This window comes from Mycobacterium paraense (genome assembly GCF_002101815.1).
Taxonomy (GTDB): domain Bacteria; phylum Actinomycetota; class Actinomycetes; order Mycobacteriales; family Mycobacteriaceae; genus Mycobacterium; species Mycobacterium paraense.
This window is the reverse complement of record NZ_LQPM01000036.1, coordinates 1-56325: the sequence shown is the minus strand read 5'-3', so window position 1 is coordinate 56325 and position 56325 is coordinate 1. Positions and strand designations below refer to the sequence as shown.

General features: G+C 69.5%; 56 protein-coding genes (1 of these 56 only partly in view). 31 read left to right on the top strand and 25 right to left on the bottom strand.

Annotated elements, in window-relative coordinates; translation table 11 throughout:
- The 4 genes in view from AWB89_RS23490 to AWB89_RS23475 are tightly spaced (each overlapping or abutting the next) and all read left to right on the top strand, a layout consistent with a single transcriptional unit that may run on beyond the window.
- Nucleotides 1-293: the 3' portion of a hypothetical protein gene (locus tag AWB89_RS23490; RefSeq protein ID WP_085176910.1), read on the top strand. 37 nt of this gene lie to the left of the window's left edge; 293 of the gene's 330 nt are visible here — the last part of the coding sequence; the start codon falls outside the window, past its left edge; its stop codon occupies nt 291-293.
- Complete coding sequence (locus tag AWB89_RS23485; protein WP_085176908.1) at nt 283-1449, top strand: thiolase family protein; 1167 nt, start codon at nt 283-285, stop codon at nt 1447-1449. The genes AWB89_RS23490 and AWB89_RS23485 overlap by 11 nt, the downstream gene beginning before the upstream one ends.
- A complete protein-coding gene (locus AWB89_RS23480) occupies nt 1446-1868 on the top strand; it encodes a Zn-ribbon domain-containing OB-fold protein (protein WP_085176906.1) in 423 nt (140 codons plus the stop codon). The genes AWB89_RS23485 and AWB89_RS23480 overlap by 4 nt, the downstream gene beginning before the upstream one ends.
- Entirely contained in the window at nt 1865-2518 is a 654-nt protein-coding gene (locus AWB89_RS23475; protein WP_085176904.1) for a MarR family transcriptional regulator, read from the top strand. Before AWB89_RS23480 ends, AWB89_RS23475 begins: the two co-directional genes overlap by 4 nt.
- Here AWB89_RS23475 and fadD1 read toward each other — a convergent pair.
- From fadD1 to AWB89_RS23460, 3 genes are all read right to left on the bottom strand, one after another.
- Nucleotides 2457-4100, bottom strand: coding sequence for a fatty-acid--CoA ligase FadD1 (gene fadD1 / locus AWB89_RS23470; protein ID WP_085176902.1), 1644 nt, complete (start codon nt 4098-4100; stop codon nt 2457-2459). The genes AWB89_RS23475 and fadD1 overlap by 62 nt on opposite strands.
- A 235-nt stretch (nt 4101-4335) precedes the next feature.
- On the bottom strand, nt 4336-5097 hold the full coding sequence (locus AWB89_RS23465) for an SDR family NAD(P)-dependent oxidoreductase (protein ID WP_085176900.1): 762 nt from the start codon (nt 5095-5097) through the stop codon (nt 4336-4338).
- Nucleotides 5098-5133: 36 nt separating this feature from the next.
- A complete protein-coding gene (locus AWB89_RS23460; RefSeq protein WP_085098070.1) occupies nt 5134-5964 on the bottom strand; it encodes an alpha/beta fold hydrolase in 831 nt (276 codons plus the stop codon).
- A gap of 67 nt (nt 5965-6031) precedes the next feature.
- Between AWB89_RS23460 and AWB89_RS23455 the strand changes: the two genes are divergently transcribed.
- A complete protein-coding gene (locus AWB89_RS23455) occupies nt 6032-6637 on the top strand; it encodes a TetR/AcrR family transcriptional regulator (protein WP_085098073.1) in 606 nt (201 codons plus the stop codon).
- A gap of 120 nt (nt 6638-6757) precedes the next feature.
- On the opposite strand, the gene AWB89_RS23450 is transcribed toward AWB89_RS23455, so the two are convergent.
- Nucleotides 6758-9376, bottom strand: coding sequence for a helix-turn-helix transcriptional regulator (locus AWB89_RS23450; RefSeq protein ID WP_085176898.1), 2619 nt, complete (start codon nt 9374-9376; stop codon nt 6758-6760).
- 85 nt (nt 9377-9461) lie between these two features.
- Entirely contained in the window at nt 9462-10394 is a 933-nt protein-coding gene (locus tag AWB89_RS23445; RefSeq protein WP_085176896.1) for a CE1 family esterase, read from the bottom strand.
- A gap of 75 nt (nt 10395-10469) precedes the next feature.
- Between AWB89_RS23445 and AWB89_RS23440 the strand changes: the two genes are divergently transcribed.
- Both AWB89_RS23440 and AWB89_RS23435 read left to right on the top strand, forming a co-directional pair.
- Entirely contained in the window at nt 10470-10928 is a 459-nt protein-coding gene (locus AWB89_RS23440) for a MarR family winged helix-turn-helix transcriptional regulator (RefSeq protein WP_085176894.1), read from the top strand.
- Between the two features lie 76 nt (nt 10929-11004).
- Nucleotides 11005-11274, top strand: a complete 270-nt coding sequence (locus AWB89_RS23435) for a DUF4242 domain-containing protein (RefSeq protein WP_085098088.1) — start codon at nt 11005-11007, stop codon at nt 11272-11274.
- A 6-nt stretch (nt 11275-11280) separates the two neighbouring features.
- Here AWB89_RS23435 and AWB89_RS28360 read toward each other — a convergent pair whose 3' ends face one another.
- The gene (locus AWB89_RS28360; protein WP_085176892.1) at nt 11281-14181 is read right to left on the bottom strand and encodes a helix-turn-helix transcriptional regulator; all 2901 of its coding nucleotides are present in this window, start codon (nt 14179-14181) and stop codon (nt 11281-11283) included.
- A gap of 156 nt (nt 14182-14337) precedes the next feature.
- Between AWB89_RS28360 and AWB89_RS23425 the strand changes: the two genes are divergently transcribed.
- Both AWB89_RS23425 and AWB89_RS23420 read left to right on the top strand, forming a co-directional pair.
- Nucleotides 14338-15729 (top strand): FAD-binding oxidoreductase, encoded by a 1392-nt coding sequence (locus AWB89_RS23425; RefSeq protein WP_085176890.1) that lies wholly within the window; start codon nt 14338-14340, stop codon nt 15727-15729.
- Between the two features lie 36 nt (nt 15730-15765).
- Complete coding sequence (locus AWB89_RS23420; protein WP_085098094.1) at nt 15766-16026, top strand: ribosomal protein L7/L12; 261 nt, start codon at nt 15766-15768, stop codon at nt 16024-16026.
- Nucleotides 16027-16037: 11 nt separating this feature from the next.
- On the opposite strand, the gene AWB89_RS23415 is transcribed toward AWB89_RS23420, so the two are convergent.
- Complete coding sequence (locus AWB89_RS23415) at nt 16038-16826, bottom strand: PaaX family transcriptional regulator C-terminal domain-containing protein (protein WP_241519363.1); 789 nt, start codon at nt 16824-16826, stop codon at nt 16038-16040.
- A gap of 85 nt (nt 16827-16911) precedes the next feature.
- Between AWB89_RS23415 and AWB89_RS23410 the strand changes: the two genes are divergently transcribed.
- On the top strand, nt 16912-18084 hold the full coding sequence (locus AWB89_RS23410) for an aromatic ring-hydroxylating oxygenase subunit alpha (RefSeq protein WP_174627866.1): 1173 nt from the start codon (nt 16912-16914) through the stop codon (nt 18082-18084).
- Here the strand turns inward: AWB89_RS23410 and AWB89_RS23405 are convergent.
- From AWB89_RS23405 to AWB89_RS23385, 5 genes are all read right to left on the bottom strand, one after another.
- Nucleotides 18071-18883: a polysaccharide deacetylase family protein gene (locus AWB89_RS23405; protein ID WP_085177144.1), complete on the bottom strand. Its 813-nt coding sequence runs from the start codon at nt 18881-18883 to the stop codon at nt 18071-18073. The genes AWB89_RS23410 and AWB89_RS23405 overlap by 14 nt on opposite strands.
- Nucleotides 18884-19130: 247 nt before the next feature.
- Nucleotides 19131-20522: an alpha/beta hydrolase gene (locus AWB89_RS23400; RefSeq protein ID WP_142282617.1), complete on the bottom strand. Its 1392-nt coding sequence runs from the start codon at nt 20520-20522 to the stop codon at nt 19131-19133.
- 81 nt (nt 20523-20603) lie between these two features.
- Nucleotides 20604-22859: a heavy metal translocating P-type ATPase gene (locus AWB89_RS23395; RefSeq protein ID WP_338152784.1), complete on the bottom strand. Its 2256-nt coding sequence runs from the start codon at nt 22857-22859 to the stop codon at nt 20604-20606.
- Complete coding sequence (locus tag AWB89_RS23390; protein WP_085098105.1) at nt 22856-23068, bottom strand: heavy-metal-associated domain-containing protein; 213 nt, start codon at nt 23066-23068, stop codon at nt 22856-22858. The genes AWB89_RS23395 and AWB89_RS23390 overlap by 4 nt, the downstream gene beginning before the upstream one ends.
- Before the next feature lie 141 nt (nt 23069-23209).
- Nucleotides 23210-24031 (bottom strand): mycofactocin-coupled SDR family oxidoreductase, encoded by an 822-nt coding sequence (locus tag AWB89_RS23385; protein ID WP_085176886.1) that lies wholly within the window; start codon nt 24029-24031, stop codon nt 23210-23212.
- 105 nt (nt 24032-24136) lie between these two features.
- Between AWB89_RS23385 and AWB89_RS23380 the strand changes: the two genes are divergently transcribed.
- Complete coding sequence (locus tag AWB89_RS23380) at nt 24137-24610, top strand: SRPBCC family protein (RefSeq protein WP_085176884.1); 474 nt, start codon at nt 24137-24139, stop codon at nt 24608-24610.
- 5 nt (nt 24611-24615) lie between these two features.
- Here AWB89_RS23380 and AWB89_RS23375 read toward each other — a convergent pair whose 3' ends face one another.
- Nucleotides 24616-25176 (bottom strand): pyridoxamine 5'-phosphate oxidase family protein, encoded by a 561-nt coding sequence (locus tag AWB89_RS23375; protein WP_085176882.1) that lies wholly within the window; start codon nt 25174-25176, stop codon nt 24616-24618.
- Nucleotides 25177-25287: 111 nt separating this feature from the next.
- Here AWB89_RS23375 and AWB89_RS23370 point away from each other — a divergent pair, with 111 nt between their 5' ends.
- On the top strand, nt 25288-25893 hold the full coding sequence (locus AWB89_RS23370; protein WP_206601256.1) for a TetR/AcrR family transcriptional regulator: 606 nt from the start codon (nt 25288-25290) through the stop codon (nt 25891-25893).
- A 75-nt stretch (nt 25894-25968) separates the two neighbouring features.
- Complete coding sequence (locus AWB89_RS23365) at nt 25969-26460, top strand: YkgB family protein (RefSeq protein ID WP_085098123.1); 492 nt, start codon at nt 25969-25971, stop codon at nt 26458-26460.
- Here AWB89_RS23365 and AWB89_RS23360 read toward each other — a convergent pair.
- Nucleotides 26384-27025, bottom strand: a complete 642-nt coding sequence (locus AWB89_RS23360; protein WP_241520579.1) for a TetR/AcrR family transcriptional regulator — start codon at nt 27023-27025, stop codon at nt 26384-26386. The genes AWB89_RS23365 and AWB89_RS23360 overlap by 77 nt on opposite strands.
- A gap of 98 nt (nt 27026-27123) precedes the next feature.
- Between AWB89_RS23360 and AWB89_RS23355 the strand changes: the two genes are divergently transcribed.
- From AWB89_RS23355 to AWB89_RS23345, 3 genes are all read left to right on the top strand, one after another.
- Nucleotides 27124-27723 carry a TetR/AcrR family transcriptional regulator gene (locus AWB89_RS23355; RefSeq protein ID WP_085176878.1) on the top strand — a complete coding sequence of 200 codons (600 nt, stop codon included), beginning with the start codon at nt 27124-27126 and terminating at the stop codon, nt 27721-27723.
- A gap of 151 nt (nt 27724-27874) precedes the next feature.
- Complete coding sequence (locus tag AWB89_RS23350; RefSeq protein WP_085176876.1) at nt 27875-29653, top strand: flavin-containing monooxygenase; 1779 nt, start codon at nt 27875-27877, stop codon at nt 29651-29653.
- Nucleotides 29650-31278, top strand: a complete 1629-nt coding sequence (locus AWB89_RS23345) for a flavin-containing monooxygenase (protein ID WP_308206692.1) — start codon at nt 29650-29652, stop codon at nt 31276-31278. The genes AWB89_RS23350 and AWB89_RS23345 overlap by 4 nt, the downstream gene beginning before the upstream one ends.
- A gap of 147 nt (nt 31279-31425) precedes the next feature.
- Here the strand turns inward: AWB89_RS23345 and AWB89_RS23340 are convergent, their stop codons facing one another.
- Together AWB89_RS23340 and AWB89_RS23335 are read right to left on the bottom strand one after the other, a co-directional pair.
- Nucleotides 31426-32265, bottom strand: coding sequence for an SDR family oxidoreductase (locus tag AWB89_RS23340; protein WP_085098138.1), 840 nt, complete (start codon nt 32263-32265; stop codon nt 31426-31428).
- Between the two features lie 57 nt (nt 32266-32322).
- Nucleotides 32323-33639, bottom strand: a complete 1317-nt coding sequence (locus AWB89_RS23335) for a sodium:proton exchanger (RefSeq protein ID WP_085098141.1) — start codon at nt 33637-33639, stop codon at nt 32323-32325.
- Between the two features lie 266 nt (nt 33640-33905).
- Here AWB89_RS23335 and AWB89_RS23330 point away from each other — a divergent pair, with 266 nt between their 5' ends.
- Nucleotides 33906-34508 (top strand): class I SAM-dependent methyltransferase, encoded by a 603-nt coding sequence (locus AWB89_RS23330; protein ID WP_085176872.1) that lies wholly within the window; start codon nt 33906-33908, stop codon nt 34506-34508.
- On the opposite strand, the gene AWB89_RS23325 is transcribed toward AWB89_RS23330, so the two are convergent.
- The 3 genes from AWB89_RS23325 to AWB89_RS23315 are packed head-to-tail and all read right to left on the bottom strand — an operon-like array spanning nt 34505 to nt 36793.
- Nucleotides 34505-35323, bottom strand: coding sequence for an SDR family NAD(P)-dependent oxidoreductase (locus tag AWB89_RS23325; protein ID WP_085176870.1), 819 nt, complete (start codon nt 35321-35323; stop codon nt 34505-34507). The genes AWB89_RS23330 and AWB89_RS23325 overlap by 4 nt on opposite strands.
- Before the next feature lie 13 nt (nt 35324-35336).
- Nucleotides 35337-35747 carry a nuclear transport factor 2 family protein gene (locus tag AWB89_RS23320; protein WP_085176868.1) on the bottom strand — a complete coding sequence of 137 codons (411 nt, stop codon included), beginning with the start codon at nt 35745-35747 and terminating at the stop codon, nt 35337-35339.
- Complete coding sequence (locus AWB89_RS23315) at nt 35744-36793, bottom strand: zinc-binding dehydrogenase (protein WP_085176866.1); 1050 nt, start codon at nt 36791-36793, stop codon at nt 35744-35746. Before AWB89_RS23315 ends, AWB89_RS23320 begins: the two co-directional genes overlap by 4 nt.
- Nucleotides 36794-36915: 122 nt before the next feature.
- Here AWB89_RS23315 and AWB89_RS23310 point away from each other — a divergent pair, with 122 nt between their 5' ends.
- The 7 genes from AWB89_RS23310 to AWB89_RS23280 are packed head-to-tail and all read left to right on the top strand — an operon-like array spanning nt 36916 to nt 44375.
- On the top strand, nt 36916-37776 hold the full coding sequence (locus AWB89_RS23310; protein ID WP_085176864.1) for a helix-turn-helix domain-containing protein: 861 nt from the start codon (nt 36916-36918) through the stop codon (nt 37774-37776).
- Between the two features lie 40 nt (nt 37777-37816).
- Nucleotides 37817-39514, top strand: a complete 1698-nt coding sequence (locus tag AWB89_RS28355) for a serine/threonine-protein kinase PknH/PknJ (RefSeq protein WP_085176862.1) — start codon at nt 37817-37819, stop codon at nt 39512-39514.
- A 17-nt stretch (nt 39515-39531) separates the two neighbouring features.
- Nucleotides 39532-40008 carry an Rv0361 family membrane protein gene (locus AWB89_RS23300; RefSeq protein WP_085176860.1) on the top strand — a complete coding sequence of 159 codons (477 nt, stop codon included), beginning with the start codon at nt 39532-39534 and terminating at the stop codon, nt 40006-40008.
- Nucleotides 40005-41255, top strand: coding sequence for a DUF7373 family lipoprotein (locus tag AWB89_RS23295; protein WP_085176858.1), 1251 nt, complete (start codon nt 40005-40007; stop codon nt 41253-41255). The genes AWB89_RS23300 and AWB89_RS23295 overlap by 4 nt, the downstream gene beginning before the upstream one ends.
- 30 nt (nt 41256-41285) lie before the next feature.
- Complete coding sequence (locus AWB89_RS23290; RefSeq protein ID WP_085177137.1) at nt 41286-42674, top strand: MmgE/PrpD family protein; 1389 nt, start codon at nt 41286-41288, stop codon at nt 42672-42674.
- Between the two features lie 55 nt (nt 42675-42729).
- On the top strand, nt 42730-43494 hold the full coding sequence (locus AWB89_RS23285; protein WP_085098165.1) for a DUF2127 domain-containing protein: 765 nt from the start codon (nt 42730-42732) through the stop codon (nt 43492-43494).
- Nucleotides 43495-43529: 35 nt separating this feature from the next.
- Entirely contained in the window at nt 43530-44375 is an 846-nt protein-coding gene (locus AWB89_RS23280) for an SDR family oxidoreductase (protein WP_085176856.1), read from the top strand.
- A gap of 325 nt (nt 44376-44700) precedes the next feature.
- Here AWB89_RS23280 and AWB89_RS23275 read toward each other — a convergent pair whose 3' ends face one another.
- Complete coding sequence (locus tag AWB89_RS23275; protein ID WP_169716615.1) at nt 44701-45309, bottom strand: CGNR zinc finger domain-containing protein; 609 nt, start codon at nt 45307-45309, stop codon at nt 44701-44703.
- 82 nt (nt 45310-45391) lie between these two features.
- On the opposite strand from AWB89_RS23275, the gene AWB89_RS23270 reads away from it, so the two are divergent.
- The gene (locus tag AWB89_RS23270; protein WP_085098171.1) at nt 45392-46084 is read left to right on the top strand and encodes an SDR family oxidoreductase; all 693 of its coding nucleotides are present in this window, start codon (nt 45392-45394) and stop codon (nt 46082-46084) included.
- 239 nt (nt 46085-46323) lie between these two features.
- Nucleotides 46324-46776: an SRPBCC family protein gene (locus AWB89_RS23265; RefSeq protein WP_085176854.1), complete on the top strand. Its 453-nt coding sequence runs from the start codon at nt 46324-46326 to the stop codon at nt 46774-46776.
- Nucleotides 46777-46809: 33 nt separating this feature from the next.
- Here AWB89_RS23265 and AWB89_RS23260 read toward each other — a convergent pair whose 3' ends face one another.
- From AWB89_RS23260 to AWB89_RS23250, 3 genes are all read right to left on the bottom strand, one after another.
- Entirely contained in the window at nt 46810-47553 is a 744-nt protein-coding gene (locus AWB89_RS23260; RefSeq protein WP_085098176.1) for a class I SAM-dependent methyltransferase, read from the bottom strand.
- A gap of 111 nt (nt 47554-47664) precedes the next feature.
- Nucleotides 47665-49050, bottom strand: coding sequence for an adenylate/guanylate cyclase domain-containing protein (locus tag AWB89_RS23255; protein ID WP_085176852.1), 1386 nt, complete (start codon nt 49048-49050; stop codon nt 47665-47667).
- A gap of 49 nt (nt 49051-49099) precedes the next feature.
- Nucleotides 49100-49690, bottom strand: coding sequence for a TetR/AcrR family transcriptional regulator (locus AWB89_RS23250; RefSeq protein ID WP_085176850.1), 591 nt, complete (start codon nt 49688-49690; stop codon nt 49100-49102).
- A gap of 67 nt (nt 49691-49757) precedes the next feature.
- Here AWB89_RS23250 and AWB89_RS23245 point away from each other — a divergent pair, with 67 nt between their 5' ends.
- Complete coding sequence (locus AWB89_RS23245; RefSeq protein ID WP_085176848.1) at nt 49758-50702, top strand: oxygenase MpaB family protein; 945 nt, start codon at nt 49758-49760, stop codon at nt 50700-50702.
- On the opposite strand, the gene AWB89_RS23240 is transcribed toward AWB89_RS23245, so the two are convergent.
- Nucleotides 50691-51665: an amidohydrolase family protein gene (locus AWB89_RS23240; protein ID WP_085176846.1), complete on the bottom strand. Its 975-nt coding sequence runs from the start codon at nt 51663-51665 to the stop codon at nt 50691-50693. The two genes, AWB89_RS23245 and AWB89_RS23240, sit on opposite strands and share 12 nt — an antisense overlap.
- A 90-nt stretch (nt 51666-51755) precedes the next feature.
- Between AWB89_RS23240 and AWB89_RS23235 the strand changes: the two genes are divergently transcribed.
- The 4 genes from AWB89_RS23235 (at nt 51756) to AWB89_RS23220 (ending at nt 56108) form a co-directional block, all read left to right on the top strand.
- Complete coding sequence (locus AWB89_RS23235; RefSeq protein ID WP_085176843.1) at nt 51756-52679, top strand: LysR family transcriptional regulator; 924 nt, start codon at nt 51756-51758, stop codon at nt 52677-52679.
- Nucleotides 52680-52710: 31 nt separating this feature from the next.
- Nucleotides 52711-53496: an SDR family oxidoreductase gene (locus AWB89_RS23230; RefSeq protein WP_085176841.1), complete on the top strand. Its 786-nt coding sequence runs from the start codon at nt 52711-52713 to the stop codon at nt 53494-53496.
- 107 nt (nt 53497-53603) lie between these two features.
- A complete protein-coding gene (locus tag AWB89_RS23225; protein WP_085176839.1) occupies nt 53604-54698 on the top strand; it encodes an acyl-CoA synthetase family protein in 1095 nt (364 codons plus the stop codon).
- Between the two features lie 36 nt (nt 54699-54734).
- On the top strand, nt 54735-56108 hold the full coding sequence (locus tag AWB89_RS23220; RefSeq protein WP_085098200.1) for an aldehyde dehydrogenase family protein: 1374 nt from the start codon (nt 54735-54737) through the stop codon (nt 56106-56108).
- Nucleotides 56109-56112: 4 nt separating this feature from the next.
- On the opposite strand, the gene AWB89_RS23215 is transcribed toward AWB89_RS23220, so the two are convergent.
- A partial coding sequence (locus AWB89_RS23215; RefSeq protein WP_142282616.1) for a cutinase family protein occupies nt 56113-56325 on the bottom strand: 213 nt, incomplete at its 5' end.

Sequence of the window (56325 nt, the reverse complement as noted above, 5' to 3'; positions counted from 1 at the left end):
AGCTGTGCGTACCGGTCCGGTTCCTGGTCCGCCAGGACTCCGTGGTGATGGAGCTGACGGCCCGGCACCGGATCACCGGCGTCGAGTGGGACGCGAGCGAACACGCCGTGGCCATGCTCGTCGAGATCACCGACCCGCGGACCGCCAGGCCCATCGACGTGCGAATCGACGTGGTCGAGGCGGGCGCGACGCCCGGGCAGGCGCGGGCCACGAAGATCGGAACCATCACGCGCGACGGGCGGGAATTCGACGTCGTCGGCACCTACCTGGGAGTTGTCGCGGATGAAAACTAGCCGCACCAAGCGAACCGCCGCGATCGTCGGCGTGCACAACACACGGCAGGGCCGCCGGCTGGATGGCGAGACCTCACGGGGCCTGGCGCTCAAGGCCATTCACGGCGCCCTGGATGACGCCGGGCTGACCCTCGAGGACGTCGACGGCATCAGCGCCAGCCCGCACTCCACGTCGTTGATCTACGACCTGCGCATCGGCCCGGCATGGCAGGGTCTTGCCTTCGGGGTCGGCATGATCACCGAAGCGGTGACCGCGATCGAGCATGGCATGGCCGACGTCGTCGTCCTTGTCGCCGCGCAGGCGGGTGAATACCGCGACCACGAGGCCACGGCGCCGTGGACCAGGCCTGAGAACGAATTCGTCGCGCCCTGGGGGATGTTCACCACCGCCGAGTTCGCGCTCATCGCCCAGCGCCACATGCACGTCTACGGCACGACGCGCGAACAACTGTCCGTCGTCGCGGCGACCATCCGCAACAACGGATCGCGAAACCCGGAAGCCGTTTACTACCAACGGGGTCCGTTCACGCCGGAGGACATCACCGCGTCCCGGCCCATCGCCGACCCGTTTCACCTCCTCGACTGCGCCACGACATCCGAGGGCGGCTGCGCGCTGGTGGTCGCCAACGTCGACAAAGTGGATGTCGCCGGGCGGCCGATCTACGTGCTGGGCAGCGGCGCGGACTTTCACGGCCCGTCGTATCAGCACCCGCCTGCGTGGGACCTCGCCGGTCGGCGCGGCGATCACGTGAACGGCGTGGTCGGCCGGCAGGCGGCCGAGCGCGCCTTCGGCCACGCCGGGCTGCGCCGCGACGACGTCGACGTGTTGGAGCTCTACGATCCGTTCTCTTTCGAAATCATCCGCCAGTTGGAGGCTTTCGGCTTCTGCGCCGACGGCGAGGGCGGACCGTTCGTCGCCGACGGCCACATCGCCATCGACGGCAGCCATCCGGTGACCACCGACGGAGGAACCATGTCCTTCAGCCACGCGGGCTCCAACCCGCAGATGATGCAGCGGGCCATCCGCGCCGTCCAGCAGCTGCGCGGTCAGGCGGGCGACCTCCAGGTCCCCGGCGCGCATATCGCGTTGTGCAGCAACGGCGGAGCGGGCGCCCTGTTCACCACGGTGCTGATCCTGGGAGACGAACCGAGATGACCGCCGACGCCTTGCGGCCCCAGCGTGGCCCCGTGCCACACGCCAGCAGCCACCTCAGCCTTCCGTTCTGGCAGGGCTGCCGGGCCGGGGAGCTGCGCTACCAACGCTGCGCGGCCTGCCGCGCGGCGAACTTCCCGCCGAGCGAGCATTGCCGCCAATGCCTTTCGGCCGAATTGCGGTGGGAGCGCAGCGACGGCCTCGGCGAGATATACAGCTGGACCCTGGTGCATCGCCCGGTCACCGCGGAGTTCGAACCGCCGTATGCGCCGGCGATCGTCACCCTCGACGAGGGCTACCAAATGCTGACCAACATCGTCGGCATCGCCCCGGCCGACCTGGCGATCGGCCTGCGGGTGCAGGTCGAATTCCACGCCGTCGACGCCGACGTGACCCTGCCGTATTTCACCGGTTCGCAATGAGCCCCGCGCGCACCAGCAACGGCCTGCCGGTGACCGCCTACCTGGTCCTCGGCGTGCTGGCGGCCAACGACGAACAACTCACCGCCGGCGAGGTCAAGATGCGCGCCGAACTGTCGGTCGGGCATTTCTTTTGGTCGCCGTCGGTGAGCCACGTCCGGCGCGAGCTGAACCGGTTGCTGGCGCGAGGGATGGTCAACGAGATCGGAGCCCAATCGGGCAAGCGCGCGATCACGCTGTACGAGACCACCGACGCCGGGCTGGACGCGCTGCGCCGGTGGGTCCAGCATTTTCCGGGTCAGGACCAGGTGGTGATCAAACACCCCGTCATCCTGCGGACCTGGCTCGCCCGCGGCGAGGACCCGGAGCGCGTGATCGACACCCTGGACCGGCATCTCGAATCGACGCGGGCTCGCCTGGACGAGGCCCTGTGGTCGCGGCAGCGCTCCCGCGAACTCGGCATCATCGACGATCCGGACCAACGCTTCTCGTTCGCGGTCCTCGACTACGCCATCCGCGGACTCTACGCCGAGATCTCCAACATCTCCCAGCTGCGCGACGAGATCGCCGGGGGCACAAGCAGAGACCCGGTCAAACGGGTGCGACGGGCGAAGGGGCAGATCCGCCGCCGAGCGCGCCGGGAGCCGGGCTAGCCGCCGCGCGCCGGTACGCGGTGCCGCGCGGTTCGCGTTCCCACAGGGCTTCGTCCTCGCCCACGGCGGTTCCCTGGGCGATCAGCTGGCGCTTGAGCACCTTATGGGTGGCGGTGCTGGGCAGGTCGGCGGCGATGCGGACGTAGCGCGGCCAGGCCTTGGGGGACAGGTCGGGCTGCGCGGCGAGGAACGCTTCGAACGCATCGGGCTGGAGTTCGGCGCCGTCGTTGAGGACGATCGCGGCCATCACCTGGTCGCCCACCCGCTCGTCGGGAACGGCGTACACCGCGACGCGATTGATGGCGCTGTGCCGCAACAGGACCCGCTCGATGGGCGCGGCCGCCAGGTTCTCGCCGTCGACCCGCATCCAGTCGGCGGTGCGCCCGGCCAGGTAGATCCAGCCCTCGGCGTCCCGGTAGGCGAGGTCGCCCGACCAGTACATGCCGTGGCGCATCCGTTCGGCGTTGGCTTCCGGATCGTTGTAGTAGCCGGTGAAAAAACCCGATCCGGTGGTGTTGACCAACTCGCCGACCGCTTCGTCGGCATTGGCCAGCGCGCCGGTGGCATCGAAGCGCGCGACGGCGCATTCGGTGACGGTTTCGCTGTTGTAGACCGCGACCCCGTCGGCCCCGCGGCCGATCGAACCCTTCGGCGTGCCGGGTTCGCGGATCACGATGACCGCGTTCTCGGTCGAGCCGAACCCGTCCTCGACCTGAACCCCGAATCGGCGCGCGAACTCCTCAATGTCCTTGTCGTTGGCCTCATTACCGAACGCCACCCGCAGGGGGTTGTCGGCGTCGTCGTCGCGCTCGGCGGTGGCGAGGATGTAGGCGAGCGGCTTGCCGACGTAGTTCATGTAGGTGGCGCCGTAGCGGCGGATGTCGTCGAGGAAGTTGCTGGCCGAGAATTTCGCCGGCACGATCGCGGCGCCGGAGACCACGGCGGGCGCCCATCCCGCCACGACGGCGTTGGAGTGAAACAGCGGCATGGACACGTAGCAGGTGTCCTGCTGCGACAGCGCGAAGCGCTGGACCAGGTTGATACCGGCGAACGTCGCCATGAGGTGGGATACCTGGACCGCCTTCGGATTTCCGCTCGTTCCCGAGGTGAAAATCATCATGAACGCGTCCATCGCGGTGACCTCGCGGTGGGGGACCAGTTCGCCCGCGCCGCCGATGAACTCGGCCCATTGCGGCGTCGAGGTGTCGAGGATCTGCGTTCCCTCGAGGTCCAATCCGTCCAGCAGCGGCCGATGTTCGGCGTCGGTCACGAGGAATTGGCAGTCGGCGCGCCGGACGTCGGCCGCCAACGCCTCGCCGCGCCGCGTGACGTTCAGCCCGCAGAGCACGTAGCCACCCAGCCCGGCGGCCGCCATCTGGGCCAGCATCTCGGGCGTGTTGCCCAGCAGGGCGCCGACGTGCAGGGGCCGATGCGGGTCGGCGGCGGCGATGAAGGCCGCGGCGCGCGCGGTCGATGCCGCGAGGTATTGACGCCAAGTCCATTGCAGGGTGCCGTGTTTGACGGCGACGGCGGGATCGGTCAGGCGCTTGCGCAGTAGCGCCTGAATCGTGTCGTCAGCCATTGGTCGGATTCACCTTCGCTATGTGTGCTTTACGAGACGAGACGGTCCGTCTTATAATAGCGGGCGGCTCGGCCAGCGTGTTGTGAAACCTTTCATGCCCATTTCGCCGAGGGTTCGCCGTCGAAGACGGTGTGGATAACCCGTCTGTTCGCTTCTGACGGCCATCATGGTCTCGTGCTGTTTGAGCTGCATAGGTCGCTGGTGCTGCTACGGAACCGGGCGCGCGAATTTCTGCCTATCCGCCGACCATCATCAGGCCGCCGTCGACCGCGAGGAGCTGCCCGGTGATGAAGCCGGAACCGGTTCCGGCGAGAAACACGAGCATCGGCCCCACGTCTCGCGCGGGGTCTCCGAGCTTCCCGCCGATCGGAATCATCAGCTGCATCTGCTGGTCGATGAGGGCGCTCGCATCGGGACCGAGGAAATCCCGGAAGCGGTCGGAGCCGGGTGTCTGCACCGCCGGCGCCAGCGCGTTGACGGTGACATTGTCGGCGCCCCAGGCCTTGGCGGCCGATCGGGTCCAGGCCTGCACGGCGCCCTTGGTCGCGGCGTAGACCGCCGAGATGGCGCTGCCCTGTACGGCCTCGGACGATCCGAAGTTGATGATCCTGCCGCCCTTGGGATCTTGACTCTTCATCACCGCGTACGCCGCCTGGTTGGTCAGGATGGTGGCCTTGACGTTGGTGTCCAACAGGAACGAGATCTCGTCGGCGCCAATGTATCCGGGGATGCCGGACTGCCACAGCCCCGCGGCGTTCACCAGCACGTCGAGCCCGCCGAGGTGGTCCGCGGCCTGCCGCACCATCGCGGAGACGGCCTCGGCGTCACGTGCGTCGCACTGCAGCCAGGTGTTCGCCAGCCCGTCCGGCGGCGGGGTCTGGTGATAGGTGCCGACGACCTCTGCCCCCGCGGCGGTGAGGACCCCGACGGCGGCCGCGCCGATGCCGGTCGCTCCGCCGGTGACCAGGATCCGCCTGCCCTGCAGCACGTTTTGCATGCCGCGAGCGTAGCGCCCGCCAGGCGCGGTCCCGAGCTAGGTGCGCACCGCGATCGACGACAGCAGATCGGCGAGCCGTTGCGGCTGGTCGACCATCGAGAACGTGCGTGCCCCCTCGATGACCTCGAGGCGGGCGTTGGGGATGGTCGCGGCCAGGCGTTCGCCGTCACCGAGCTCGAAGAACACGTCGTCGGCCGACCAGGCGACGAGGGTGGGCAGGTCGATCTCGGGTAGCCGGGCGGCCACGCCGGTGGTCACCTCCGTGCGCAGCGACAGGGTGAACTGGCGCAGGTCTTCGGCGATGGCCGGATCGGACAGCCCCGGGCGCACCCAGGCCTCCGTGAGGTCGTCGATGTTGCGGTGCGCCAGGCCGTCGAAGGCGCGCTTGCGCGCGGCCGGCGCGCGCATGGCCTGAGCCACCGCCTTGAACATCGTCTTGGACTTGGCGGCCAGGATCACCGGCTTGAGGATCGGCGGCGGAAAGTGTTCGAACGCATCGCAACTCGTCAGCACCAGCGCGCCGAGCCGCTCGGGACGATGCACAGCGACGAGTTGCGTGACGACCCCGCCGGTGTCGTTGCCGACCAGCACCACGTCCTCGAGGTCAAGCGCGGCGAGCACGTCGGCAACGATGCCGGCCACGCCGCTGATGGTGCGGTCGGCGCCGGGGCGCAGGGGCTGCGGGTGCGCGCCGAGGGGCCAGGTGGGGGCAATGCAGCGCAGGCCGAGCCGCGCGAGGCGCTCGCCGACCTGGCGCCAGAGTTGGCCGCCCATCATGTACCCGTGCACGAAGACGACGGGCCTGCCGTCCTCGGGTCCGGTTGCTTCGTAATGAATGGTTCCGGCATTAATGTCGATCGTCGACATAGCTAGCTCCCACCTTCGAGATACACTTACAAACAGGCTGTCTGTTCGTAAGTTACCAACAGGCTGTATGGAAAGCAAGAGACGGACCCAGGAGGAGCGCTCCGCGGCGACCCGCGACGCGCTGATCTCGGCTGCCCGCAAGCTGTGGGGCCAGCGCGGGTACGCCGACGTCGGAACGCCGGAGATCGCCACCACGGCGGGCGTCACCAGAGGCGCGATGTATCACCAATTCGCCGACAAGGCAGCGCTGTTCGCCGAGGTGGTCGAGGTGGTCGAGCAGGACGTGATGGCCCGGATGGCGGTGCTGGTCGCCGAGTCGGGGGCGACCACGCCCGCCGGCGCGATCCGGGCCGCCGTCGATGCCTGGCTCGACGTCTCCGGCGACCCGGAGGTCCGCCAGCTGATCCTGCTGGATGCGCCCAGCGTGCTCGGCTGGCCAGCCTTTCGCGACGTGGCACAGCGCTACAGCCTCGGCATGACGGAACAACTGCTCACCGAAGCCGTCAAGGCCGGCCAGCTGGCCGAACAACCGGTGCGACCGTTGGCGCACATCCTGATCGGCGCGCTCGACGAGGCGGCCATGGTCATCGCCACCGCCGACGATCCGAAGCGCGCCCGCGGGGAGACCGGGGAGGTGCTGCACCGGCTCATCGACGCGATGCTGAGCGGATAAGGGTTGGCGATCTCGCAGTGCGATCCGTTACGAGCGGGCGAGGTTGAACAGGCCGGCGATTCCGGTGCCGATGTTGAGCAAGCCCGCCGCCGAGCCGGCCTCGTGGATCGGGAATTTTCCCTATATTTGCGGGTCCAGCGGCGCGCCGGGTCGGGCGCGGGCCGCGGCCTGGGTGCGGTTGTCGGCACCAAGCTTGGCCAGGATCGCGGCGACGTGGTGGCCGACGGTCTTGGGGCTGATGGACAGTTTGGTGGCCACCTCGGCGTCGCTGTACCCGGCGGCGATCAACGTCAGTACCTCGCGTTGCCGCTGGGTCAGCCCATCCGGATCGGCAACCGTGCCCGCGCCCCTGCCGCGACGAGCGTCACCGCGCAGCGCCGTCAGGCGCTGCTGAGCGCGGCGAGCCGCGGCTCGGGCGCCGAGCCGGCGAAACGTGGCCAGCGCCGACTCGACCGCGGTGATGTCGCCGCCGAGCTCGGCGATGGCGGCGTCGTAGGGACAGCCGCGCCGATGCCACGCCTCCGCCGCGGCCCGCCAGTCACCGCCGACCTCCAGCTCGAAGGGAGTGCTCGGTCCGCCGACGGAGATGGGCTCTGGCGGGCCATCGGGAAGTCGGGCCCACCGGCGGAGCTGCCAGATCAGCCAGGGATTCCAGTCGCCCATCTTGATCAGCGCGCTCTGCGCCAAGCTCCGGGCGGAGTCGTCGTCGCCGGCCAGCCAGGCGGCCTCGGCGCGCGCGGCCCAGACCGGAAAGAACCGCTGCTGGTTCAGCTCCGAGCTGGCTTCGATGTCATCGAGCAGCGAGGCGACGGGTTGGTGGCCGCGACGGGCGTTGATGAGGGCCAGGACCAGCCGCGCCGCAATCAGAGTTACCTTCGTCAGCCCTGGGCGACTGAGCATGTCCTCGGCGATTGCGCCAGCTTGACTCCAGTGGCCGCGATGCAGCGAGGCCTGAGCCTCGGCGCTCGCGGCGATGCCCTCGAAAAGGTAGATCCCCCGGTCGCGGCAGTACGTGACGGCGCTGTCGATGTAGCGATCCGCCCGATCGGGGTCGTAGTGCATCGCCGCGATGTAGCCGTTCACCGCCCCGAAGAACGCGGCGGTCTCGCCGCGGGCATCGGCCGCCATCGCATCGCGCCAAACCGCTTCCAGTTCATGCCATCCCGTGTCCGTGCGGACCACGTTCGCCAAACCCAGGTAGCCGCGGGCGCGGACGACCACCGCGTTGTCGCCAAGCTCGGTGCCGACCGCGATCGCCCTCGCCGCGTAGTCGGCACAGGCCGGGTCGAAGTTCCAGAGGCCCTGCTCGGCCATGTTCACCAACGACCAGGCCAGCTGCGGACATGCGTCGGCATCCTGCACCAGGTGCAGGGAGGCGCGCGCGGCCTCGGCGGATTCTCCCACCCGGCCCAGCCCCCATAGCCCGTGCGACAGCCAGCGCAGGTCGTCGCCCTCGCCCAACCGGTCGCCCATCGCGTGGCGCAGCGAAATCGCCTGGCGCCACGACGAAACCGCGGCCTCGCCGCGCCCGCAGAGGTAGCAGGCCACCGCGTGCTGCTCGAGCCATTGCACCCGCTGCTCGGCGGGTTCGCTGTCGGCGCGGTGCAGCGCCAGCTCATACAGGTCGGCCGCCTGCCGATGGGCGCCCAGCGCCGCCGCACGCTGCGCACCGGCCACCCCGTAGCGGATCACGCCGTCGGTGTCGCCGACCTGATCGGCATGAAATGCCAAGGCCGCGAACGTGTTCGGGTCGATCGGCGGCTCGGCCAGAGCGGCCAGCGCACGGGTGTGCACGGCCGTCCGCTCGTGGTCCGGGACTTGCTCGAGCGTCGCGAGCCGGGCGAGTTCGTGGCGAAACCCGATCGCCTCCCACGCGGTGAGCAACACGCCCGCGTCGAGGCACTCGGCCAGCCCCGCGCCGGCGGCCGGACAAACCTTGTGCAGCAGCTCCGCGTGTACCCGCGGACCACAGACCGCCACGGCGTGCGCGGTCTCGCGAGCGGCCGTCGACAGCCGACCCAGGCGCCCCCAGACGGCCTCGGTCACGCTGCGCGGCAACGCATTGCGTTGCAGCGCTTGGGGGCCGGCCGCCAGGACCTCCGTGGCGTAAAACGGGTTGCCACCGGTGAGTTGATACAACTGGTCCGCATTGACGCCGCTGCCGGCGGCCAGGACGGCCACCGCGTCCCGGCTGAGGGGTTCCAACGCGACGCGGCTGACCGCGGCACAGGTCGCGATATCCCCCAGCGCGACCGAAAGCGGGTGCTGTCGGTCGAGCTGGTCGTCGCGGTAGGAGACCAGGAGCAACAGCGGCAGGGACTCGATACGCCGGGCCAGGAAACGCAGCAGATCGAGGGTCGCGCCGTCGGCCCAATGGGCGTCCTCGATCACCCAGACCCACCGGTTTCCGTCGCGCAGCACCGTCAGCAGCCGCCGGTACAGCGCACCCGTATCGCCCGATTCGATCGCCTCGTCCAGCGCCCGGGCGGCCGGTGCGCCCACCCCCGTCAGCGCGTCCAGTAGCGGGCCCAACGGTCGCGGCGCCGCCAGCGGGTCGCACCAGCCGCGCAGCACCCGCAACTCGGCGTCGAGGCCCGCGGTGAACCGGGCGAGCGCCGCGGTCTTGCCCACGCCGGCTTCCCCGCGGAGCAACACCGCCTGACCCCTGCCCCGGCGCGCGGCGCGCGTCAGCTCGGCCAGTTTCGCGAGGACGGCCTCGCGCTCCAGCAAGCGCTCCACCGGACAAGTAAACCCGCCGAACGTCGGGTTGTTGCGGGAAAAACGCGACGATCGCGCAAACAACTCGACGTTCGAGGCAGAAAACCTAGTGGCTGAAGAATTGCCAGATGGTGTCGGTGGCGTTGAGCGCCGTGGACGGCTCGGGGACCCCCGCGAGCTCGGCGAGCGGACTGGGTTGGCCGCCGGGCCACTGATGGCCGGCCCCCGCCACCGAGATCAGCTCCACCGTGCGTCCGTCGGGGCACCCGGCCGTCTGGGTCGTCACGCCGCCGGTGCTGATCGAAGTCGGTGGTCCGCAGGCGTCGATGGAGCGCCAGGTGGCGTTGACCGACTCCACCGCGGGACCGTCGACGCGCGGATTCCCGTTGATGGCGAAGGCCTTTCCGGGCCCGCCGTTGTAGGGGACCCGGTCGTCGGCGGTGCCGTGAATCTGCAGCACCGATGTCGGCCGGGCCTTCGAGCAGTCGGTCAGCAGGGTTCCCGCCACGGGGGCGATCCCGGCGAAGGTATCGGTCTGGCACCCCAGCCGGAGGGCCATCATGGCCCCGTTCGACATGCCGGTGGCATAGACGCGCGCGCGATCGATCGGTATCTCCTGCTCGATGGCCCCCACCATCGCGGTGATGAAGCCGACGTCGTCGACGTTGTCGCGCTGCGGCTGCCCGCAACAGGTTCCGGCGTTCCAGGCGCGATTGAGGCCGTCGGGGTACGCGACCAGGAAGTGCCCGTTGTCCGCCTCGGCGTCCCAGTTGTAGGAACGCTCGGCCTGCGCGCCGTTGCCGAAGCCGCCGTGCAGCATCACCACCAGCGGCGCCGCGTCGGGCAATCCCTGCGGGCGGTACAGGTGGAACGTCCTGGCCACCCCGCCCCAGTCGATGGTCTGGGTCGACTGCCCGACCGGAATCGACTGCGAGCCAGGTGATCCCATTGCGTGCCGGCCGCCGACGCAGCCGGCGAGCGCGATGGCCAGCACGGACACGAGACACACGCCGAACGTTCGAGCGCATCGCGATCGCATGAGGCCATCGTGGCATCGATGCGGATATTTGACAAGTAACTTGTCAAACTGGCCCGCAGTGGCACACTCATCTGCATGCGACGTGTTGCCGATGCCGAGTGGAAGCCCACCGTCCCGGCGCTGGTGAATTTGGTGGCCGCCTCCGGGGCGCCGCGGTTGAGAGCGGCCTTCGCCGCGGCCGAGCTCGAGGGAATCCGACCGGCTCAAGCCGTTGCGCTGGTGCCGCTGGCGGCCGGCGGCCTGCACGCCTCCGACCTGGCCGACCGGCTCAGGGTGAGTCGCCAGGCGGTGGCCCAGGGGATAGCCAGCCTGGAGCGGCACGGCTATGTCACGCGGGTGGCCGATCCCGGCGACGCCCGTGCCCGGATCATCGAGCTGACGCCGCGCGGCCGCCAGGCGCTGCGTGTGATGCGTTCCAATGCAGTCGCTTTGGAGAAGCGCTGGGCGGAGGTGCTCGGCCCCCAGCGGTTGGGCGAATTGCGGGAGACCCTGCAGCTGTTGTTGTCCAGCGAGGCGGACACACCGGGCGACTGACGCCGGCGAGAAATTTGCTGGTGCTGAGCCTCACGCGGGGCGTAGGTTCGACCCAAGACAATGACAGGAGTCCGTCGTGCCCATCTTCATGGTCGAGCGCAACTTTGCCGAGGAAATGGAACCCAGCTTCGAGATCGCCGACGGCATCAACCGGATCAACGACCATGAGGGCGTTCGCTGGATGTACTCGTTCCTCTCGGCGGACAAGCGAAAGACGTACTGCCTGTACGAGGCGCCGTCGCCCGAGGCCATCCGAACCGCGGCCGCGCGGGCCGGCCTCCCCGCCGACGTCATCGTCGAGGTGCGTGATCGCGTGATGCCCGACGGGGCGGTCTCCGATATCTGAGGCCGCTCACCCGAGCAGCTCGTGGTCGGCGGCATACATCGCCGCCTGAGTGCGGTTCGCGGCGCCGGTTTTGATCAGGATGTTGCGCACGTGGTTGGCGGCCGTGTTGGTGCTGATGTAGAGGCGCTCGCCGATCGCCCGATTGCTCAACCCCTCGGCGAGCAGCCGCAGCACTTCGACCTCCCGATCGGTCAGGCCGTCCGGCCCCACGGTCAGCAGCGAATCCACCAACTCGACAACCCGGCGCTGGCCGATCTGGGCGGCCAGCACGCGCGCCTCGTCGGCCAGGCGGCGGGCCTCCTCGGTGTGCCCGCGCGCCGCCGCGAACAGCGCTGTGCGGGCCAGCGTCTCGCTGATGTGAACCACCGAGCCCATCCGGCGGTCCATCTCGAGGGCCGCGCCGAAATGCCGCTCGGCCGCGGCGTCGTCGCCGTCGAGGGCCGCGATCCGGGCGAGGTAGCGGTCGGCGCTGCCGAACAGGGCGACGAACTGGCCGGCGACCAGATTCTTGCCGGCATAGCGGGACACGTAGGGGCGCAGCGCGTGCAGCGCTTCGCGGTTACCCAGCTCCAACGCCGCCTCGACCATGAACACCAGCTCCATCGGCCACTGCGCCTCGTTGGTGCGGTCGCCGAGTTTGCGGTTCATCAGATGATTGAGGGCGCGGGTCATGCCCGCTTCGCAGCCGAGCTCGGTGTACAGCGCGAGCAGGCCGGGCACCCAGCGCCCGGCAAAAGTCTCGCTGCCATCGATGAACTCGGCGAACTTCTTCAGGTCGCCGGTTTCGCGTTGGATCATGAACATCTGGACCCCGTGGGAGCCCTTGGTGTCGTCCGCGTCGAACAGATCACCGGTGCGCAAGGCGATGTCGGCCCACCGTTCGGCCCCGGTGAAGTCGCCGCGCAGATAGGCGAGTGCCTGCTCGACACACGCGCCGACGAAGCCGAAGACCGGTTGCCCGATGGCTTCGCCCGCTCGCCGCATGTCGGCGGTCGACGCGGCCAAGTCGTCGGGGCTGCCGGCCAGATAGCTGACCATGGCGCGAAAGTGTGAGGACGCCCCCAGCACCTCGTAGTTGCGGCGCTCCAACGCCATCCGGGACACCTCGGCCGAACGCTCCGCCTGGATGTCGCAGAGTTCCGGGGTGAGGCCGTGCCACAGGCTGGCCTTCAGGGTGTGCATCAACACCGCCGGATCCCCGGCGGCCCGCGCGCGGTCGATGGCGTTGCTGCCGACCTCGCGCGCACGTGCCGCCTCGCCCGCGAATGCCAGCGCTCTGCCGAAGCTGCCGAGCGCCTGGATGTAGCGCAGGTCGTCGGTGGTCAAGCCGCAGGATTCCAGCGCCGCCGCCAGCAGGTCGGCCGCCGTCGAATCGGACTGCCCGCGGCGCCAATTCGCTTCCTCGTAGCCGACGGCCGCCCCCAGGCGGATCAGCGGGTCGTCCATCGCGCTGAGCCGTTCGTAGATCGCCCGCGAGCGGGCGAAGTCCCCGGCCCGCACATGATTTGCGGCCGCGTCGAGGTCCAGCCGCGCCCGATCCGCGCGGTTCAGCTCGGGCAGCGACGCCGCCCGCTCGAACCATCTGGCCGCATCCTCATAGGCCAGGCTCTGCTCGGCCATCCGGGCCGCCTGGTACGCGTAGCGCAGCGCCTGCTCGTGATAGCCCAGCACGTGCGCCCGCAGGTAGTGGTTCGCCAGGCGGGGAACGACCGAGGGATCCCCGCGGCCCTCGAGCGCCTCGGCGGCGCGCGCGTGCATGATCCGCAGCCGCGACGCCGCCATCCCGCCGACCACCGATTCGCGGGTGAGCGCGTGCACGAACGAGAATTCGCCGTCGGAGTCGCGAACCGGCCGGATCAGGCCGACGCCCTCCGCCGAATCGACCGCGGCCAGCGTGGCCGACAGGTCGGCATCGCTGGCGGCGATGAGCGCGGGCAGATCGAACGTCTCGCCCAGCACGGCCGCCTGCTCGATCACCCCGCGGACGCCCGCGCCGAGTCCGCTCAGGCGGCGGGCGATCGCGTCGCCGATCGACGCCGGCACGGTGTGCTGGGCGCTCAGCGTGGCCAGCCCGCCCCGGCCCTCCAAATCGTTGACCAGTTCGGTCAGGAAGAACGGGTTGCCGCCGGTCTTGTCGCGCAGCAGGGCGGCGGCCGTGCGCGCCGACGAGGGGGCCAGTTGCTGGGTTCGGCTGACGAATTCGGCGATCGCCTCGGTGTCCAGCCCGGCGAGGTCCAGGCGCCGGACGCCGTCGAAGCGGTGCAGTTCGGCCAGCCGGGTCGTCAACTCGTCGGAGCGGTCGGGTTCGGTGGTGCGGAACGTGGACACGACCAGCAACCGGACGTCGGCGCAGCCGATCAGCACGCGTTCGAGCATCGCGAGGGTCGGCAGCTGAGCCCAGTGCAGGTCGTCGAGGATCAGCGCGACCGGGCGGTCGACGGCCAGGCGGCGCAGGAAGCCGGTCATCGCGTCGAAGAGCGCCTGCCGGGGTGAGCCGACCTCCATCGCCGGCCCGGCCTCGGGCAGGTGCCGGTCCACCTGGGCCGACATTCGCCGCAACTGCGGGCCCGCGTCGCCGAGCAGGTCCGCCAGCGAACCGGGTGGGACGGCCGACAGCAGCCGGTCGAGCGCCTCGGCGAACGGTGCGTACGGGACGTCCTCGTCGGCCGTCGAGCGGCCGACCAACACCGCGACGTCGTGACCGGCCAGCGTTCCGGCCACCTCGGCGGCCAGGCGCGTCTTGCCGGCCCCGGGTTCACCGCCGATGAACACCGCCTGGCGATCGCCGCCCTCGACGCGCTCCCAGGCCCGTTCGAAGGCCGCGAGTTCCGCGTCGCGACCCACCAGCGGGCCGCGACGGCGTGCCACCAGTTCTGCCGGAAGCGGTGGCGGCACCCACTGCGCCATGCAAACAAAGTAACCGCGCCGATGTCGGTCGGTCGATAGTCAGATGTGACTATCGTGGAGTGCCTCGGAAATGCTCCGTTGTGGTCATGACGCGCGGCCCGCTCCTCTCGTAGCGTCGCTTCATCAGGACCCGCGAGCAAACAAGGAGATGCGGCCATGAGCACGACCACCGCAACCGACGAACTGCGCGGCCGATTCGGGGCGGAGGTCATCCTCCCCGATGACCCCGGCTACGACGAGGCCCGGGCGCTGCACAACGCCATGATCGACAAGCGCCCGGCGGTGATCGTGCGGTGCGCGTGCGCCGCCGATGTCGCGGGCGCCCTCGAGTTCGCCCGCGCGTCGCGCCTCGAGGTCGCCGTCCGCGGCGGCGGTCACAACGGTCCCGGTTTCGGTTGCGTCGACGGCGGCCTCGTCATCGATCTCGCGCCGATGCACCGCGTCGAGGTCGACGCCGACCGGCGCATCGTCCGCGTGCAGGGCGGGGCCACATGGGCACACGTGGACGGCGCGACCCACGCGCACGGCCTGGCCACCCCGTCCGGCATCATCTCGAGCACCGGCGTCGGCGGCCTGACCCTGGGCGGCGGCCACGGCTACCTGACCCGCAAGTACGGGCTGACCATCGACAACCTGCTGCAGGCCGAGGTCGTCCTCGCCGACGGCCGCGTGGTGACCGCGTCCGAATCGGAGCACCCCGACCTGTTCTGGGCGTTGCGCGGGGGCGGCGGAAACTTCGGCGTGGTCACCTCGTTCACGTTCCGGCTGCATCCGGTGCACACCGTCGTCTGCGGCCCGACGGCCTGGCCGGCGTCGGCCACCGCCGACATCCTGCGGTGGTACCGCGACTTCCTGCCCGCCCAGGACGAGGACCTCTACGGTTTCTTCGCGGCCATGACCGTCCCGCCGGCGCCGCCGTTCCCCGAGGCGTTCCACCTCCAGAAGGCCTGCGCGGTGGTCTGGTGCTACAGCGGCGATCCCGCCCGGGCCGACGAAGTCTTCGCGCCGATCCGGCAGATGCAGCCGGCCTTCGAGGGCCTGGTCGCGGCCCCGTACCCGGCGCTGCAGTCCACCTTTGATGCGCTGTATCCCAAAGGCCTGCAATGGTATTGGCGCGGCGACTTCATCCGCTCGGTGCCCGACGCCGCGGTGGAAGCCCACGCCCGCTTCACCGCGGAACTGCCCACGATGCACTCCACGATGCACCTCTACCCGATCGACGGCGCAGTCCACCGGGTCGGCCAGACCGACACCGCGTGGGCCTACCGCGACGTGACCTACTCACAGGTCATCGCGGGGGTCGATCCCGACCCGGCCAACGCGACGGTGTTGAAGCGGTGGACGGCCGACTACTGGAACGCCATCCACCCGCACTCGGCCGGCGGCGCCTACGTCAACTTCATGATGGACGAAGGGCAAGACCGGGTCCGGGCGACGTACGGCCCGAATTACCAGCGGCTCAGCGAGATCAAGGCGCAATACGACCCGGGCAACGTGTTCCACATCAACCAGAACATCGTGCCGGCCGGATCGCCGGACGCCGCATAGGCGGTCCGACAGCCCGCCGTCGCGCATAATCGTTGCGTGATAGAAGATGCCCACCTGTACCGGCGGATCGCACTGCTCGAACACCAGGTGCGCCTGCTCTCCGAGCGGCTCGGGGTGCCGTGCCCGACGTTCGGCAGCGACGTCGGCGCGACGGCGTCGGGCGTGCTCGAGGGCGGAGTGCCGTCGGAAGTCGTCGCGCTGGCCCGCTCCGGCAACGCCATCGCCGCGATCAAGCTGTTCCGCGAGCTGACCGGCGCCGGGCTGCGGGAGGCCAAAGAGGTCGTCGATTCGCTGTAAGGCGAGCGACGCTACGGCCGCCGGAACGCGCCGTTCATGCGATGTTTGAAGGCCCGATCGAACCGGTGATAAGTGCCGCGCAGCCGCTGCGCCGGCCAGTCATCGCCGGTGAGCTCGGCGGGCAGCAGCGGGTCGAGCTGCAGATGCCGGACCACCGCGATCGAGAGCGCGAACTCGTAGGTGAAGCTTTCGGTCGAATCGTCGCGCTTGGCGGTGTCGAGCGCGGAGTCCATGGCGTCGGCGAGCAGCGCGGCGTCCCGCGCCCACTCGTCCAGGGAGAACAGCGATCGCACTTTGTCGGCGCCGATGTCCGTGGCGGCGCCGTGAAAGTGCGTGCACTGTCGGTCGACAACGGCCCGGAGCGTCGGAAACCGTTGCGGGTCAAGGTTGTCCGGTCTGATCCACACGCCTTCGCGAAGCTCGGCCAGGTGTAGCGCCGTAGCGGCCTTCCTCAACTCGAGGCGATCGGCCGCCGATCGGCGCTCCAGCGCGACGATCGCCAGTTCCCAGGTGCCGTCCCAGCGGCGCGCGGCGACGTCGTCGATCCGGGACGCCTCGTCGACGCGCTCTCGGCGCTCCGACAATCGCCCCGCGAGCGCGTAACTGCCGCCGTCGGCGACCAGTTCGCCGTTGGACACCATCCGCCACAGGCACGTGCGGGCCGCGCCGGCGCTGATGCCGAACAGCGAGGCCACCGCGACCAGTTCGGCCACCGTCAGGCGGCCCCGGTCGGATCCGAGCAAGGCCGACGCCAGCACCGAGCGCGCGCTGAGGGACCGGCCGTCGATCAGGTCGCTCACTCGCGACCGGGGCAGGGTACGCACGGAACGCAACGATATCACCAAATCATTGACACGTGACAAGCACAGTGTGATACTGGCTCGCATGAGCCTGCCGACGAAGTCGGTGCTCGCCGACGATGTGCAGATCGTGCGGCGCGTCCTCGCCCACATCGACGCCGGTACCACCGACGAGGGTGCGCCCTGGCGCGAGCCGGTCGAAAACTATGTGAGCGCAGGCCGATTCGCCGATGAACTCCGGCTGCTTCGGGCGATGCCGAGCGTCTTCGTCCCCTCGGCCGCGATCCCCGCCCCGGGGGACCACGTCGAGCGGGTCGCGTTCGGCGTGCCGCTCTTCGCGGTGCGCGGACACGATCGGCGGGCGCGGGTGTTCCGCAACGCCTGCCGGCATCGCGGTTTCGCCCTGGTCGAAAAACCCGGCTGCGCGCACGCTTTGGTGTGCCGCTACCACGGCTGGACGTACCGCCTGGACGGTTCGCTCTCCCATGTGCCCCACGCCGACGCGTTCCCGGGCCTGGACGCGTCGACCCGCGGTTTGGTCGAGGTCGAAAGCCACGAGGTGGACGGGCTCATCGTCATCGGCGCGCTCGACGCGCCGGGCCTCGACGACGATTCGATGGCCGCGCTGACCGACGGGAGCCCATGGCGCGATAAATTGCTGCCGGCGCAGCGCCTCGTGAATACGGATTCGACTGTGCGGGCCATGAACTGGAAGGTGCTCGTCGAACAATTCCTGGAGGGCTATCACCTCCGCTCGACGCACCGAGACACCTTCTACCCGGTGCAATACGACGACCTCAATGTCGTGGAGACGTTCGGCCCGAACAGCCGACTCACGTTCCCGTACCGCAATATTGAGCGGCTTCGGGACCGCCCGGAGTCGACCTGGAACGTCGACGCGCGGATCACCTACGTCTATCACTTGTTCCCCAACGTCATGGTGGCGACATTCCCCGACGTGGTTTCCGTGGTCGTGATCGACCCGGTGGACGTCGAGCACACCACGGTGAGCACCTATTCGATGGTGAAACCCGAAGTAGCCGAGCGCGCGCCCCACGACCCGTCCATGCGATTGGTGGGCGCCGGCAGCTTCATCGAGCGGGGCCTCGCCGAGGACAACGAGATGTCGGCGGGCGTGCAACGCGGACTACATTCGGGTGCAAACGAATTCGTGGAGTTCGGCCGGCACGAGAGCGCGATCGGACATTTCCACGCCACCCTCGGCGAGCGCCTGGCACGGAGCGCTACGGCGTTTTGAGGAAGATGTCGTTCAGGGTGGCGGTGCGCAGGTTGCGGTCGCGGATGATCTCAACGAGTTCCGGGTAGACGTGGGTGACCGGCAGGTGGTTGAGGTGGCCGATCACGATGGACTGCGGGGTGAAGTACTGATCGGCCATCTTCACGATGTAGTCCTCGGTGATCAGCGTGGAGTCCGACAGCGAACCCGACCATAGGGTCGGGACGGTGTAGCCGAGGTCGGCGGCCACCGCGTCGACGGCGGCGTTGCGCTTCGCGTACGGCGGCCGCCAGTACGGCTTCGCGCCGATGCCGTACGTCTTTTTCAGGAATTCGTCGTTGCGGGTGATCTGCTGGGCGATCTGGTCTTTGGGCAGGGTGGTCAAGTCGGGGTGCGACCAGGTGTGGTTGCCGAGCTGGATCTGCCCGGAATCGACCAGCGGTCGGAGCATCTGCAGGTTCTCGGTCCAGGATTTGTAGACCCCGTTGACGAAGAACGTCAGCCGCACACCGGTGTCCTTGGCGAACTGCGTGTAGGCGCGCACCACCTCGCTGTTGACGCCGTCGTCGACGGTCAGCGCCAGCAAGTCGCCGTCGCCGGGAATCTTGGTCAGCGCGCCGCCACCGGGCAGCGGAATGCGTGCGCTCAGCGGAGGTGGCGGTAGCAGCGCCGCCGGCGCGGTCGGACCCGAGGTTGCTGCCATGTTCGCCGGGGGCGCCTGGGCGAAGGTCCGCGGTTGCGGGTCGACCACCAGACGAGCCGCCCCCACGCCGGCGACGGTGGCCGCGGCCAGCGCCCCGAGGAAACGGCGCCGGTTCAGCTCCGGCGCGCCGAGGCCACGATCCGACGTCCCGCGGAAGGCGGTGATGGCGAAGGCGCGGTTCCTGGCAGGTCTTTTGCGGTGCGATGTCGGCACACGCGACCCGGTACCCCGGACGCCCTCGCTGCCAAACTCCGCCGCCACAGCAGCGAACGGTACCAGTGCCGCTTCGAAGACGCCGGGTTCGTTACAGGAGGGTCAGCTGTGAATTCAGCCTCGAAAAGGTAACGGTCTTGCGTAGCTGTGATCAATGCGGAGCCCCGCCGCCGCGCTGCGGCAACGGGACTTGCTCGACGCCCGGGGTGCCCAGCGTCCCCGCCAGCCAGGGCAGCGACGCGGCGAACGCCTGCGCCGCGAAGGGCCAGTCGTGCCTGCCGGGTTGGGTGACCACCGCGCAGTCGATGCCATTGGCCGTCGCGAGGGTGCACAGCGAGTTGGCCGCGGCGTCCTGGCCCTCCGGATTGGCGACCGGGTCGGCGCTGGGAACGGCGAGGTCGGGGCCGGCTTCCTGGGCGACGGTGCGCTGGCCGGAAGCCGCGGGCACGTCGAACCACCCCGACAGCCCGGTGTAGCGACCGTGGCGGGCGATGACGGTGGCCGGGTCGAAAGCCGCCCAGGCGTCGCTGTTGCCGCCGAACAGCCGGGCGACGGTTTGGTCCTTCGTGCCGATGCTGGGGCCGCGGTCGCCGGCGATGTCGACGAAGGCGCTGAACAGCTCCGGATGCATGACGGCCAGGTCGACGGCGCAGGTGCCGCCCATCGACCAGCCGGCGACGCCCCAGTTGGCCCGGTCGGCGCTGACGCCGAAGTTCGACACCACGAATGGCACGACATCCTTTGTCAGGTGATCGGCGGCGTTACCGCGGCTGCCGTTGACGCACTCGGTGTCGTTGTCGAACGAACCGGTGGGATCGACGAACACCAGCACCGGGGCAAAGCCGTGATGGGCGGCCGCGAAGTCGTCGATCGCGGTGAACGCGCCCCCGGGGCGCAGCCAGTCGGCGGGGGTGTTGAACGCGGAGCTGATCATCATGACCGTCGGCAGCCGCGGCGGCGGGTTGCTGTTGAACCACGCCGGGGGCAGATACACCAGCTCCTGACGATGCGGGAAGTGCGAGGCGTCGGCGCTGATCGTCACGGGCACCACGACGCCCTTGGCCGGCTTGGTCCCCTCGAGCTGCATCGCGGTGACCCGCAGCCGATCGATCTGATCGGGCAGGGGCTTCGACGTCAGCTGATCCCACGCGGCCGCCACGGTCGGGAAATAGCCGACCCATCCGTTCAGGGCCAGGGCCGCGCACAGCGCGCACAGCGGAACCGAAACCACCGCCAGCGCGCGCCGCCACCAGCGGCCACCCGGCCAGCCCAGCAGGAGCACCGCCGCCGCGAGCCCGCTCAGCGCTATCCACAGCCACAGCGCCACCGGGGCCGGTTCCCCGGCCACGCCGATCGACGTGATGTACCAGTACGACAGGGCCGTGACCGCAGCCGCGGTTCCCAGCGCCACCAGGAGCGGCCAGCCGCGCCACCGCCGCCTGCGCCACCCGATCGCACCCAGGATCGCAAGCAGCGCCAGCGCTTGCACCGCCACCGGCAGCCAGCCGTGCAGCAGGGACCACTGTTCGACGAAGTGGGGCAACGGTCGTGACCTTCGCTCAATCCGATCGTTCTGCGAATCGCCCGCCGGCCGTGGCTTTCCGTACGCGGCGGGCCCGATCAACTATCCCACAGGTTCGTCACGCATGGTGCTCGCGAAGGACCGCAGCCGCAGGCTGTTGCCGACGACGAACACGCTGGAAAGCGCCATCGCGGCGCCCGCCAGCATCGGGTTGAGCAGGCCGAGGGCGGCCAACGGGATGGCGGCGATGTTGTAGCCGAAGGCCCAGAACAGGTTCGTCTTGATCGTGCGCAGCGTCCGCCGGGAGAGGCGGATGGCGTCGACGGCGGCGCGCAGGTCGCCGCGCATCAGGGTCAGGTCGGCGGCTTCGATCGCCACGTCGGTGCCCGTCCCCATCGCGAGCCCCAGATCGGCCGCCGCCAGGGCCGCGGCGTCGTTGACGCCGTCGCCGACCATCGCGACGACCCGGCCTTCGGCTTGCAAACGCTGGACGGCGGCGACCTTGTCGGCCGGCAGCACCTCGGCGACGACCTGCGCGATGCCGACCTCGTCGGCGATGCGCCGGGCGACGGTCTCGTTGTCACCGGTCAGCAGCACCGGCGTCAGTCCCAGGCGTCGAAGCTGCCGGATCGCCTGGGCGCTGGTGGGCTTGACGGTGTCGGCCACCACCAGAATCCCCCGCGCGCGACCGTCCCACCCGACCGCGACGGCGGTCTTGCCGTCGCGCTCGGCGCGGGTTTTGGCCGCCGACAATTCAGCGTCGAGGTGCTGGCCCCGATCGGCCAGCAGGCTCTCCCGCCCGACGGCGACCAAGCGCCCGTCGACCACCGCGTGCACGCCCTGGCCTCCGACGTTTGCGAAATCCCGGGCGGCGGGCAGGTTGCCGAGTTCCGCCTTGGCGGCCCGCGCGATCGCCTGTGCGACGGGATGCTCGGAGGCGTCCTCCACGGCCCCGGCATAGCGCAGCAGCGTTTCGCGGTCGGTGTGCGGGCCGGCGATCACGTCGACGAGGGCCATCTTGCCGGTGGTGACGGTGCCGGTTTTGTCGAGGACGACGGTGTCGACCTGGCGCGTCGACTCCAGCACCTCGGGTCCCTTGATGAGGACCCCGAGCTGGGCCGCGCGACCGCTGCCGACCAACAAGGCGGTCGGCGTCGCCAGTCCGAGCGCGCACGGGCACGCGATGATCAGCACCGCTACCGCGGCCGTCAGCGCGGCGGCGAGGGAAGCGCCGGTCGCGAGCCATATCGCGAGGGTGGCCGCGGCCAGCACGATGACGACGGGCACGAATACCCCGGCGATGCGGTCGGCGAGCCGTTGCACCTGTGCCCGGCCCGACTGCGCCGCCTCGACGAGCCTGGCCATCTGCGCCAGCTGGGTGTCATCGCCGACGCGGGTGGCGCGCACGACCAGTCGGCCGCCGGCGTTCACGGTTGCGCCGGTGACGGGATCGCCGGCACCGACCTCGACGGGCACCGACTCACCGGTCAGCATCGAGGCGTCCACCGCCGAGGATCCCGAGACCACGGTCCCGTCGGTGGCGATCTTTTCCCCAGGGCGCACCACGAACTCGTCGCCGATCCCGAGCCGGTCGACGGGGACGCGCGTCTCGGTGCCGTCCCGCAGCACCGCGACGTCCTTGGCGCCGAGTTGAAGCAGCGCACGCAACGCGGCGCCGGCGCGCCGCTTCGAGCGCTTCTCGAAGTAGCGGCCGGCCAGGACGAACATCGTCACGCCCGCGGCCACCTCGAAATAGAGGTGGCCCGCCCCGCCTCCGCGCGTGGCGGTCAGCTCGAAGCCGTGGCGCAGGCCCGCCCGGCCGGCCGTCCCGAAAAGCAGGGCGTACAGCGACCAGAGGTAGGCCGACAGCGTCCCCACCGAGACCAGCGTGTCCATGGTGGCGGCACCGTGTTTGAGGTTTGCCCACGCCGCGGCGTGGAACGGGCGGCCGGCCCACACGATCACCGGTGTGGCCAGGACCAGCGACGCCCACTGCCAGTGGCGGAATTGCAGCGCGGGGACCATCGCCATGGCGATCACCGGAACGGCGAGCACGATCGCGGCGACGAGCCGGGCGCGCAGGGTCGCCAGGTCGGCGGCCTCAGCCGTCTCGGGCGGCGGTTCCCGTCGCGGCAGCGCGGCGGTGTAGCCGGCCTTCTCGACCTCGGCGATCAGCGCCCGCGGGTCATATCCGGCCGGGACGGTGACGGCGGCCGTCTCGGTCGCGTAGTTCACCTGCGCGTCGACGCCGTCGAGCTTGTTCAGCTTCTTCTCGATGCGCAGGGCGCACGACGCGCACGTCATCCCCGCGATTTCCAGCTCGACGCTGGTCCCTGCGGTCGGTGGTCCGGCCCTCACGCGACCAGGACCGCTTCGTAACCGGCTTCGTCGACGGCGCCGAGCACCGCCTCCGCGTCGATGGGAACGGAACTGGCCACCACGAGCCTGCCCGTGCGGGCGTCGACGTCCACGCCATCGACGCCCGGGATCTGGCCGACCTCGGCTCGGACGGCGGCCTCGCAGTGCCCGCAGGTCATCCCGGTCACCCGGTACTCGCTGGTCGCCATGCCGCTCCTCTCCGCTGATACCCCCTGGGGGTACGCCAATACCCAACGTTTCCGTCCCTTGGGTATTCCCGGATCGGCGGGCTGAACGCAGGCAGCACCATTCTGCCCGGTCGGCGAGCGAAGGCGGCTCGAGGCCGGCGATCAGACGTAGCCGACGCCGCAGTCCACCGAAACCTGGCTGGCGGTCACCAGCCTGGATTGGTCCGACGCCAGCCAGGCGACCGCATCGGAGATGTCTTCCGGCTGGGCGCTGCCGTCGGGCAAGAGCGGTTTGTGCAGGCCCCTCAGGTGCGGGTAGGAGTCGGCGGCCGATCGGAGCGCGTCGCGCATGCGGCCGGTGCCCATGGGGGTCGCGACCGCGCCCGGGTTCAGGCTGTTGACGCGGATGTTGTACCGGCCGAGTTCGGCGGCGAACGCGCGGGCCATGCCGACCACGGCATGTTTGCTGGCGGTGTAGTGGATCATGAACGACTGCATGTTGATGCCGGCGGCGGACCCGATGAGGATGATGGAGCCGCCGCGGCCGCCGTCGATGATGTGATGAGCGCCGGCCATCACGGTGTTCCAGGTGCCGACCACGTTCGTGTCGATGGTGTCGCGGAACGCTTGCGCGGTGATTTGATCCCAGGGCGCAGGGCTGCAGATGCCCGCGTTGGCGACGATGATGTCGAGGCGGCCCAGCTCGCCGACGGCGGCGTCGACGGCGGCCGTCAGCGCATCGAGGTCCCGGATGTCCACCGCCGACGCGACGACCTTTCTCCCGTTGGCGGTGACCAGCCGCGCCGTCTCGGCGAGGTCGTCGGGCGTCGCCGAATCGTAGGGCACGCTGGGCGGCAGGGGCCCCGCGATATCGACCGCGATGATGTCGGCGCCCTCGGCGCTGAGCCGCACCGCATGCGACCGGCCCTGCCCCCGCGCGGCGCCGGTAATCAGCGCCACCCTTCCAGCAATCGACTGGCTCACCGAACCCCTCCATGCGCAGCGTCGTTGTTCTCAAGGTTGTAAACGTTCAACTCGGCGAAGCGTAGCGTCGAACCGGCGCTACCGGACGTCCGGAAGGAGACCGCCATGACCGTCAACGTTGTCGACCCGGGTCCCCGACAGGTGAGCCGCTCGGTCGAAGTGGACGCGCCGGCCGAGGAGCTGTACGCGATGGCGGCCGACCCCCGGCGCCACCACGAACTGGACGGATCGGGCACCGTTGGCGCCAACATCAAAGTCCCCGCGGAAATCGCTGTGGGATCGAAGTTTTCGACACACATGAAGATGTACGGCGTGCCCTATCGCATCACCAGCACGGTGACCGCGCTCAGACCCAACGAACTGGTCGAATGGCGCCACCCGGTGGGGCACCGCTGGCGGTGGGAATTCGAGGCGCTCTCACCGACCCGGACGCGGGTCATCGAGACCTTCGATTACAGCCAGGCCGGCGCGGTCAAGAACGGGCTGAAGTACTACGAACGGATGGGTTTCCGGAAGGGCAACGCCGCGGGGATCGAGGCGACCCTGACCAAGCTGCGCGATCGCTACGCCGGGCGGTAGGGGAATCAGTCCGCCGCGGGATCCGCGGCGTCCCAGGGGACCACACCGGACACCCAATGGGTCAACTGGTCGACCTCGTCGTTGCGGTGCAGGTGGCGCGGCGGAGTCGCGTAGGTGGCGTAGGGGCGGCAGCGGATGACCACGCGGTCTTCCCGTTCGGCCATCGCCGCGACGTGGGGGCGTCCCTCCTCGGTGAGCGGTTCACCGGACATCCGGCCCGCGACCGCCATCATCACGTCGACCGCAAGGTCGCGATCGGCATCGAGGGTCGCGTCGGCGTACACCTGCAGGTAGCTGAACGGCCACCGTTCGTCGAGCACGCACAGGCTGACCTTGCCGTCGCGTTCGATGACGCGGGCTTTGCCGCGGCCCGCCATGGTGGACACCAGCAGTTCGCCGGTGTCGGTGGGGATGTAGTAGACGACCGACATGGCCGGGCCGTCGTTGCGGCGGCGGTATCCGAAGACACACGTCCGGTGGGTACGGACGAATTCGCGGCGCTCGGAGGGCAGCATGTCGCGGTCGGTGGGAGCGGTGTATGGCTCCGGTGCCAGGGGAAGCAGCATGGCGAGATGTCCTTGCTATGAGCGGTGTTTGATCCAGAACGAGTTAACGGATACAGTGTTGCCATAAATATGAACGGTGTCAAACGCTCCCGCGGGCGCCCGGCGGTGCCGCTGGACCGGATCCTCGCGGCGGCCATCGAACTCGTCGACGAGCAGGGGGCCGACGCGCTGTCGATGCGTTCCCTGGCGCAGCGCCTGGGGTCGGGCACCGCCACCCTGTACCGCCACTTTGCGAACCGATCGGAGCTGGTGGCGATGATGGTCGACCGCCTGCTCGGGGAAATCGAACTCGATACGAAAGCCGTCGCCGCGCTGTCCTGGCAGCGGGTCTGTATCGCGTTTGCGCAGAACATGTTTGACGCCTTGGGCCGACATGGGCACGCCGCGTCCCTACTGGTCGGGCACGTGCCGATGGGGCCGAACGCGCTGCGACAGCGTGAGCTGATTCTGTCGGTCCTGCTGGAGAACGGGTTCGCGCCGGGGGTGGCGGCCCACGCCTACGCGACCCTGTCGCGCTACGTCCTCGGCTTCGGGATCCAGCTCTCCGGAACCGGGAACGAGCGGGATGCCCAGCTGGCGACCGCATTTCGTGAGCTCGATCCGTCGCGCTATCCCGCGACGGTCGCGGTCGCGGACGATCTGCCCGTTCCGCTGGAGGAGGAGTTCGCAAACGGGTTGCGGCTCATCGTCGCGGGCCTCGAGCAATTGGGTCGTTGAACCCAACCGCCTCCCCGATCGTGTGCACTACGAACAATTGCCCTCAACACGCATTGCGGGAAGGACGCTCAATCGATGATCGACCACGGAAGTGCCACCGCCGCGCCACCGCAGCGTCTCGCCCCGTCGCTGACCAGATTCGGACAGCTGGTCAGCCGTTACGGGCTGGTGGTCGTCTTGGCCTGGATCGGGTTCGGCAAGTACGTGAAGATGGAATCCCGCGTGCTCATCGAACACAGCCCGCTGATGAGCTGGATCTACCACGTGGCCAGCGTGACGACGGTCGCGCGGGGGCTGGGAACGATGGAAATCGTTGCCGCGCTTCTCATCGCGCTGAGGCCGCTATGGCCGCGCGCGTCTGCGGCCGGCAGTGCCCTTGCGGTGGTGCTGTTCCTGGGAACGTTGAGCTTCCTGTTCACCACGCCGGGGGTGGTCTCGGCGCACGCCGCCGGCCTTCCCGTGTTGTCCGGGATGCCGGGCCAATTCCTGCTCAAGGACCTCGTTTTGATCGGCGTTTCGGTGTGGACCCTCGGGGATTCGCTCGGGGCGCGAAAAGCGTTCCCCTGATCAATTCCTTGGCCGAGCTCAGCGTGGCCGCGTAGGCCGCCGGCTCCAGGTTGGCGGCCCGCTCCGTCAGGCCGCGAGCCAGCGCATAAATCGCATCGACAGCGGCGCCCGGGTCGGTGTCGGGCGGGAGCGCTCCCTGCGCGCGGGCGTCCCGCACGATGTCATCGATGCTGTCGCGCAACGCTTTCAACCCCGCGGGCCGCGCTCGGCCACCGCGGGGGTGGGCGGTGCGTTCGGCACGCATCGCGCGATCGAAGGCGGCCAGGTGGGGATACTCGCGCAGCAACCGGTGTAACTCGTCCAGCATCGCCTCCAGGCGATCCAGGACGTCTCCGCCCGGCGCCGCGGCGGCCCGCAGCCGGGTGGACGCGACCTCGTCGATCTCCCGGGTGGTCGCCGCGAACAACGCCGACTTGTTCGGAAAATAGTGATACAGGCTGCCGCTCGTCATGTCGGCGGCCTTGGCGATCTCGCGAATCGTCGCCTTGGAGTAGCCCACGTCGGCGACGCAGCGCATGGCCGACGCGATGATTCGGGCACGGGTCTGCTCGCCGCTGGCGCCCACCGGGCGGCCGAGTTGTGCTGGCGAAGCCGAACGATAATTGATCGCCCGATTATATTCGAGGGAGTCGGTCGACAGGACGCAGGAGTGAGGACATCACCATGACGCGGGTGCAACTGGGTCGCCCCGTCGGGGCCAGCGGCGAGGAAACCCGCCGACGGATCATCGTCGCCACCATGCGCTGCGTCGCCGAAGTGGGCTACTCCAAGGCGACCATCCGCGAGATCGCCCGCGCCGCGCAGGTGACCAGTGCCAGCCTGTACAACTACTTCCCCAACAAGTCGGAATTGATCCAGGCGGCCATCGCGGCCAGAACCGACGTCGCGTTGCCCCGGCTGCGCCGGGCCGCCGAGCGCCCCGGCAGCCCCATCGACCGGATCGAGGCGGTGCTCGACGAATCGGGACGGTTGATGCGTGAATTCCCCGATCTCGCGGCCTTCGAGTGGGCGATCCGGGCCGAGAGCGCGGTGGAGCTCGATCCCCGGCTGGCCGGCAGCACTGGGTTCACCGCGTTTCGCGACATCATCGAGGGCATCGTGGACGGCGCGCCGGAGGGTGCCGTCGAGGCGATCTATTCGCTGATCTACGGGCTCACCGAGTTGGGGGCGTCGCTGCCGCCGGAGGACTACCAGGCGGCGCTGCGCGCGGCCAAGAAGTTGATCAGGGGAACGCTGCTGGGTCCGAGGGGCCGAAATTCATAGGCGCCGGGCGGGCGAGACTGCAATCAGATCGCCTTTTCGCTGAAATTCGCGCGCTGGGCGCAGGTTCGGCGTCGTTCTCGCGGGGCCCGGCGCACCATTGATATGATCAATTGATTGATTATATAGTCGGGGACACGATGAGGACGATCCCTTGACCGAGACCGTCGGCGTGACGTTCGACGTCGACGCGCTGCGGCGGCGCTACGCCGAGGAGCGGGCGCGGCGCCTGCGGCCGGACGGGATCGCGCAGTACGTGGAGACGGCGGGCGCCTTCGCGCGCTTCGCCGAGGACCCGTGGGTGGACGGAACCTTCACCCGCGAGCCGCTGACAGACGAGGTGGACGTCGCGGTCATCGGCGCCGGCTTCGGCGGGCTGTTGACGGGGGCGCGGCTGCGAGAGCTCGGCGTCGACAGCGTGCGCCTGATCGACCGTGCCGCCGACGTCGGCGGCACCTGGTACTGGAACAGATATCCCGGCATCGCCTGCGATGTCGAGTCCTACGTGTACATGCCACTCCTGGAGGAACTCGGCTACCTTCCCTCGGACAAGTACGCCCGCGGCTCGGAGATCTTCGCGCACTGCCAGCGCATCGCCGAGCGCTATGACCTCTACCGCGACGCCTGCCTGCAGACCGAAGTGCACGAGATACGCTGGGACGCAGAGACTTCCCGCTGGGTCATCCGGACGAATCACGGCGACTCGATGCGGGCCAAGTTCGTTACCATGGCCAACGGCTATCAGGCCAAGCCCAAGCTGCCCGGGATCGAGGGTCTCGGCCGCTTTCGCGGCCAGGCCTTCCACACCAGCCGGTGGGATTACGCGTACACCGGCGAACGGCTGGAGAAACTGGCCGGACAGCGGGTCGGCATCATCGGCACCGGCGCGACGGCCGTCCAGTGCGTCCCGCACCTTGGCGCCGCGGCGCAGCACCTGTTCGTCTTCCAGCGCACCCCGTCCTCCGTCGACGTGCGAGCCAATCGACCGACGGATGCCCAGTGGGCCAACACGTTACAGCCGGGCTGGCAGCGCGAGCGCATCCGCAACTTCCAGGTCCTGACGGCCGGCGGGCAGGCCGAGGAGGACCTGGTGGCCGACGCGTGGACGAGCATCACCCGCAAGCTTCCGGTCATGCGCCAGGGCGGCGACGGTGCGCCGGCGCCCAACATCGAACTGGCCGACTTCGCGAAGATGGAGGAGATCCGGGCGCGGGTCGACGAGATCGTGGCCGATCCCGGAACCGCCGAGGCGCTCAAACCCTGGTACGGCTACTTCTGCAAGCGACCCTGCTTCCACGACGACTACCTGCAGACGTTCAACCGCGACAACGTAACCCTGGTCGACACCCGTGGCCGCGGGGTGGAGCGCATCACCGAGGACGGCGTGGTGGTCGACGGAGTGACCTACCAACTCGACTGCCTCATTTTCGCAACGGGTTTCGAGGTCGGCACCGACTATTGCCGGCGCACGGGGTTCGAGCTGATCGGTCGCGACGGCGTGACGCTGACGGACCGGTGGCGCGACGGAGTGCGCACGTTCCAGGGCCTGTGCGCCAACGGTTTCCCGAATTGCTTCATCGAGAGCATCGCCCAGGCGGGGCTCACGGTGAACTTCCCCTACCTGCTGGACGTGCAGGCGAGCCATGCCGCGTGGATCATCGCCTGGGCGCTGGCCCGCGGCGTCAGCGAGATCGAGCCCTCGCCCGCCGCCGAAGCCGCCTGGGTCGACATGGTGGTGGCCCGCTCATCCGCGACCGCCGAGCGGGCAAAGACCTGCACGCCGGGCTATTACAACCGGGAAGGCAAGGCGGACGCCAAGACTCGGCAGGGCAGCTTCTTCATCGGTGCGCCGACCGAATACGACGACATCTTGACGGCATGGCGGGCCGGCGGGGCGATGGAAGGCCTCGAAATTCGCGGGGGCGGTCCGTGAAGTACGTCCTCGGACGAGCCCGGGCCGCGACGCGGCGCCGGCCCGCACCGAAGGTGGTGATCATCGGCGCCGGGTTCGGCGGCCTCGGCACCGCCGTGGCGCTGCGCCGTGCGGGCATCGACGACCTGACGATTGTCGAGGCCGACGGCGGCGTAGGGGGAACGTGGCGGCGCAACACCTATCCCGGCGCCGCCTGCGACATCCAGAGCCACCTGTATTCGTTCTCGTTCGCGCCCAACAAGTCCTGGAGCCGCACCTACGCGCGACAGCCCGAGATCCTGGCCTACCTGGAGTCGGTGGCCGACGACTTCGATCTGCGTCGCCACCTCATGCTCGACACCCGGGTCCGCGCGATCCGCTGGAACGCCGATACGTGGCAGTGGGACTGCCGGCTGGAACGCTGCGGGCGCGCCGCCGACCTGTCCGCCGACGTCGTCGTCTGCGCCGTGGGTTTGTTCGGGTCCGTCAAGCTGCCCGCCATCGCCGGGCTCAACGACTTCGCCGGCGCGCTCATGCACACCGCGCAGTGGGATCACGCCATCGACCTGGCCGGCAAGAGGGTGGCGGTGATCGGCACCGGCGCCAGCGGCGTGCAAGCCGTTCCCGAGCTGGCCAAGATCGCCGGCCGGGTGACGGTGTTCCAGCGCACGCCGCCGTGGATGGTCCCCAAGGACGACCGCCCGTACAGCCCAGCCGAATTGGCGCAATTCCGGCACAACCCGCTGGCGACCCGCCGCACCCGCTGGCAGATCTGGAAATTCCAGCACGACAACACGGCGACCTTCGCCGACGACCCCGTCGTCACCGCTCGCACCCGGGTCGCGACGTCGTTTCTGGAGCGCACCGTCGCCGACGAGCGGCTTCGCCGGGCGCTGACGCCCGACTACCCATTCCGCTGCAAGCGGGTGCTGCTCGGTGACGACTACTACCGGGCATTGCAGCAAGACCACGTCGACCTGGTCACCGATCCCATCGACCGCGTGACCGAGACGTCGATCGTCACCAAGGCCGGCCGGCTCGTCGACGTCGATGCGATCGTGCTGGCCACCGGATTCGAGACGTCGCGCTATCTGTCGGGGATCGACGTCATCGGCGCCGGGGGACAGCGCCTGCACGAGCGCTGGGGACCCGATCCCAGCGCCTACCTGGGCGTCGCGGTCAGTGGATTCCCGAACTTCTTCATGCTCTACGGCCCCAACACGAACCAGGGCGGCAACTCGATCGTCTACATCCTGGAGGCCGGGGCGCGGCTGGTGGCCAGCGCGGTGAGCCGGGTGGCACGCCGGGGCGGCTACGTCGACGTGCGCCCGGAAGCCGAAAAGCGCTACAACGAACGGCTTTCCGCGGACCTCGAGCGCACCATCTGGACCCGGTGCGACAGTTACTTCCGCTCACCCACCGGCCGCATCGTCACCCAATGGCCTTACACCGAGCTGGAATACGCACGCCGGACCTGGCGCCTGCGGTCACGAGATTGGTCGCACCACTCACGAGGTGCTGCGCCGCTTACGAGTGGCCCTCGGCACGTCGATCTTCGCGGCTTCCTCGGTGGCGATCCTGCCGGCAACGTTGTCTACCGCCCTGCCGAACGCCTGCATGCCGAGACCGATCCCCAGGGAACGTAACTGAAGGGTCTTTTCGGCGATCGCGGGCCAGTCGTCGATGGGCAGCCCGGACCGCAGGAACGGCTGCCGGATCTCGTCGCGCGGTCCGGCTGACTCCCGCCTGAGATTCACGGCTCCCGGACGCCGGCCGGCGCCGGGCGGTGACGGTCAGCCGCTCGCGGCGGCCGCCCTGGCCCGCTCCGTCATGGAGGCGATCACGCCGCCGTCGTTGAGGATGTCGGTGCCGGTGAGATAACCGGCTTTGTCGCTGGCGCAGAACGCGAGCAACTCGGCCATCTCCTCGGGCTTGCCCCAACGCGGGACCGCGGCATCGGCAACCATGGCGCCGGCCCCGGCCTGCTCCTCGAGCCTGCCCATCTCGGTGTCGATCGACCCCGGCGAGACCGAGACGATGCGCAACCCACGCGCGTTGAATCGCTCCGCCTGTGACTGGCTGTACCACCTCACGAAGCTCTTGCTCAACGCGTAGGCGATACCGGATCGCGCATCCTCGGGGACGATGTCGCACGCCGTCATCATGGCTTCCATGAAGGCTGCGGCGTCGTGCACCGCGAGCGGGAATTGCCCCGTCGGAATCATTTCCGCGGGCAACATGTGGGCCGCCATGGAGGCAACATTGACGATGGCGGCACCGTCGGCGGCGGTCGCATAGAACGCCTCGTTGACGTTCGCTGTGCCCAGTGCGTTGGTCCGCATGACGTAGTCGGCGGGGCCCATGCTCGGGCTCACGCCCGCGGTGTGAATCACCGAGGCGAGCGTGCCGAGCTGGTTTGCGGTGTCGAGCAGGCCCGCGACAGCGGTCGGGTCGGTGACGTCACAGTTGACGATGGTGGGCGTGATCCCGAGGTCTTCCAGGGTTGCGGCGGCGGTGGTCAGCCGGTCCTGTTTGACGTCGCAGAGCACCACGGAGTGGTCGCGGCCGACGAGCCTGGCCGTGGCCAGACCCATGCCGCCCGCGCCGCCCGTGATCACCGACACTCGATTCATACGTGGACCGTATACGCACAGCGCATTCGGAGCGTGCCGTGGGCCGGGTTCGTCGCGCTATCGCGGGAGCGTCGGGCCCTCCGCTTCGTGATGGGGATGACCGCTGTGCCGGATGGCCCTGCCGACAAACGGCGCCTGGACGGTGCTCATCAGGTGGCGGCGGTTGACGATCAGCCCGACGACGGCGACCGCGGTGTAGACACCACACAGCACCAGCCTCCCTGCCGTCGAAACGATCGGGAACTGGACGACGAATAACGCCAGCAGCGCGCAGGCCGACGCGCGATGGAACCGCAGCCCGAGGATCAGCGCGACGCCCATCAGCGTCTGCGTGGCGGTCAGGAGTACCTCCTCGACCTGGCGCGAATCGAGCGCGAGAAACGGGCCGCCCCCGCCGAGGATGTGCGCCACGGGCAACGAACCGATCAGCAGCGTCCACTGGTTGACCTTCGAGGAGATCAGTGTGGCGATCGCCGCCGTGCCCTTGCCGCGGGCGGCGAAAATGACCGCGATGATGAACTCGGGCGCTTCGGAGGCCAGCGGCGCGAGCCACTGCACGAGCAGGAAGCGGTCGATGCCCAGCTCCGTACCGGCCGCGACCAGGTTGTCCGCGAACGGCTTGGCGCAGAGCAGAATCACCGCACCCGACGCGACGAACAGGCCGACGACCGCGACGCGTCGCGCGCGATCGGGCAGCTCCCCGAGCGCGGCGGCGGTGCCGATGAGCTCGGGCTCCTCCACGTCGCCGTGACCGATCTTATAGAGGTAGAAGCCGAACCAGGCCAGCAGCACCAGCCCGAGCGCCAGGTGGATCTCCCCGGTGACGGGCATGACGAATGCGACCACGCCGGCGATGAGCAGAAACCCGAGCTCGACGCGATTGGCGGGCTCGAGCGCCACCGCACCGGATTTGGGAGCGGCGGCTCGGGAGCCGGCCTTGCGCGCCACCACGATGCTGACCAGCACGACGACGGGCCAGCCCAGTCCCATCAACAGCCGGTTGGACCCGGTCATGTTGGCGGCGGCGTACTGCGTGTAATCCGCGTTGTGGCCGGACACGTAGGCGTAATAGAGGTCGACCGCGTACTCGGGCAGTACCGCCACGAGGGCGAGAACCGCGATCGCCAGGCCGCCGGAGACGTCGATCTGCGCCGCTTCGGCGGCCCACGCCAGCAGGAAGCTGGCCGCCACCACGGCCGCCCCGTACGTCAGCAGCGCGGCGACCGGGTCCAGGTGCAGGCCGGCGAGCCTGACCACCACCGCCGGGGCGATGAACGCCGCCGTGATGAGGGCCGAGCGGATCAGCGTCAGCCGCCGCTTGTGTGCCGGCGTCGAGACTGTGGCAGCGGGCCGGTCTGTGGCCAGCATCGTCATCCTTCAACTCAAAGGGGGTGCCGATCATGGAGGCTTGGACTTGCGGCCGTGGCTTGACCCGCTCGCTCAAACCTACCCGCGCGGCGGGAAGCCAGCAACGTGGCAGACAGGCGAATGGGTTACAGATCGGATCCCATCTTTGCTGGCAGCAACCTCCAATTCGCAAAGTTAGGGTGGCCTGATCGAAAACTTTGGCAAACCTGGCGCACCGCGTCGGTGGGGTTGCTGGGCCGCCCCGGGCGCGCGGCTCGATTATTTTCGGGCGGGTGCCCTCCGCCGGAGAACCGTGGAACGTCAACATCCATTACGACGCGCTGCTGGAATCCAAGGTTCCGCTCGCCGCCCGCCGTGTTCTGGACGTCGGGTGCGGGGACGGGTTCCTCGCCGCCCGCTTGAGCCGGCGGGTGCCGGAGGTGATTGCGCTGGACGTCGACGGACCCGTGCTGCGGCGCGCGCAGGCTCGATTTGCCGCGGCGCCGGTCCGGTGGCTGCAGGGCGACGTGATGACCGCCGACCTGCCCCGAGCGGGTTTCGACGCGGTCGTGTCCAACGCGGCGCTGCATCACATCGAGGACACCCGAGCGGCATTGGAACGCCTCGCGGGTCTGGTGAGCCCCCGGGGGACGTTGGCCGTGGTCACCTTCGTCAAGCCGTCGATACGAAACGGCTTGTGGCACTTGACGAGTTGGGTCGCATGCGGTGCCGCCAACCGAATCCGGGGCAAGTGGGAACACACGGCGCCGATCAAGTGGCCGCCGGCGGCGACCCTGGAGGAGTTGCGGGGCCATGCCCGCGGGCTGCTTCCCGGCGCCGAGTTACGGCGGCTGCTCTACGGCCGGGTGCTGATCTCGTGGCGCGCGCCCGGCTAACCCGGGGGACCCATCGCCGCCGCCGCGGCCTGCGCGAACAGCTGCACGGTCTGGTTGCGGGTCAGTGAACTGGTCAGCTGCTCGGCAGCGCGCATCGCGTCGCCGACGAACCAAGTGGGGCCGTTCGTGAGGTTCTCGAACGCCTCCGCGATCACGTCGTCCACTGCGGCGGCCCCCGGCGGCACGTCGTCGAGCGAGGCGATCTGCCCGCGACCGTGTTCGAGTTCCCTGAGCGCGGGTGTATCGGTCTTGCCGAGAATGAGGCCCAGGACGTCGACGCCCTTGTCGTGCAGCTCGGCCCACAGGGCCTCGGCGAACACCATGTCGAACGCCTTCGAGGCGCCGTAGGCGACCATGTTGGACCCGCCGGCCAGGCCCGCGCCGGAGCCGAAGATGACGATCCCGCCGCTGCCGCGCTCGACCATGGCGGGGGCGAAGTGGTGGCACAGCTGCATCGGCACCATGCAGTTGCGCTGCACCATCGCCTCGGCCGCCCCGATCGGGTTGGCAAGGAACGGCTGGTAATTCGGGTCGGCGCCGGCGCAGTACACCAGGAACCCGATCTCCAGGTCGCCGGTCGCCGCCGCGATCGCCGATGCCGCACCCGGCTCGGCGAGATCGAGCGCGACAACCCGGGTTTCGACGGAAAACCGCGAATTGATTTCCGCGGCAACATGGTCCAGCACCGACTGGCGGCGGGCCAGCAGCACCACGTTGACCCCGCGCTCGGCGATCCCCGCGGCGAACGCGGCGCCCAGCCCGTCGGACGCGCCGGCGACGAGTGCCCACGGTCCGTACTTGGTTGCGAAAGTCATGTGCCGCGCTCCCTTACTGGCCGAACGTCGTGATGCGGACCTGGGTGAATTGGCGCCGCGCGATGCGCCAACCGGTGGCGGTCCGCACGATCTCGTCGTCGTAGAACCCCCACGCGTTGACGCCGGATTGATTGTCCCCGAACATGATCACCGCATCGACGTACGTGCGGGCCACCGCCTTGTCCCCGTCGACCGTGATGGCGTGATTGGACAGGCGGTGCAGGGTATGGCCCGCCAGCGCATGGGTCTTGTCCATGAAGTCGGTGACTTCGTCCACGCCGTGCCAGGTGCCGATCTCGCCGTAGTCGAGCTCGCAATCGTCGGTGAACACGGTGCGGAACAGGGGCCAGTCGCGACGGTCGATCCCGGTGGCATAGCGCACCAAGAGCTCCGAGATGTCTTGGCGGTCTTCTCGTTCGCTCATGCGACGTCTCCGTTCGGGTGAACCACAATGCGCGGCGGGCCGTCGGACCTGCGGGCCAACTCGAGCGCGTCGGGGACTTCGTCCAGGCCGATGATTCTGCCGACGCTCGGCAGGGGGTCCAGGCGGCCCGCCGCGATGGCGTCGAGCGTCCCATACCAGTCCTGCGGGTGTGGGCCGCCGCCGAATTGGATGGTGACGCCCTGGCGGGTGGCGGTGGTGACGTCGAGCGTGTCACCCGTGTACCAACCGCCCGCGCAATAGATCCTGGTGGCCATCTCGGCGGATTCGACGATGTTCTGGATCAGGCCGGCGGCGCCGACGCACTCGAAAACCACCGCGGGACCCGGCAATCCGCGTTCGGCCCGAACCTCCCGGAACGCGTCGAACGCCGGCTTCTCCGCGGGGTTCACCGCGACGTGAGCGCCGAATTCGCGTGCCAGCGCGAGGCGATCGGGCTTGTAGTCGGCCACCACGATCGGTTCGATGGCGCGGCCGGCCAGGGCGGCGACGGCGGAAAGGCCGATCGCGCCGGCGCCGATGACGATCGGGATCTCGCCGGGCTGGATGTTCGCCGATCTCACATAGAACTCGCCGACGGCGAACGCGTCGGTCAGCGCCACCGCGTCGCTGGCGACGTCACCCGGGACCGGCTTGGCCGCCACCTCCGAAACCACCAGCAGCTCACCGAAACTGCCCTGCGCGTCCGGGTGCTGCCCGATGATGCGCATGCCCCCGGCGCCGCCGTCGACGAGGCGCACGGGCATGGCCGTCACCCGCGAGCCGACCGCGAACCGGTCGGTGCAGCCCGGGCCGTGCCCGATGACCTCGCCGACGAACTCATGGCCGAGCACGATGTCGCGGTCCGGGTCATACAGCGAGCGGCCCGTCGGGTCGTCGACGGCCAGTTCGGGGTGGTCCATGAAGTGCACATCGGACGCACAGATCGCGGTGCTCAGCGTCCGCAACAGCAGTTCGCCCGGCCCGGGCGCCGGGTCCGGCGTCTCGCGGACCTGTAACCGGCCATCCCTCAACACAACCGCGCGCAATGAATCCTCGATTGTTTTCTCGAATAATCGATATATAATCTCGAATGCTCGCCGTAACTGTATGAATCCCGCCCCGAAGGAGTCAAGCAATCCGCGGATCGTCGTCGGCGCCGACCGCTCGCGTGCTCGACGTTGTTGAGCTGCTGGCGCGGTCCGCACACGCCCGGCTGCGGTTCTCCGACATCGTGCGGGAGCTCGACCTCACTCAGGCGACGGCACACGCGATCCTCAAGACGCTCTGCGACCGTGGTTGGGCCAGCCGTGATCCCGTCGCGAAGACATTCACCCTGGGTCCGGCGCTCGCCGTGGTGGCCGCGCGGACGGACACCGCGCGCCCGCTCGCGCACGCCGCACGTTCGGCGGCGCTGCGACTCGCGCGCGAAGTCGGCTACGCCGGCTCCGTCGTGGAGCGGTTCGGTGATTCGTTGGTCGTCACGGCCTTCGAGGGCGACCCCGCGACGCAGCCGGCGGGCATCCCCGGCGACCGGATTCCCTACGCCCCGCCGTTCGGCGTCGCGCTCGCCGCGTGGGACACCGAGGAGGAACAACGGGCGTGGGTCCGCCGCGGCGCCGGCGACAACGGCGATCGGATCCGGCGTCTGGAACGGGTGTTGGAGCACACCCGCCAGCGTGGCTACGACGTCGACTGGACGACGCCCGCGCTGGCGCAGGCCGTCCAGGTCGTCGGCACGCTGGATAGCGACGAGGTGCCCACGCCGGTGCGGCACATCCTGGATCAATTGCTGGTCGAGTTCAGCACCATCGGATTCCTGTCCGACGACAATCCCGGTCGTCGCAAACAACCGGTTGTCACCATCGCCGCACCGGTTTTCGACCATCACGGGCAGGCCGCCCTGATGCTGGCGGTGCATCCGCTGTGTCCGCTCAGCGCCCGACAGATCCGGGTCATCGGAGAAAAGCTCACCAGCGAAACGGCGGCGATCGCGAAATCGCAGCAGCCCACGGTGGATCGCGCCGTATAGGTTAGCCGTACGGATACGGGGGTGACCGTAGGGTGTTGAGGTGCTGACGAGCGGCGCGGTGGTGTGCGGCTACCGCATTGAACGGGTGCTGGGCACCGGCGGCATGGGCACGGTGTATCTCGCGGCCGACCCGATCCTGCCCCGCCAGACCGCACTGAAAGTGCTGTCGTCCGAACTGTCGCGTGATGCCGATTTTCGGGCCCGATTCATTCGCGAGGCCGACACGGCGGCATCGCTCGAGCATCCCCACATCGTGTCGGTCTATAACCGCGGTCAGACCGAAGACGGGCAGCTGTGGATCGCGATGCAATTCGTCGACGGCATCGACGCCGATGCGGCGCTGCGCGGCGGGACCATGGCGCCCCAGCGGGCGGTGCACATCATCGCGCAGGTCGCCAAGGCGCTCGACTTCGCCCACGCGCACAACGTGGTGCACCGCGACATCAAACCGGGCAACTTTCTGCTGTCGGGCCCGATCGGTCCCGACGAGCGAGTCCTATTGGGCGACTTCGGAATTGCCCGCGCCTTCGACGACGTCGGGCTGACCGCGACCGGGTCGGTGATGGCGACCGTCGCCTATGCGGCCCCAGAGGTGTTGTCGGATAGGCCGATCGACGGCCGCGTCGACATCTACTCGCTGGGTTGCGCGTTGTTTCGGCTGCTGACCGGCCACACACCGTTCCCGGCCAGCAATGGGGCGGCCGCGGTCATGATGGGGCACCTGTTCAGTCCGCCCCCGCGGGTGACCGACGCGGTGCCGTCGTTGCCCGCCGCGCTGGACCGGGTGATCGCCGTCGCGATGGCCAAGGATCCGGCCGCCCGGTTCGGCTCGGCCGGGGAACTCGCCGCCGCCGCGGCGGACGCGCTGCGTGACCCCACGCGCCGGGCGCCCCTGCCCCCCATACCCAGCGGTCAGGTCGGTCCCTATCCCGTCGGGTCCCCGACGCCGCCCTGGTGGGAGCACAGCGGACAGCGCACGCTGGCGCCGCCCCCGCCGCGGCGCCGTCGCCGCCGGGGGTTGATCGCCGCGGCGCTGGCCGCGGTCGTGGTGGTCGTCGCCGCAACGGTCACCGTGCTGGTCTGGCCGGACCGCGGGCCGGCCGGCCAGGGCGCCGACCCCGGCGCGGCCCCGTCGCCATCCGCCCCGGGACCACCGGCCACCGACATCACCGCCGCCCAACTTCGTCCGATCCTGCTGACGGCCGATCAGATCCCGAGCGGCGCAAGCGGGGGCCCGCTGGTTCTCGAGCGTGACAGCGCAACGTTGTCCGACGATTCCGCGACCCTCGACAACCCGGAGTGTGTAGGTGCCTGGGCGCCCGCCCAGCAATCGGGGTACGCCGCCAGCGGTTACACCGGCGTGGCCGCCCAGTTCCTTCGGGCGCTGAACGAACCGGAGTCGCAGGACAGCGTGAGCCAGGCCGTCATCGCCTTCCCCGAGGGCAAGGCGGGAGCGTCGCTCGTGACGCAGCGGGGACAGTGGGCCCTGTGCGGCGGCAAGACCGTCACGGTGACCCCTCCGGGCGCACCTGGCCAGGTGTGGGAGTTCGCCCAGCCCGGCATCACTTCCGGGGTCGTCGTCGTGGCGGCCACGCTGCGGGGCGGCAACGCCTCCTGTCAGCATGGGATGCAGGTGCGTGGCAACGTCATCATCGACATTCGGCAATGCCGCGCCGGCGGGGGCGCCGACGTCACGGGGCTGGTCACCGCGACGGCCGCCAAAGTGCCCCGGCAATGAGGGAGGCAGTGAGGGGAATGAGCGCACCGACAACGACGTTCGCCACGACGGCGGCGGCGCTGGCCGTCGCCGCGATCGTCGCCTCCTGCTCCGTCGTGACCGGCGGGACTCCGGCGCTCCCGCACACCTCGGTTCCGACGTCGGTGACCGCGGCGGCGCCGATCAACGAGCCCGCGCCGTCGAAGCCCCCGTCCGACGAGGATCAGATCCGGCAGACCGTCATGGCGTTTCAGGACGCCTACAACACCCAGAACTGGGGCGCCTACACCGAGCTGATGTGCTCGGCGATGCGAGCCGAATTCACCGGGCCCGTCATGGATTACCTCAAGAAGAGCCGCACCCAGAACGGGCTCACCACTGTCAAGATCACTTCGGTCGCGATCACCGGCGATACCGCCACCGTCGCGATGGACGCCCAGAACGAGGCGCTGGGCTCCGGCTCGGTCAGCCTGCCGCTGAAGCTCGAAGACGGCTGGAAGATCTGCAAACCGTGACGGGCCCGGCGCCGCAGGCGAAATGGTTCTTCCTCGCGGCGCTGTTCGCCGCCGTCCTGGTCGCCTGTCAGCACACCACCGCGGGCACCGCCTCCCCGGCGCGATCGAACCCGCCGTCCGCGGTGAACCCCTCCTTGCTCGACCCCGGCAAGTACCCGACCGCCCCGCTGCCCCCGCTCGGTGCCGCCGGTTCCGACCAGGCCGGCCGGCTCGTCGAAGGCCGCCGCATGGCCGCCTATGTCGTCGGGCCCTGGCAGGCCGACCCCGCCCTGAGCTCGCCGGGCTCCACCGGCTCGGTGACCGTCATCACCGCCTTCGAGGAACTCTCCAAGGTGGTGTGGACGCCGATCGTCGGTGGCGCCTTCAACCTTCCGTTCGTGGTCGGGTTCTCCTCCGAGCGGCAAACGCCCGGGCCGAATCCCCAACTGTCGCTGCGCAACGCCGTCCTGCGCTTCGCCAACGCCGCCACCGCGGCCTCGGCCGCCCAGGGCATGCAGGCCAAAGCGATGAGCATGCCCCGCCTTCCCAGCGCCACGCCGATCGTGACCGAGCCCGAGCGCGCCATCGCCGTGCCGGGCCATCCGGACGCCGCCGCGGCGCTGCTGACCTTCCAGGACGGCGCCCAGACGGTGCGAGAGCTGTCGGTGTTCACCGCGCACGGGCCCTACGTGCTCGTCCAGGTGGCGCGCTGCGCCGCCGGACCGGACTGTGAGGCCCCGTTGGCCGCCCGCACGATAGACCGCCAGATACCGCTGATCGACACGTTTGCGCCCACCGAGGCCAACCAGTTCGCCGCGCTTCCGCTGGATCCCACTGGTCTCGTCGCGCGCACCCTCCCGTTGCCGGCGGACCAAACCACTCCGATGTCCGGAGCCGCCTACGAGACGGCCGGCGCGCTGCACCTAGAGGACGACCCCGTCCAGGTCGGGACCGCCCTGACCGCGGCCGGCGTGGACTTTGCATCGGTCAACCTGGCGACCCTGTACCAGGCCAAGGATCCCGGCAGCGCGCAGACGCTGGCCGACGCCTACAGCGACATCGCTGCCAAAACGCCTGCGGCGCAAGCCGCTTCGCCGGTTCCGGGCCTTCCCCAGAGCCGCTGCACCCGCGTTGCGGGGTCCAGCGGGCTGGTGCCCCGCTATTGGTGTGTGGCCGCGGCGGGGCGGTACACCATCAAAACCGTTGCGCGGCAACTCGACAGCGCACACCAGCAGATGGCCGCCCAGTACCGAATCCTGACCGGGTAGGGACGAAACACCATGGCGCATGACTACATAGTGGACGACCTTGCCGGCTTCGTCGTCGGCGCCGGGGCGGCGGACCTGAGCGATTCGCCGCGCGCATTGCTGAAACGCAACGTGCTGGACAGCGTCGCCTGCGCCGTCGGTTCGCTCGACGGTGAGCTCATCGGCACGATCCGTGCGCACGCCGACCAATTCAGCGGGACCGCCACCGCCACCCTGGTCGGCGGGGGCAGGGCATCGGTCGATCAGGCCGCGTTCTTCAATGCGGTGCTGGTGCGCTACCCCGATTTGCTGGACACCTACCTGACGGTGGGCGGGCTGTGCCATCCCGCCGACAACTTCGGCGCGGTCCTGGCGGTGGCCGAGCACGTCAACGCGAGCGGCACCGATTTCCTGTTGGCCCTCGCGGTGGCCTACGAGGTCCAATGCCGGTTCAGCGCCCAGGTTCCGGTGATGGCGCGCGGCCTCAATCACGCGCTGCAACTGGCGATGTCGGTCGCGGCCGGATCGGCGAAGCTGCTGGAGCTCGACGCCGAACAAACCGCCAACGCCATCGCCGCGGCCGCCGCCGACAACGTTTCGCTGGCGGCGGTGCACGCCGAGCCGGTGTCGAACTGGAAGGGCATTTCGCCCGCCATCACCGGCATGCGCGCGGTCTACACCACGATATTGGCCGGCCGCGGCATCACCGGGCCCAAGGCATTGTTCGACGGCCCGCAGGGGCTGGCGCAGCTTTTCGGCCAGCCCATCGACTTTCGCACCGCCGACCGGGCGCTCGCCTGCGTCGAGCAGACCTACCTCAAGCAGTACTGCTCACTCATCCATGGCCAGGTCATCATCGACGCGATCCTGGCGCTTCGCGGCGACAACGACCTGCGCGGCGAGGACGTCGCGCGGGTCACCCTCGAGGTGTTCCAGGGCGCGTTCGACTTCGCCGGCGGGGGAGCCTACGGCGCCAAGGACCATCCGCTGACGAAGGAGCAGGCGGATTACAACCTGAAATATCTGAGCGCGGTGGCGCTGCTCGACGGCGGGGTCGGCCCAGAACAGCTCGAGACCGAACGCGTGTTACGCAGCGACGTTCAGGACCTGCTGGCGCGGGTCGACGTCAGCGCCGCAGCGGACCTGACCGCCGACTACCCGCAACGCACGGCGGCACGCGTGCACATCGTAACCCGCGACGGACGCGAATTCAGCAGGGAGCAAAGCGATTACGAGGGATCGCCCACCCGGCCCATGTCCTGGGAGCGCGTCGTCGACAAGTTCCGCTGGCTTGCCGAACCCTTCTGCACAGAAGCGTTGTGCGACGACATCATCGCCGCGGTCGACCGCCTCGACGAGATACCGGTCGCCGAATTGGCCGCCCTGCTCGGCGCGGTCAGCCCCGCCGCCGCGCGCCCGCGCCGCAAGCCGCGCTTCTGACGGCCCGCTGAGCGCGCCCCCTTGCGTCGTTCGCTGCGGCATTCAATGATCGGCCATGGCCAAAGATCGCGACAAGAACCGATGGGAACTGGTCACCTGCGCCGTGGCGGGCCACGTGACCTATGCGCCGGACGAGGAAGCGCTCGCCGACCGGCTCAGCGGCACCACCGGGCTGGGCGAGGTGTGGCGCTGCCTGCGGTGCGCTGAATTCACCGTCGGTGAGCCACACGGGCGAGGTCGCGCCGAGGACGCGCCGATGATCATGCGGGGCAAGGCTTTACGCCAGGCCATCATCATCCGCGCGCTCGCGGTGGAACGGTTGTTCCGCGCGCTGGTGATCGCGCTGGCGGCCTACGCCGTGTGGAAATTCCGTGGCGCGCGGGGTGCTATCCAGGCCACCCTGGACCGCGACCTGCCGATTTTTCGCGCGGCGGGCTTCAAGGTCGATCAGATGACGATCGTGCACGAGCTGGAGAAGGCGCTGGCCGCCAAGCCGTCCACGCTGGCCTTGCTGACCGCGATGCTGATCGGCTACGCCCTGATCGAGGTCATCGAGGGCGTCGGCCTCTGGTTGCTGAAGCGTTGGGGCGAGTACTTCGCGGTGATCGCGACCTCGGTCTTCCTGCCGCTGGAAATTCATGACCTGGCCAAGGGCATCACGATGACCCGGGTGGTCACCTTCACGATCAACGTGGCAGCCGTGATCTACCTGCTGGTCTCCAAGCGGCTGTTCGGCCTGCGGGGTGGCCGCAAGGCCTACGACGAGGAGCGGCGAGGCGAGCAGCTTCTCGACGTCGAGCGGGCTGCGGCCGCCGGCTGACCGGCATACTGCCCCACGAGGAACGGAGGTCTTCGATGGGCACCTATGCGATCAGCGGTTCCGCATCCGGAATGGGTCGCGAGACCGCGCAGCGGCTGCGGGCCGAGGGACACAGCGTGATCGGGGTCGACATCAAAGACGCCGACATCGTCGCCGACCTGTCGACGCCGCGGGGCCGCACAGCGGCCGCCGACGGGGTCCTGGCGGCCTGCGGCGGCACGCTCGACGGCGCCGTGCTGGCGGCCGGTCTGGGCCCGGGCCCGGGGCGGGATCGCGCCCGCCTCATCGCTCAGGTCAACTACCTCGGGGTGGTCGAGCTGCTCACCGCCTGGCGCCCGGCACTGGCCGCGGCCGAACGCGCCAAAGTCGTCGTCGTCTCCAGCAATTCCACGACGACGGTGCCGGCGGTGCCCCGGCGGGCCGTGCGGGCGCTGCTCGCTCAGGACGCCGACAAAGCGCTGCGGTCGGTGCGGCTTTTCGGACCGGCGGCGCCGACGATGATGTACGCGGCCTCGAAGATCGCCGTCGCCCGCTGGGTGCGGCGCCACGCCGTGCTGCCCGAATGGGCCGGTTCGGGTGTGCGGCTCAACGCCATCGCGCCGGGCGCCATCATGACGCCCCTGCTCGAAGAGCAGCTGGCCGACCCCAGACAGGCCAAGGCGGTCCGGTCGTTCCCCGTCCCGGTCGGCGGCTTCGGCGAGGCGCGGCAGTTGGCCGACTGGATGTGCTTCATGCTGTCGGATTCCGCCGACTTCCTTTGCGGCAGCCTGCTGTTCGTCGACGGCGGGACCGACGCGTACTTTCGCGCCGACGACTGGCCGAAGCCGGTGCCGGCGCGCCGGCTGGTCGGCTATCTTCGCCGGTTCACGCCCAAGGTGTGACGAGCCGGGCGTCGCGCCGTGGATGTGCGTCACGCCACAAGATGCCTTTTCGTGACGTTTACCGCGGCGCGGCACGCCCGTAAAACGGTCGGGGTGCAATTCAATGAATCGGCGAACTGGCCGAACGGACAAGGGATTTTCAACCGTGGCAACACTGCAGGACCGGACGGGTCCGACCAACCGCGACCTGGTCGCCCCGATTGCGGCACGTGCGTGCGACGCACTGCAGGCCGTGCTGAAAGGCGCTCGGCGTCAGGGCGCTTCGGGCCCCCGCATCATGCCCAGGGGCGCCGAGCGCTGCTGATGGCCAAGCGCGGGCGGAGTGCTACCGGCGCGCTGTGCTGCGCTGAGCCGCGCCGTCGCGTTCGCGTCGCCGCGCCCTCGACGCCCGCAGGTTGGCGACGTTCCCGCATGTCTTGACGTCGTGCCACACCCCGCTGTTGTTCTTCGAGCGGTCGTAGAACGTCGACGCGCACTGCGGGTTGTGGCAGCGCTTGATCCGCCGCCAGGTGCCGTCCTGCTGGCTGAGCAAGATCTCCCCCCACAGCGCCGACGCCAGCCAGCGCCACCCCGAACCGGTGGGTTCGAGCCGCACCTCGCCCGTTTTCGAGAGCGTGAGGGACGCGGCGACGGCGCCCGCGCCGTGCTGCGTCGGCGGCTCCCCGGCGACCAGCCGGCCGATCCTGTCGCGCAGCGCGCGAAGCTTGGCCAGGTCCGCGTCGCCGAGCGGTGGCGGCTGCGCGTCCAGGCCGCGCTCGGCTGACCACGCCCGCACCGCGCCGGCCACCCAGTCCTCCGCGAGCGCGCCGTCGGCCAGCAGGTCCGGTCCGTATCCCGCGATGTCCGCGGTGTTGAGGAAGTCCTGAACCAGCGCGAGGCCCCCGGGGGCGGGGGTGAGCTGGTACCGCTGTGACGCATACCATTGCGAAGACATACCCAAAACATACTTGCTTATGTCGCGGCGGTCAACTACGTTGACAGATGCAAAGCACGTTTACCTACGTCAAGGAGTCATCATGGTCAACATCAAGGGGTCGACGGTCGTCGTCACCGGCGGACAGCGCGGGCTCGGCAAGGCCATCGTGGACGAGTTGCTGCGGCGGGGCGCGGCCAAGGTCTACGCCACGGCGCGGTCACCCAAGCCCAGCGAGGACCCGCGGGTGGTCAGCGTCGCGCTCGACGTGACGAATCCGGATTCGGTTGCCGCGCTCGCGGTTACGGCGACCGACGCGGACATCGTCATCAACAACGCCGGCATCATCGGCGCTCCGCAGCTGCTCAGCGCCGACATTGAGGAAGTGCGGGCGGTGTTCGAGACGAACTACTTCGGCGCGCTCCGGGTCGCGCAGGCGTTCGCGCCGATCCTGGCCGACAACGGTGGGGGGGCGCTGGTCGACATCGCTTCGATCCTGTCGTGGGTGGCCGGATTCGGCGGCTACGGCGACTCGAAGGCGGCGTTGTGGTCGGCGACCAACTCGTTGCGCATCGAGCTGGAAAAGCAGGGCACGCGGGTCACCAGCGTTCACCTGAGCTTCACCGAGACCGACATGACCTCCGGTTTCGACGTGCCCAAGAACGACCCGCGGCAGGTGGCACGCCAGATCGCCGACGGCATCGAGCGGGGCGACGCCGAGGTGCTGGCCGATGACGACACCCGCTTCATGAAGGCGGCGCTGTCCGGACCCGTCGAGGCCCTTCGGGTGGGCTAACGGACCGGCCGACGTTGAATGGCCTGTCCGAAGGCAGATCCCCGTCTTGTGACGGTGGGTCAAGCAGGCCGTGGGGGCCTCACCCAAAAATGGGCTCGCTGCACTTCGGACAGGCCACCGGGCGAACCCGGCAAGACCACCATCGCAGCCCGCCGGTGGGCGCTTCGACGGCCGAAGGTCCCAAGGCGCCCGCCGAAAGTCACATCCCGCGCCCTCGGTGGGCGTGTTTGGATAGCGGCATGGAACCGGAACGCATCGTGAGCGCCACCCGCGTGATCTCGGCCAGCGCCGAGCGGATCTTCGAACTGATCGCCGATCCCGCTCGGCAGCCGAGCTGGGACGGCAACGACAACCTCGCCTCGTCCGCTCCCCGGCAGCGCGTCCGGCAGGTGGGTGACGTGTTCAAGACGACGCTGACGAACGGCGCCGTGCGGGAGAACCACGTGGTGGAGTTCATCGAGGGCAGCACGATCGCGTGGCGGCCGGCGGAACCCAAAAAGCTGCCGCCCGGCCACCTCTGGCGCTGGGAACTGCATCCGATCAACGCCACCCTCACCAGCGTGACGCACACCTACGACTGGACGGCGCTGACCGACAGCACCCGCTTCGAGAGGGCCAGCTCGACCACACCCGAGATGCTGCGGGAGTCGATCGACCGGCTCGCCACGATCGCCCAGGCAAGCGAGGCCTGACATGGCGCTGCCGCCGGAGAGCACGCGGCGGGCTCAGCCGTTCCTGCCGCGCACCCACTGGAACGTGCCGTAGTTCTTGACCCGCACGCTGGCGAACCCGTTGCTTTCCAGGACGTCGGCGATTTCGTCGTCGTCGAACACGTGCGCCCCGACGTTCGGCAGCTTTTGCCAAAACCGGGCGGCCCGCCCGACGGTGGGAACCATGATGGCCAGCCGGCCGCCCGGGCGCAGCACCCGCGCCATCTCGGCGAGGGCGGCCGCCGGATTCGGGACCAGCTGCAGCACGGCGGTCGAGATCACCGCGTCAACGGTGTTGTCGCGCAGGGGAAGTCGTTGCGCGTCGGCCTTGATGAAGCCGACCTGCGGGCCCGCCTCGTTGCGCACGGCGCGGGCGAGCATGGGTTCGGAGATGTCGACACCGAGCGCCAGCCCCTCGGGCCCGGCCGCGCGTGCCAGCGACGCGGTGACGTTGCCGGGGCCCGAGCCGACGTCCAGCGCGACGCCGCCTTGCGGGATGTTCAGCCACTCAAGCGGTAACGCCCATGCGCTGATCAGCCGCCGCGACAGCGCCTGGGCGTTGTCGTAGAGCATCGAGCCGATGGGCGAAGCCCACGCCGCCTGGATCGGGCCGGTGTTCTTCGGGACGGCGTCGTCGGCCGACGCGGCGCCGAGCAGATCCAGATAGCCCTTGCTGACGTCCGGATCCGTCGGTGGATCGGCGAGCAGATCCAGCGCTCGGCGCAACGCGGGCGGCAGCGACACGTGCACGTCGGTCACGCGTACTCCTTCGGTCAAAAGCGAAGCTGTAGAACAACAGTCGGGCTGGCAGCCGGCAACCAGCCTAGCCGAGCCGACGGGTGCGTGGACGGTCCGAAGGTGTCGGGTTGGTTACCGCCGGACGGCGGCGCGCTCGCGCATCAGGGCGTGCAGGCGCCAGTGACCGGGGACGCCCTTCAGTGCGCTCTCGCCGCGGTCGGCGAACCGATGGTGTGAGCCGGTGACGATGTCGCGCACCGTCGAGGAGACCAGCACCTCGCTGGCCTCGGCGAGCGCCGCCACCCGCGCTCCGATGTGCACCGCCATGCCGGCGATGTCTTTCTTCAGGGCTCCGCGCACCTCGACCTCGCCGGCGTGAATGCCCACCCGAACCTCGATGCCCAGCACCCGCACCGCATCGACGATGTCGTCGGCGCAGGCGAGCGCGGCGCTCGGGCTGGAGAACGTGGCGACGAAGCCGTCGCCGGCGGTGTTGACCTCGTTCCCGCCGAACCGCTGCAGCTCGTGGCGAATGATCGTGTCGTGGTTGTCCAGCAGGTCGCGCCAGCGGCCGTCGCCGAGTTCGGCGGCTCGTTCGGTCGAGCGGACGATGTCGGTGAACACGATCGTGGTCAGCAGGCGCTCGGCTTCGGACCCACCCCGCATGCCGGTGATGAACTCTTCGATCTCGTCGAGCATCGGCCCGGTGTTGCCGACCCAGTACAGGGTGTCCGCGCCCGGCAGCTCCACGAAGCGCGACCCGGCGATGTGCTCCGCGAGATAGCGACCGTGCGCGACCGGGGTGAACCCGGAGTCGGTGCGGTGCACGATCAGCGTCGGCGCGGAAATGCGCGGCAGCGTGTCGCGAACGTCGGCCTGGCGGACGGCCAGGATCATCGCGCGCGCCATGCTGGGCGAGGCGGCGCGGTTGCCGGCGGCGTCCCACCAGGCCCGGAAGGCGTCGTCGCGGGCGACGCTGGGAGCGATCATGCCGAGCATGTCGAAGCCGTGGTCGACGGCGTCCGGGTCGATCGCGACGGTCGTATACGGGTCGAGGTCCTCGATCTTGGCGCCCATCGGATAGTCGGGGGCGTACACGGTGCGGGCCGCGCCGTTGATGATCACCAGGCTGCTGACCCGGTCGGGGTACTCGGCCGCCAGCGTGAGCCCCGTCATCGAGGTGAAGCTCGGCGCCACGATGGTGGCCCGCTCGCATCCCACCGCGTTCATGACCGAGACGACGTCCTTCGCCCAGAACTCCGGCCCGATCACGTCGATCGAGGGGACGCGGGACGACAGCCCGATGCCGCGCTGGTCGAGGCGGATCACCCGGGCGAACGACGCCAGCCGCCGGTGAAAGCGGTACATCGACGGCTCGGCGTCGACCGAGTCGATCGGAATCGACGGCCCGGGCAGCAGCACCAGGTCGATCGGCCCCTCGCCGAACACCTGGTAGGCGATGTCCGTGTCGCCGCAACTCGCGTATCGGGTGCGTGGTGTGCCAGAAAACCCAGCCACGGCTATCAGGCTAATTCAGGGCCCCGACAACCCGGCAACACCGATCCCGCTAGCGGCCGATGATCGGGACGAGGTAGCGCGCCGCGTAGTCGCGCACCGCCGCCTGATCCGAGGTGTCGAGCCGGTCGGTGGGAAACACGATGATGCCGAGGGCGACGCGCAGCAGGATGTCGGCGATGTTGGCCAGGTCGGGTTCTGCGATCTTCGCCCCGCACCGCCGCAGGGTGTGGGCGATCCCGTCGGCGAACTGGCCGATCGGGAAGGCCCGCGACCGGGAGAACATGCCCAGGAGCTCGGGCTCGCTTTCGGCGATCCGGGAGTACAGGGGCGAGTCCTGGACGAGGCGCACCCCGAGCGAGAAGGCCTCGATGACGGCCTGCTGGGGGTCGCAGCCCGCGGTCGCCTGGTCGAGCGTTCTGAAGAAGATTTCGGCCTCACGGCGCACCACGTGCTCGAACAGGTCGTCCTTGGTCGGAAATCGCCGATAGATGGTGCTGCGGCTGACGCCGGCCCGGGCGGCGACGTCCTCGATGTTCGCCCGGCGCACGCCGTAGGTCTCGAAGACGGCCCTGGCGGTGTCGAGGATGGTGCGCTCGAGATCGGTCAGCTCGCCGAGATCGCCGTGGAGGGTCTGGTTCATTTGACACAAAGATACGCATTTGTTTCTCTGGTTCACAACTTCTGTAGGGGCGCGGCGAGGGGACACGATGACAGCGCAATGGGCTGAGCGGGATTTCGACACGGCCGTTCGCGAGGCGGTGCCCATGCCGGTCGACGACGCCATCGCGCCCGCGGCGCCCCGCCTGGGGCCTGAGTCGCTGATCTGGAAGTTCTACGGCGACCACCGCACCCAATTCTTCGGGTTCCAGCGCACGGCCGGCGTGGAGAACTGCATCGAGCAGCTCGCCCAGGGCGTGTTGGACCACTCGGTGATCTTCAGCGACACGTTGGGCCGGGCCAAGCGGACCGCACCGCCGCTGATGAAGACCGTCTATTCCGACGAGCCGCACGAGTGGGGCCGCAAGGTGCGGGACTTCCACAAGCCGATCAAGGGCACGGTCAGCGACGGCTCCCGGTATCACGCGCTCAACCCGGAGCTGTTCTACTGGGCGCACGCCACGTTCGTCGACCAGGTCATCTACACGACCGACACCTTCATCCGCCGGCTGTCGCGCGCGGAAAAGGAACGGATCTTCCACGAGGGCAAGGTCTGGTACGGCCTCTACGGCGTCAGCGACCGCGGGCAGCCGCAGACCTACGACGAGTTCGTCGCCTACTGGGACGACATGCTGGAGCGGTTCGTCCCGCACAAGACCGTCCTGTACGGCACCGGCTACATCCGCAAAGGCATACCGGGCCCGCGCTGGATTCCCAAGCCGCTCTGGAAGATCCTGTCGGCCCCGCTCAACGGCTACACCCGCCTGGTGTTGGTGGGGACGCTGCCGCAGCAGATGCGCGACGTGTGCCAGCTGGAATGGGATGCGAAGAAAGAGAAGCGATTCCAGCGTTTCGCCGCCGTGGTGCGCGCGCTCAACCCGCTCATCAACCGGCTGCCGGTGGCGTTCATCTACCTGCCCTGGGCGGCCAAGGCGTGGCGCCGGGCGGGCGTCGACCCCCGCCGGCTGCACAACCGCCCGGCCTCAGATATGTAGCAGCCGTTCGGCGTTGCCGTGCGCGATCTTCTCCCGGTCGGCGGCGGACAGCGTCGTGGCCTCGAATCCCTCGACCGCCTCGCGCGAGGACTCGTAGGGATAGTCGACGGAGAACATCACCGCTTCGGCGCCGACCTCCAGCACCGCTCCCAGCATGACCGCCGGGGAGAACACCCCGCTGTTGGTGAACACGATGTTTGTGCCGAGGTATGCCGAGGGCGCCCGCCGCAGCGGAGCGGCGGTGGAGATGGTGGCGTAGCGGGAATCCAGCCGGCTGCGCTGAAACGGCAAGAACTCGCCCATGTGGCCCAGGATCAGCGTCGCGCCCGGATGCCGATCGAACACGCCGCCGAACAGCAGGCGCAACGCGTGCCCGCTCACCTCGGCCGCCCAACTCCACGTCGCCCCGTAGAGCTCCGGCCGGCCGTCGATCACGCGCCAGCGATCGGCCGGCGGCGAACCGGGGTGCAAATAGAGCGGCACGCCAAGGGATTCCACCGCGGACCAGAGCTCGTCGTATGCGGGCGCGTCCAGGTAACGCCCACCCGGGCCACTGATGCAGTCGTTGACCAGCGCCCCGCAGAAGCCGTCCTGGTTGACTGCGCGCTCCAGTTCTCTGGCGGCGGCGGCGGGATCCTGCAGGGGCAGCGCGGCGAACCCGCGGAACCGATCAGGGTGTTGGGCAATCACTTTCGCCAGGTAGTCGTTGGCGTACCGCGCGTTGTCGCGCGCCCGCTCCGCGTCGAGCTCGATCTGCAGACCCGGCGAGGTCAGCGAGAGGACTTGGATGTCGATGCCGGCGTCGTCCATCTCAGACAGGCGGTATTCGGTGAAATCGGGCAGGCGGCGTTCGTACCGCTCGCCGAATTCGGGGCGCAGCAGCCCCATCAGCTGCCGATGGGCCGGCAGGAGGTCGGCCAGCTCGGGAATGAAAAACGCTTCCTCCAAGGCGATGTAGCGCATCGGCCTTCCTCACTGTCGTCGGGGACGCTGTCCGACTCAACTCTGCGCCGCGCTCGCACATTTGTGAAATGAATAGTTAGCATCGACGACATGCATCCGGCGCATACCCAGCGCGTCGACCTGAACTTGCTGCCGCCGCTGGTGGCCCTCCTCGAGGAGCGCCATGTCTCGCGGGCGGCCGACCGCGTGGCGCTCAGCCAGCCCGCGATGAGCCGGGCCCTGCAGCGGCTGCGACGGCACTTCGGTGACGAGCTGCTGGTCCGCGGACCCGACGGGTACTCGCTGACGCCGCGCGCCGAGCGCATCCGCGCCCAGTTGGCCACCGTCGTCACCGAGCTCAACCAGCTCTTCGCCGCCGAGACCTTCGACCCGGCCGCCGCGGCGCCGTCGTTTCGGCTGGCGGTCAGCGACTACACCGCCTCGGCGTTCGGCCACGAGCTGATCCGGCGGATCCTGACCGGATCGCCCAACGCGACGGTGACCATGGAGCCCCTCGACGCGCGCGTGTTCGACAGGCTGGACGCCGGGACGACCGACCTGGTGATCCGCGGCCGCGCCGCGCCCGACGGTTACAGCAGCCTGCACCTTTTCACCGACCGGTTCGTCTGCGTCGTGGCCGCCGAGCACCCGCTGGCCGCGCGCGCTTCGGTGTCGCTGGCGCAATACCTGCGGTGGCCGCATGTGGGCATCGACCTCGGCCAGCCCAGCCTGGACCAGGCCCTGGAGGCGCGGGACGTACGCCGCCGCGTCGCCGTCGTGGTGCCCTACCACGTCGTGGGCACCGCCGTGCTGCCCGGCACCCAGCTGGTGCTGACCGTCCCGGCTCGACAGGTCGAGCACATCGCCGGCTCGGCGCCCGTCCGCGTGCTCCGCGCCCCGAGCGAGCTGGGTGACGTGCAGTTCTACGCGGTGTGGCACCCCCGCGTCGAGGACGATCCGGCGCATCGCTGGCTCCGCCAGGTCGTCCACGCCGCCGTCGGCTCTACCCAGCGGACCCCGAAAGGACGAAAGTGAGACAGTACTGATTCGACGGAGGGGAGCGGCAATGCGGATGACGGGCAATACGGTGCTGGTGACCGGCGGCGGCAGCGGAATAGGTCGCGGCCTTGCCGAGGCGCTGCACCGGCTCGGCAACACGGTGGTCATCGCGGGCCGGCGGCGCGAGCCGCTGCGGGACGTCGCCGAAGCCAACCCGGGCATCCGCACACTGTCGCTGGATCAGGGCGATCCCGCCGACATCCGCCGCTTCGCCACCGAGGTGACCGATCACTACCCGGACCTCAACGTCGTCGTCAACAACGCCGGCGTCCAGCGCTTCGAGGACCTCACCACGACGGGCCCCAGCGTGGCGGAGCTGACGGTCGCGATCAACCTGTTGGGTCCGATCCGGCTCACGGCGGCGCTGCTGCCGTCGCTGCTGAAGAAGCCGCGGGCGGCGATCCTCAACGTCACCTCGGGCCTGGCGTTCGTGCCCAGCGCCGTCACGCCGACGTATTGCGCGACCAAAGCGGCGCTGCATTCCTACACCGAGTCGCTGCGTTTCCAGCTCCGCGGGACCGCGGTCCAGGTGATCGAGATCGTGCCACCGCACGTGCAGACGGGGCTGCAGCGTGGGCGGGGCTTCGACTCCAGCGACCCCAGGGCGATGCCGTTGGACGAGTACATCGCCGAGGCGATCAGCCTGCTGGAGGCGCAACCGGAGGCGGACGAGATCATCGTGGAGCGCGTCAGGCCCATGCGGTTCGCCGAACGCGACGGCCGCTACCACGAGGTCTACCACGCCTTCAACGACGCAGTCGCCGAGGCGGTCAGGCAGGCGCGCGGCAGCTGAAACCGGTTGGCCACGAAGCGTTTCCCGCGGTGTGGGGCAACGTTCACCGCCCGTGCGCCCGGCGCCCCGCGCGCGGCCCTGCCGGGCCGGTTCCTGTGACAGGATCGGTGGCTATGGGCGACTTTTCGCTGCTGGAGGTTCCCCGATCGGTTCCGATCCAAGACCCCGAGGCCTATCTGGCCGCCGCGATGGCCTGGCACTTCGGCGAGCGCACCGGTTCGCCGTTCTGGCTGCGCACCGCCCGGACGCTGGACTTCGACCCGCTGACCGATGTCCAAAGCTTCGCGGATCTGCGCCTGTTCCCCAACCTCGTCAACGAGTTGCGCGATGTGCCGGTGGAGGATCTCTTTCCGCGCGGCTACGGGTCATCCCCGCCGGTGCCCCAGATATTCGAATCCGGCGGCACCACCGGGGCTCCCAAACGGACCGTGCAGATGCCGGACTGGATCGCCCAGGTGGTGCAGTGGCAAACGGAGGACTTCGCCGCGGGCGGTTTCGTTCGCGGCCAAGGCTTCCTGTGCCTGATGCCCGGCGGCCCGCACGGCGTCGGTTACTTCTCCCGCTTGGTGTCGGGGCAGCTGGGCGCGGTGTTCCACGCGATCGACCTCGACCCCCGCTGGGTGAAAAAGGTCGCCGCGCGCAACGCGGCCGCCGAAGTGGCCGCCTATGTCGACCACGTCATCGAGCAGGCCGTGTTCGTGCTGCAGACGCAGCGCGTCGCCAACCTGCACACGACCCCGCCGCTGCTCGAGGCCATCGCCCGCAACGATCGCGTGGTGGACCTGGTGAACGACAAGATCCGCTACCTGTTGCTCAGCGGCGCGCACGTGGACGCCGACACGCTCGACCTGCTTCGCGACATCTTCCCGAACACGTCGATCACCATGGCCTTCGGCAGCACCATGGTGCTCTCGCAAGCGGTCACCCGAACCGCCGACGACGGCTCGTTCGTCTTCGACCCGCGGACACCGTATGTCGTGTTCTGGGTGATCGATCCCGACACCGGAGAACGCGTGCCCTACGGGCAGCCGGGCCAGGTGGTGATGAACCACATCAGCAAGGGAATGTTCATCCCGAACAACCTGGAGCGCGATCTGGCCATCCGCATGCCCGGCCCGGCGGGTCAACTCAGCGATTCCGTGAGCGCGGTGCGGCCGGTCACCACCTTCGAGGGCGAGGCCGTCATCGAGGGCGTGTACTGACCGATGGCACCCGAACAGGCCGTCCCCGCAACGGATTTGGTGCGCATCGACGCGCTGGGCCCGGGCGGCGAATACCGCACCCGCAACCGCGAGATCATCGCGAGCACTGCGGGCATCGCCGTTGCCGAGCTGAGCATCGTTCCGCCGCTGTACGTTTCGCGCAGCATCGCCGCGCAGCGCAAGAGCCGGCCGCTGCCCGTCGCGGAGCGCGAGGCGGCGCTGCGCAAGGCGGCCGAGCTGTTCGCCACCGCCGAGATCGGCGGGCTCGATTTCGAGGATTACGTTCGCCTGGCCAGCGGCATATCCGGGCTGCCGATCGCGGTGACCCGCGCCGGGGCCCGCGGCGTGGCGCACGCCGTCGCCACCGCCTTCGACGCCGTGCGAGCGGCCCGCCCCGTGGGCGCGGCGCTCGACTGGCGCGAGCAACCCGCCCACGGCGGGGCCGTTTGGGCCCGCCGCGGAGAGGTGTTCGCCGTGCACGCGGCGGGGAACGGCCCCGGCGTGCACGGCCTGTGGCCGCAGGCGCTGGCGTTGGGATACCGCGTGGCGGTGCGGCCGTCGCGCCGCGAGCCGCTGACCGCGCACCGGCTGGTGAACGCGCTGCGGCAGTCGGGATTTCGGCCCGAGGACGCCGCGTATCTGCCCACCGACCACGGCGGAGCCGACGAGATCGTCCGGTCGGCCGACGTCGCCACGGTCTACGGCGGCCAGGACGTGGTGGACAAGTACGCCGCCGACCCCGCGGTGGTGGTGAACGGGCCCGGGCGCACCAAGATCCTGATCACCGCCGACCGGGACTGGCGCGACCACCTCGACCTGATCGTCGACTCGATCGCCAACCTGGGCGGCATGGCGTGCGTCAACGCGAGCGCCGTGCTCTACGAGGGCGATCCCGCCCCGCTGGCACGGGCGATCGCCGAGCGGCTCGCGACGATCCGGCCGCTGCCCAGCGACGACGAGCGAGCGATCCTGCCCACCCAACCCCTCGAGCAGGCGCGCGCGGTGGCGAACTACCTGGCGGCCAAGGCGGCCGGCACGACGCCGCTGCTCGGCGCCGATCAGGTCGTCGCCGCGGTCGGCGACGGGTACGCCGCGCTGCGCCCGGCCGTGCACCTGCTGGCCGAGCCCGGCTCCGGGCAGCTCACGGACACGCTCAACGTCGAGTTGCCGTTCCCGTGCGTGTGGGTGTCGCCGTGGTCGCGCGCCCACGGCGTCGGGCCGCTGCGGCATTCGCTGGTCCTCACGGCCATCACCGGCGACGACCCACTACTCGACGAGCTGCTCGACGAACCGACGATCACCAACGTCTACCGCGGCCCGCACCCGACCTTCCAGGCGGCGCCCGAAATTCCGCACAACGGGTTCCTGGCGGATCACCTGATGCGCAACAAAGGCTTCATCGGCGGCTAGCGACCTAGCTGCCGAAGCCTCCACCGGGAGCGCCGGCCGGCGTGGCGCTGTTGCCGCCGAGGTGGCTGGCCGCGAACGCGGCGCCCTTGTCGATCATCTGCCCGTCGGACGCGTACGTGTCATGCGCGGCGAAGTTCATCCCGTCGGAGCACACCGGGTCCTCGGGGGCGCAGACCTTGATGGTCTTGGGCTGGTACAGCGGCCCGATGGCGACCGG

Bases quoted from the DNA above. Each gene is read 5' to 3' on its own strand.
- AWB89_RS23485 (WP_085176908.1), top strand. From the start codon at position 283: ATGAAAACTAGCCGCACCAAGCGAACCGCCGCGATCGTCGGCGTGCAC.
- AWB89_RS23480 (WP_085176906.1), top strand. From the start codon at position 1,446: ATGACCGCCGACGCCTTGCGGCCCCAGCGTGGCCCCGTGCCACACGCC.
- AWB89_RS23475 (WP_085176904.1), top strand. From the start codon at position 1,865: ATGAGCCCCGCGCGCACCAGCAACGGCCTGCCGGTGACCGCCTACCTG.
- fadD1 (WP_085176902.1), bottom strand. From the start codon at position 4,100: ATGGCTGACGACACGATTCAGGCGCTACTGCGCAAGCGCCTGACCGAT.
- AWB89_RS23465 (WP_085176900.1), bottom strand. From the start codon at position 5,097: ATGCAAAACGTGCTGCAGGGCAGGCGGATCCTGGTCACCGGCGGAGCG.
- AWB89_RS23460 (WP_085098070.1), bottom strand. From the start codon at position 5,964: ATGTCGACGATCGACATTAATGCCGGAACCATTCATTACGAAGCAACC.
- AWB89_RS23455 (WP_085098073.1), top strand. From the start codon at position 6,032: ATGGAAAGCAAGAGACGGACCCAGGAGGAGCGCTCCGCGGCGACCCGC.
- AWB89_RS23445 (WP_085176896.1), bottom strand. From the start codon at position 10,394: ATGCGATCGCGATGCGCTCGAACGTTCGGCGTGTGTCTCGTGTCCGTG.
- AWB89_RS23440 (WP_085176894.1), top strand. From the start codon at position 10,470: ATGCGACGTGTTGCCGATGCCGAGTGGAAGCCCACCGTCCCGGCGCTG.
- AWB89_RS28360 (WP_085176892.1), bottom strand. From the start codon at position 14,181: ATGGCGCAGTGGGTGCCGCCACCGCTTCCGGCAGAACTGGTGGCACGC.
- AWB89_RS23425 (WP_085176890.1), top strand. From the start codon at position 14,338: ATGAGCACGACCACCGCAACCGACGAACTGCGCGGCCGATTCGGGGCG.
- AWB89_RS23410 (WP_174627866.1), top strand. From the start codon at position 16,912: ATGAGCCTGCCGACGAAGTCGGTGCTCGCCGACGATGTGCAGATCGTG.
- AWB89_RS23390 (WP_085098105.1), bottom strand. From the start codon at position 23,068: ATGGCGACCAGCGAGTACCGGGTGACCGGGATGACCTGCGGGCACTGC.
- AWB89_RS23380 (WP_085176884.1), top strand. From the start codon at position 24,137: ATGACCGTCAACGTTGTCGACCCGGGTCCCCGACAGGTGAGCCGCTCG.
- AWB89_RS23375 (WP_085176882.1), bottom strand. From the start codon at position 25,176: ATGCTGCTTCCCCTGGCACCGGAGCCATACACCGCTCCCACCGACCGC.
- AWB89_RS23365 (WP_085098123.1), top strand. From the start codon at position 25,969: ATGATCGACCACGGAAGTGCCACCGCCGCGCCACCGCAGCGTCTCGCC.
- AWB89_RS23355 (WP_085176878.1), top strand. From the start codon at position 27,124: ATGACGCGGGTGCAACTGGGTCGCCCCGTCGGGGCCAGCGGCGAGGAA.
- AWB89_RS23340 (WP_085098138.1), bottom strand. From the start codon at position 32,265: ATGAATCGAGTGTCGGTGATCACGGGCGGCGCGGGCGGCATGGGTCTG.
- AWB89_RS23335 (WP_085098141.1), bottom strand. From the start codon at position 33,639: ATGACGATGCTGGCCACAGACCGGCCCGCTGCCACAGTCTCGACGCCG.
- AWB89_RS23325 (WP_085176870.1), bottom strand. From the start codon at position 35,323: ATGACTTTCGCAACCAAGTACGGACCGTGGGCACTCGTCGCCGGCGCG.
- AWB89_RS23320 (WP_085176868.1), bottom strand. From the start codon at position 35,747: ATGAGCGAACGAGAAGACCGCCAAGACATCTCGGAGCTCTTGGTGCGC.
- AWB89_RS23300 (WP_085176860.1), top strand. From the start codon at position 39,532: ATGAGCGCACCGACAACGACGTTCGCCACGACGGCGGCGGCGCTGGCC.
- AWB89_RS23285 (WP_085098165.1), top strand. From the start codon at position 42,730: ATGGCCAAAGATCGCGACAAGAACCGATGGGAACTGGTCACCTGCGCC.
- AWB89_RS23280 (WP_085176856.1), top strand. From the start codon at position 43,530: ATGGGCACCTATGCGATCAGCGGTTCCGCATCCGGAATGGGTCGCGAG.
- AWB89_RS23275 (WP_169716615.1), bottom strand. From the start codon at position 45,309: ATGTCTTCGCAATGGTATGCGTCACAGCGGTACCAGCTCACCCCCGCC.
- AWB89_RS23270 (WP_085098171.1), top strand. From the start codon at position 45,392: ATGGTCAACATCAAGGGGTCGACGGTCGTCGTCACCGGCGGACAGCGC.
- AWB89_RS23265 (WP_085176854.1), top strand. From the start codon at position 46,324: ATGGAACCGGAACGCATCGTGAGCGCCACCCGCGTGATCTCGGCCAGC.
- AWB89_RS23250 (WP_085176850.1), bottom strand. From the start codon at position 49,690: ATGAACCAGACCCTCCACGGCGATCTCGGCGAGCTGACCGATCTCGAG.
- AWB89_RS23245 (WP_085176848.1), top strand. From the start codon at position 49,758: ATGACAGCGCAATGGGCTGAGCGGGATTTCGACACGGCCGTTCGCGAG.
- AWB89_RS23240 (WP_085176846.1), bottom strand. From the start codon at position 51,665: ATGCGCTACATCGCCTTGGAGGAAGCGTTTTTCATTCCCGAGCTGGCC.
- AWB89_RS23235 (WP_085176843.1), top strand. From the start codon at position 51,756: ATGCATCCGGCGCATACCCAGCGCGTCGACCTGAACTTGCTGCCGCCG.
- AWB89_RS23230 (WP_085176841.1), top strand. From the start codon at position 52,711: ATGCGGATGACGGGCAATACGGTGCTGGTGACCGGCGGCGGCAGCGGA.